General features: G+C 63.7%; 53 protein-coding genes, 1 tRNA gene and 1 other RNA gene (1 of these 55 cut by a window edge). 14 read left to right on the forward strand and 41 right to left on the reverse strand.

Annotated features, from left to right (window positions below):
* The 4 genes from trpC to lexA form a co-directional block, all read left to right on the forward strand.
* A protein-coding gene (gene trpC / locus IWY39_RS03975) for an indole-3-glycerol phosphate synthase TrpC (RefSeq protein ID WP_107125106.1) crosses the window boundary here: on the forward strand, positions 1-365 show its final stretch. Its footprint begins 427 nt before the window's first position; the window shows 365 of its 792 coding nt (coding positions 428-792); its start codon lies off the left edge, out of view; it ends in the stop codon at positions 363-365.
* Positions 362-832: a cyclic pyranopterin monophosphate synthase MoaC gene (moaC, locus tag IWY39_RS03980; RefSeq protein WP_107125105.1), complete on the forward strand. Its 471-nt coding sequence runs from the start codon at positions 362-364 to the stop codon at positions 830-832. The genes trpC and moaC overlap by 4 nt, the downstream gene beginning before the upstream one ends.
* The gene (locus IWY39_RS03985) at positions 829-2,013 is read left to right on the forward strand and encodes a molybdopterin molybdotransferase MoeA (RefSeq protein WP_107125104.1); all 1,185 of its coding nucleotides are present in this window, start codon (positions 829-831) and stop codon (positions 2,011-2,013) included. Before moaC ends, IWY39_RS03985 begins: the two co-directional genes overlap by 4 nt.
* 125 nt (positions 2,014-2,138) lie before the next feature.
* A complete protein-coding gene (lexA, locus tag IWY39_RS03990) occupies positions 2,139-2,810 on the forward strand; it encodes a transcriptional repressor LexA (protein WP_107125103.1) in 672 nt (223 codons plus the stop codon).
* 5 nt (positions 2,811-2,815) lie between these two features.
* On the opposite strand, the gene IWY39_RS03995 is transcribed toward lexA, so the two are convergent.
* Positions 2,816-4,945: a ComEC/Rec2 family competence protein gene (locus IWY39_RS03995; RefSeq protein WP_181316773.1), complete on the reverse strand. Its 2,130-nt coding sequence runs from the start codon at positions 4,943-4,945 to the stop codon at positions 2,816-2,818.
* A gap of 49 nt (positions 4,946-4,994) precedes the next feature.
* Here IWY39_RS03995 and gltX point away from each other — a divergent pair, with 49 nt between their 5' ends.
* Together gltX and IWY39_RS04005 are read left to right on the forward strand one after the other, a co-directional pair.
* On the forward strand, positions 4,995-6,437 hold the full coding sequence (gene gltX / locus IWY39_RS04000) for a glutamate--tRNA ligase (protein ID WP_409994351.1): 1,443 nt from the start codon (positions 4,995-4,997) through the stop codon (positions 6,435-6,437).
* 20 nt (positions 6,438-6,457) lie between these two features.
* Complete coding sequence (locus IWY39_RS04005; RefSeq protein ID WP_026002667.1) at positions 6,458-7,744, forward strand: citrate synthase; 1,287 nt, start codon at positions 6,458-6,460, stop codon at positions 7,742-7,744.
* A gap of 66 nt (positions 7,745-7,810) precedes the next feature.
* Here IWY39_RS04005 and IWY39_RS04010 read toward each other — a convergent pair whose 3' ends face one another.
* The 4 genes from IWY39_RS04010 to IWY39_RS04025 form a co-directional block, all read right to left on the reverse strand.
* Positions 7,811-9,190: a sensor histidine kinase gene (locus tag IWY39_RS04010; RefSeq protein WP_107125100.1), complete on the reverse strand. Its 1,380-nt coding sequence runs from the start codon at positions 9,188-9,190 to the stop codon at positions 7,811-7,813.
* Complete coding sequence (locus IWY39_RS04015; RefSeq protein WP_107125099.1) at positions 9,187-10,275, reverse strand: DUF2336 domain-containing protein; 1,089 nt, start codon at positions 10,273-10,275, stop codon at positions 9,187-9,189. The genes IWY39_RS04010 and IWY39_RS04015 overlap by 4 nt, the downstream gene beginning before the upstream one ends.
* A gap of 56 nt (positions 10,276-10,331) precedes the next feature.
* Positions 10,332-11,513, reverse strand: a complete 1,182-nt coding sequence (locus IWY39_RS04020; RefSeq protein WP_107125098.1) for a hypothetical protein — start codon at positions 11,511-11,513, stop codon at positions 10,332-10,334.
* A 90-nt stretch (positions 11,514-11,603) separates the two neighbouring features.
* Positions 11,604-11,906, reverse strand: coding sequence for a hypothetical protein (locus IWY39_RS04025; RefSeq protein ID WP_017184587.1), 303 nt, complete (start codon positions 11,904-11,906; stop codon positions 11,604-11,606).
* Between the two features lie 81 nt (positions 11,907-11,987).
* Between IWY39_RS04025 and IWY39_RS04030 the strand changes: the two genes are divergently transcribed.
* The gene (locus tag IWY39_RS04030) at positions 11,988-14,660 is read left to right on the forward strand and encodes a hypothetical protein (protein ID WP_107125154.1); all 2,673 of its coding nucleotides are present in this window, start codon (positions 11,988-11,990) and stop codon (positions 14,658-14,660) included.
* 67 nt (positions 14,661-14,727) lie between these two features.
* Here IWY39_RS04030 and IWY39_RS04035 read toward each other — a convergent pair whose 3' ends face one another.
* The 23 genes from IWY39_RS04035 to IWY39_RS04145 all read right to left on the reverse strand — a co-directional run bounded on the left by IWY39_RS04035 (position 14,728) and on the right by IWY39_RS04145 (position 38,912).
* Positions 14,728-14,997 (reverse strand): DUF1467 family protein, encoded by a 270-nt coding sequence (locus IWY39_RS04035; protein ID WP_017184589.1) that lies wholly within the window; start codon positions 14,995-14,997, stop codon positions 14,728-14,730.
* A gap of 9 nt (positions 14,998-15,006) precedes the next feature.
* Positions 15,007-16,644, reverse strand: a complete 1,638-nt coding sequence (locus IWY39_RS04040; protein WP_107125097.1) for a ribonuclease J — start codon at positions 16,642-16,644, stop codon at positions 15,007-15,009.
* Entirely contained in the window at positions 16,644-17,423 is a 780-nt protein-coding gene (locus tag IWY39_RS04045) for a type III pantothenate kinase (protein WP_017184591.1), read from the reverse strand. Before IWY39_RS04045 ends, IWY39_RS04040 begins: the two co-directional genes overlap by 1 nt.
* 14 nt (positions 17,424-17,437) lie before the next feature.
* Positions 17,438-18,142, reverse strand: coding sequence for a biotin--[acetyl-CoA-carboxylase] ligase (locus tag IWY39_RS04050; protein WP_107125096.1), 705 nt, complete (start codon positions 18,140-18,142; stop codon positions 17,438-17,440).
* Positions 18,139-19,575, reverse strand: coding sequence for an NADH-quinone oxidoreductase subunit NuoN (nuoN, locus tag IWY39_RS04055; protein ID WP_019053661.1), 1,437 nt, complete (start codon positions 19,573-19,575; stop codon positions 18,139-18,141). Before nuoN ends, IWY39_RS04050 begins: the two co-directional genes overlap by 4 nt.
* On the reverse strand, positions 19,575-21,140 hold the full coding sequence (locus tag IWY39_RS04060; RefSeq protein ID WP_107125094.1) for an NADH-quinone oxidoreductase subunit M: 1,566 nt from the start codon (positions 21,138-21,140) through the stop codon (positions 19,575-19,577). The genes nuoN and IWY39_RS04060 overlap by 1 nt, the downstream gene beginning before the upstream one ends.
* Positions 21,140-23,233, reverse strand: coding sequence for an NADH-quinone oxidoreductase subunit L (nuoL, locus tag IWY39_RS04065; protein ID WP_107125093.1), 2,094 nt, complete (start codon positions 23,231-23,233; stop codon positions 21,140-21,142). The genes IWY39_RS04060 and nuoL overlap by 1 nt, the downstream gene beginning before the upstream one ends.
* Before the next feature lie 10 nt (positions 23,234-23,243).
* A complete protein-coding gene (gene nuoK / locus IWY39_RS04070; RefSeq protein WP_004211745.1) occupies positions 23,244-23,549 on the reverse strand; it encodes an NADH-quinone oxidoreductase subunit NuoK in 306 nt (101 codons plus the stop codon).
* On the reverse strand, positions 23,546-24,157 hold the full coding sequence (locus IWY39_RS04075; protein WP_017184596.1) for an NADH-quinone oxidoreductase subunit J: 612 nt from the start codon (positions 24,155-24,157) through the stop codon (positions 23,546-23,548). Before IWY39_RS04075 ends, nuoK begins: the two co-directional genes overlap by 4 nt.
* Positions 24,158-24,293: 136 nt before the next feature.
* Positions 24,294-24,779, reverse strand: a complete 486-nt coding sequence (nuoI, locus tag IWY39_RS04080) for an NADH-quinone oxidoreductase subunit NuoI (protein WP_017184597.1) — start codon at positions 24,777-24,779, stop codon at positions 24,294-24,296.
* Positions 24,776-25,825 carry an NADH-quinone oxidoreductase subunit NuoH gene (gene nuoH / locus IWY39_RS04085; protein ID WP_017184598.1) on the reverse strand — a complete coding sequence of 350 codons (1,050 nt, stop codon included), beginning with the start codon at positions 25,823-25,825 and terminating at the stop codon, positions 24,776-24,778. The genes nuoI and nuoH overlap by 4 nt, the downstream gene beginning before the upstream one ends.
* 106 nt (positions 25,826-25,931) lie before the next feature.
* Positions 25,932-27,938 carry an NADH-quinone oxidoreductase subunit NuoG gene (gene nuoG, locus IWY39_RS04090; protein WP_107125092.1) on the reverse strand — a complete coding sequence of 669 codons (2,007 nt, stop codon included), beginning with the start codon at positions 27,936-27,938 and terminating at the stop codon, positions 25,932-25,934.
* Between the two features lie 2 nt (positions 27,939-27,940).
* A complete protein-coding gene (gene nuoF, locus IWY39_RS04095) occupies positions 27,941-29,272 on the reverse strand; it encodes an NADH-quinone oxidoreductase subunit NuoF (protein WP_019053667.1) in 1,332 nt (443 codons plus the stop codon).
* Positions 29,269-29,937, reverse strand: coding sequence for a complex I 24 kDa subunit family protein (locus IWY39_RS04100; RefSeq protein ID WP_017184601.1), 669 nt, complete (start codon positions 29,935-29,937; stop codon positions 29,269-29,271). The genes nuoF and IWY39_RS04100 overlap by 4 nt, the downstream gene beginning before the upstream one ends.
* 339 nt (positions 29,938-30,276) lie before the next feature.
* Positions 30,277-31,512, reverse strand: coding sequence for an NADH-quinone oxidoreductase subunit D (locus IWY39_RS04105; protein WP_019053668.1), 1,236 nt, complete (start codon positions 31,510-31,512; stop codon positions 30,277-30,279).
* 126 nt (positions 31,513-31,638) lie between these two features.
* Positions 31,639-32,442 (reverse strand): NADH-quinone oxidoreductase subunit C, encoded by an 804-nt coding sequence (locus IWY39_RS04110; RefSeq protein WP_017184604.1) that lies wholly within the window; start codon positions 32,440-32,442, stop codon positions 31,639-31,641.
* A gap of 1 nt (position 32,443) precedes the next feature.
* Positions 32,444-32,998, reverse strand: coding sequence for a NuoB/complex I 20 kDa subunit family protein (locus IWY39_RS04115; protein WP_026002669.1), 555 nt, complete (start codon positions 32,996-32,998; stop codon positions 32,444-32,446).
* Positions 32,989-33,363, reverse strand: coding sequence for an NADH-quinone oxidoreductase subunit A (locus tag IWY39_RS04120; RefSeq protein ID WP_017184606.1), 375 nt, complete (start codon positions 33,361-33,363; stop codon positions 32,989-32,991). Before IWY39_RS04120 ends, IWY39_RS04115 begins: the two co-directional genes overlap by 10 nt.
* A 128-nt stretch (positions 33,364-33,491) precedes the next feature.
* Positions 33,492-34,304 (reverse strand): inositol monophosphatase family protein, encoded by an 813-nt coding sequence (locus IWY39_RS04125; protein ID WP_017184607.1) that lies wholly within the window; start codon positions 34,302-34,304, stop codon positions 33,492-33,494.
* A 97-nt stretch (positions 34,305-34,401) separates the two neighbouring features.
* Positions 34,402-34,965 carry an elongation factor P gene (gene efp / locus IWY39_RS04130; RefSeq protein ID WP_017184608.1) on the reverse strand — a complete coding sequence of 188 codons (564 nt, stop codon included), beginning with the start codon at positions 34,963-34,965 and terminating at the stop codon, positions 34,402-34,404.
* A gap of 103 nt (positions 34,966-35,068) precedes the next feature.
* Positions 35,069-35,641, reverse strand: a complete 573-nt coding sequence (locus tag IWY39_RS04135; RefSeq protein ID WP_181316777.1) for a M23 family metallopeptidase — start codon at positions 35,639-35,641, stop codon at positions 35,069-35,071.
* A gap of 2 nt (positions 35,642-35,643) precedes the next feature.
* Positions 35,644-36,744 carry a L,D-transpeptidase family protein gene (locus IWY39_RS04140; protein WP_107125089.1) on the reverse strand — a complete coding sequence of 367 codons (1,101 nt, stop codon included), beginning with the start codon at positions 36,742-36,744 and terminating at the stop codon, positions 35,644-35,646.
* A gap of 50 nt (positions 36,745-36,794) precedes the next feature.
* Positions 36,795-38,912, reverse strand: a complete 2,118-nt coding sequence (locus IWY39_RS04145) for a malate synthase G (protein ID WP_107125088.1) — start codon at positions 38,910-38,912, stop codon at positions 36,795-36,797.
* 91 nt (positions 38,913-39,003) lie between these two features.
* Between IWY39_RS04145 and IWY39_RS04150 the strand changes: the two genes are divergently transcribed.
* The 6 genes from IWY39_RS04150 to IWY39_RS04175 all read left to right on the forward strand — a co-directional run bounded on the left by IWY39_RS04150 (position 39,004) and on the right by IWY39_RS04175 (position 46,195).
* Entirely contained in the window at positions 39,004-39,927 is a 924-nt protein-coding gene (locus IWY39_RS04150; protein WP_107125087.1) for a LysR family transcriptional regulator, read from the forward strand.
* 9 nt (positions 39,928-39,936) lie between these two features.
* A complete protein-coding gene (locus IWY39_RS04155) occupies positions 39,937-42,204 on the forward strand; it encodes an NADP-dependent malic enzyme (protein ID WP_107125086.1) in 2,268 nt (755 codons plus the stop codon).
* A 54-nt stretch (positions 42,205-42,258) separates the two neighbouring features.
* Positions 42,259-42,942: a L,D-transpeptidase family protein gene (locus tag IWY39_RS04160; RefSeq protein ID WP_107125085.1), complete on the forward strand. Its 684-nt coding sequence runs from the start codon at positions 42,259-42,261 to the stop codon at positions 42,940-42,942.
* A 152-nt stretch (positions 42,943-43,094) separates the two neighbouring features.
* Entirely contained in the window at positions 43,095-44,303 is a 1,209-nt protein-coding gene (locus tag IWY39_RS04165) for an MFS transporter (RefSeq protein WP_107125084.1), read from the forward strand.
* A 40-nt stretch (positions 44,304-44,343) separates the two neighbouring features.
* Positions 44,344-45,483, forward strand: coding sequence for an aspartyl/asparaginyl beta-hydroxylase domain-containing protein (locus tag IWY39_RS04170; RefSeq protein WP_107125083.1), 1,140 nt, complete (start codon positions 44,344-44,346; stop codon positions 45,481-45,483).
* Positions 45,484-45,574: 91 nt separating this feature from the next.
* Positions 45,575-46,195 carry a YitT family protein gene (locus IWY39_RS04175; RefSeq protein ID WP_107125082.1) on the forward strand — a complete coding sequence of 207 codons (621 nt, stop codon included), beginning with the start codon at positions 45,575-45,577 and terminating at the stop codon, positions 46,193-46,195.
* On the opposite strand, the gene IWY39_RS04180 is transcribed toward IWY39_RS04175, so the two are convergent.
* From IWY39_RS04180 to IWY39_RS04240, 13 genes are all read right to left on the reverse strand, one after another.
* Positions 46,189-46,719, reverse strand: coding sequence for a hypothetical protein (locus tag IWY39_RS04180; protein ID WP_019053680.1), 531 nt, complete (start codon positions 46,717-46,719; stop codon positions 46,189-46,191). The two genes, IWY39_RS04175 and IWY39_RS04180, sit on opposite strands and share 7 nt — an antisense overlap.
* The gene (hisI, locus tag IWY39_RS04185; protein ID WP_026002673.1) at positions 46,706-47,077 is read right to left on the reverse strand and encodes a phosphoribosyl-AMP cyclohydrolase; all 372 of its coding nucleotides are present in this window, start codon (positions 47,075-47,077) and stop codon (positions 46,706-46,708) included. The genes IWY39_RS04180 and hisI overlap by 14 nt, the downstream gene beginning before the upstream one ends.
* Before the next feature lie 90 nt (positions 47,078-47,167).
* A tRNA-His gene (locus tag IWY39_RS04190) sits at positions 47,168-47,244 on the reverse strand.
* A gap of 108 nt (positions 47,245-47,352) precedes the next feature.
* On the reverse strand, positions 47,353-47,904 hold the full coding sequence (locus tag IWY39_RS04195) for a septal ring lytic transglycosylase RlpA family protein (RefSeq protein WP_107125153.1): 552 nt from the start codon (positions 47,902-47,904) through the stop codon (positions 47,353-47,355).
* A gap of 209 nt (positions 47,905-48,113) precedes the next feature.
* The gene (locus IWY39_RS04200) at positions 48,114-48,386 is read right to left on the reverse strand and encodes an HU family DNA-binding protein (RefSeq protein ID WP_006959670.1); all 273 of its coding nucleotides are present in this window, start codon (positions 48,384-48,386) and stop codon (positions 48,114-48,116) included.
* 181 nt (positions 48,387-48,567) lie between these two features.
* Positions 48,568-50,964, reverse strand: coding sequence for an endopeptidase La (gene lon / locus IWY39_RS04205; protein WP_017184620.1), 2,397 nt, complete (start codon positions 50,962-50,964; stop codon positions 48,568-48,570).
* 154 nt (positions 50,965-51,118) lie between these two features.
* Entirely contained in the window at positions 51,119-51,442 is a 324-nt protein-coding gene (locus tag IWY39_RS04210) for a YbaB/EbfC family nucleoid-associated protein (RefSeq protein ID WP_017184621.1), read from the reverse strand.
* A gap of 3 nt (positions 51,443-51,445) precedes the next feature.
* Complete coding sequence (locus tag IWY39_RS04215) at positions 51,446-53,056, reverse strand: DNA polymerase III subunit gamma/tau (protein WP_107125081.1); 1,611 nt, start codon at positions 53,054-53,056, stop codon at positions 51,446-51,448.
* A gap of 51 nt (positions 53,057-53,107) precedes the next feature.
* Positions 53,108-53,205: signal recognition particle sRNA small type (gene ffs, locus IWY39_RS04220), an RNA gene on the reverse strand.
* Between the two features lie 78 nt (positions 53,206-53,283).
* Positions 53,284-54,264 carry an SGM family class A beta-lactamase gene (gene blaSGM, locus IWY39_RS04225; RefSeq protein WP_107125152.1) on the reverse strand — a complete coding sequence of 327 codons (981 nt, stop codon included), beginning with the start codon at positions 54,262-54,264 and terminating at the stop codon, positions 53,284-53,286.
* 8 nt (positions 54,265-54,272) lie between these two features.
* The gene (locus IWY39_RS04230) at positions 54,273-54,608 is read right to left on the reverse strand and encodes a 2Fe-2S iron-sulfur cluster-binding protein (RefSeq protein ID WP_026149576.1); all 336 of its coding nucleotides are present in this window, start codon (positions 54,606-54,608) and stop codon (positions 54,273-54,275) included.
* Between the two features lie 17 nt (positions 54,609-54,625).
* Positions 54,626-55,744: a cysteine desulfurase family protein gene (locus IWY39_RS04235; protein ID WP_107125080.1), complete on the reverse strand. Its 1,119-nt coding sequence runs from the start codon at positions 55,742-55,744 to the stop codon at positions 54,626-54,628.
* Positions 55,711-56,760: a cysteine desulfurase family protein gene (locus IWY39_RS04240; protein WP_107125079.1), complete on the reverse strand. Its 1,050-nt coding sequence runs from the start codon at positions 56,758-56,760 to the stop codon at positions 55,711-55,713. The genes IWY39_RS04235 and IWY39_RS04240 overlap by 34 nt, the downstream gene beginning before the upstream one ends.
* A gap of 152 nt (positions 56,761-56,912) precedes the next feature.
* Here IWY39_RS04240 and IWY39_RS04245 point away from each other — a divergent pair, with 152 nt between their 5' ends.
* Positions 56,913-57,569: an alpha/beta hydrolase gene (locus IWY39_RS04245; protein WP_017184627.1), complete on the forward strand. Its 657-nt coding sequence runs from the start codon at positions 56,913-56,915 to the stop codon at positions 57,567-57,569.
* Positions 57,570-57,671: the final 102 nt, after the last annotated feature.

A 57,671-nucleotide genomic window follows, 5' to 3' on the forward strand; every position in this document is an offset into this window, starting at 1 on the left:
TCGTCGCCGCCCTTGACGACGGGCAGATGGCGGAGATTGAGGATGCAGCGCTTGGGCTTGGCATGGACGCGCTGATCGAAGTGCATGACGAGGCGGAAATGGAGCGCGCGCTCAAGCTGCGATCCCGCCTGATCGGCGTCAACAATCGCGACCTGCGCGATTTCAGCGTCGATTTCGCCCGCACCTATGAACTGGTGGGCAAGGCGCCTGCCGGTTACACATTCGTCGCCGAAAGCGGCCTTGGCAGCCATGCCGACCTGACCGCCATGGCCGATCATGGCGTGCGCTGCTTCCTGGTTGGCGAAACGCTGATGCGGCAGGCCGATGTCGAAGCGGCGACGCACAGCCTGCTGACCGGCGCGTGACGGGCCTTACCCATCTCGACGCGGACGGCGCGGCGCGCATGGTCGATGTGTCGGCCAAGGCGGTGACCGCGCGGGAAGCGATTGCAAGTGGCCGCATCGACATGATCGCCGATGCCGCTGCCGCGATTGCGCAGGGACTGGTCAAGAAGGGCGACGTGCTGGCGGTCGCGCGGGTCGCGGGGATCATGGCGGCCAAGCGCACGGCCGACCTCATCCCGCTTTGTCACCCGATCGCGCTGAGCGCCGTCAATATCGACTTCGATCTGGACGAAAGCGGCGTGACCGTCACCGCTACCGCGCGCACCGCTGGCCAGACGGGCGTGGAAATGGAGGCGCTGACCGCTGCCTCTGTCGCGCTGCTCACCATCTATGACATGGCCAAGGCGCTCGACAAGGGCATGGTCATTGGCCAGGTCCGCCTGATCGCCAAGAGCGGTGGCAAGTCGGGCGACTGGCGCGCGGCATGAGCCTGCTGCCCGTCGCCGAGGCGCAGGTTCGCCTGTTCGCCCTTGCGAGCCCGCTGCCAGCGGAAACAGCGCCGGTCGCCGCCTGCAACGGACGCTGGCTGGCCAGCGACCTACTGGCGTTGCGCAACCAGCCCTGGGCCGATCTGTCCGCGATGGACGGCTATGCCGTACGCGCCGCTGAATGGCCGGGGCCATGGCAGGTCACTGGCGAAAGCGCGGCTGGCGGCGCTGTGCCTGCGCCGCTGGCGCCCGGACAGGCCTGCCGCATCTTCACCGGCGCGCCCCTGCCAGCAGGCGCAGACGCGATCCTGATTCAGGAAAATGCCACCCGCGAGCGCGACCGACTGACCGCCAGCGACGATCCTTTGCCTGTCGGGCGCAACGTCCGCCCTGCCGCGTCGGACTTTGCCATGAACGCCCTGTTGCTGGCAGCCGGGAGCGCCCTTACGCCCGCGCGCATCGCGCTCGCCGTGCTGGGCGGCCATGGGACGCTGCCCGTCGGTCGCCGCCCCACGGTCGCGCTGATCTCGACCGGCAACGAACTTGTGCCGCCCGGCGCGCCGACCCCGGCGGGCAGCCTGCCCTCTTCCAATGCGGCCATGCTGGCGGCGATGCTGGCAACCCTGCCGTGCGACGTCATTGATCTGGGCATCGTTCCCGATGATCTTGATGCCATGACGGCTGTACTGAACCGCGCGGCGTCGGCGGACATCATCGTCTCTACCGGCGGCGCGTCCGTCGGCGATCATGACATGGTCCGGCCTGCCTTCGCGCAGGCGGGCGGCACGCTCGATTTCTGGAAGATCAGGATGCGGCCGGGCAAGCCGCTGATGGCCGGTACCATTGCCGATGCCGTATTTTTGGGCTTGCCGGGCAATCCGGTCTCTGCCTTTGTCACCGCAACGCTGTTCCTGTTGCCGCTGGTGCGCCATCGCGCGGGATCAACCGCGCCGCTCCCGCGCCTGAGCGAGGCGCGCCTTGCCGCGCCGCTGCCTGCGACCGGCGATCGCGACGATTATCTGCGCGCCTATCGAGGGGAGGCCGGGATCGTCTCCGTCACGTCGCAGGACAGCGCCGCCACGGCCGCCATGGCGATAGCCGACTGCCTGATTGTCCGCCCTGCCGGTTCATCGATCGCCGCGGCAGGCGACATTGTCACCATCCTGCCCCTGACGGACTGATCGACCGTTCGATTGAACCCGGTCCCCATGGCCGGATGCGCCGCTTCCGGTCAGTTGTTGCTCGCTTGACTCGCCTCCTTCCGTTTCCTATGTGTTCCTTATACGTTCCATGGAGGACCGCAGGCATGTTGACCCTCAAGCAGCAGGAATTGCTGAGTTTCATCCAGACCCGGCTGGAGGAAGGTGGCGTATCCCCTTCTTTCGAGGAGATGAAGGATGCGCTCGACCTGCGATCCAAGTCCGGCATTCACCGGCTGATCAATGCATTGGAGGAACGCGGCTTCATCCGCCGCCTGCCCAATCGCGCCCGCGCGCTGGAGGTGTTGAAGCTCCCCGACGCCATGCACCGCGCCCCTGCGCCGGTTGCTCCGGCCAAGCCGCAACTGGCGCCCAGCCTGCCGATCGCTGCCAATGACGTCATTGAAATCCCGCTGCATGGCCGTATTGCCGCCGGCGTCCCGATCGAGGCGATGGAGGGGCAGAATATGCTGTCCGTCCCCGCCGCGCTGCTGGGGGCTGGCGATCATTATGCGCTGGAAGTGTCGGGCGATTCGATGATGGAGGCAGGGATTCTGGACGGCGATTTCGCGCTGATCCAGCGCACTGATGTCGCCCGCGAAGGCCAGATCGTCGTCGCCCTGATCGACGATGCGGAAGCGACGCTCAAATATTTCCGCCGCGAAGGACAGCGCGTCCGGCTCGACCCCGCCAACAGCGCCTATGAACCGCAAATCTATGATCCGCGACAGGTGCGAATTCAGGGCAAGCTGGCGGGACTGCTGCGCCGCTATAATTGAGGCCGTTATGACGGGTGACGGCGAGGGCGCGGTGCGACGATCCAGGGATGAGCGTCGCCCGCCATCCTCACCGTGCTGATCCGCGCATCGTCCAGGTCAATGGCAATGCCGCCGGTTCGCGCCAGCATCCGTCGGTCGATCTTCAACCAGCGCGGGCGACACCAACGGGGCAGCGCGCGATCGGCAATGACGATGTCGGCGGCGGCACATTCCCGGCTGAACAAGGCCCGTTCGACCAGCATATCGCTGCGGGTGGCCAGCACATGCCAGCGCCGCCCGCCCGCCTGTATCCCCACTGCGCACAAATCCGTCGAGCAGCGCGCCTGCCGCAGGTCCGCCATCGCTTCGATCGGCCCGTCATAGCCCGCGCTCTCCGCCAGCGTGTCGCGCACATAATCGCCTGCGCCCGCGCGCAGCAGTGCCATGCCGCCTGTCGATGTCCGCACCGCGACGTGGCGGCCATCGCTCGTCACCAGAATATCGGGCGGTGATAGCAAAAGCACGCCGGTCACGCCGATCGCCACTGGCCCAAGGCCCAGCCAGCGCCACCCGCTGCGCCACAACAGACACCAGAGCAGCCCGCCGATCATCAGCGCGAACAGCCAGGATGGCACCGCCGGCGTCAGCATTGTCGCCATTGGACTGGCGGCGACGCCATGGGCGACCAGCAGCAACAGGTTCAGCGTCTGCGCGGTCATCCACCAAAAGGGGGCGCCCAGTCCGACAAGATCGAACAGCAACGCCAGCGCCTCCAGCGGCATCACGACAAAGGTAGTCAACGGGATGGCGACGAGATTGGCGAACGCCCCCAGCATCCCGGCTTTGTGAAAATGGAACAGCGCGATTGGCATCAGCACCAGTTCGACGACAATGCCGGTCATCAGCATTGCCGCCAGCACCCGCCCCGCCCTGCGCGCCCACCCCTCATCCCGCGCGCTGGTCAAGGCGCGAAAACGCGGATGCTCGGCCAGCGCAACCAGCGCGGTAACGGCGGCAAAGCTCATCTGGAAACTCGGCCCCGTCATCGCTTCGGGCCAGAAGGCCAGGACGATGAGCGCGCCCACCGCGACCAGCCGCAACGTGATCGCGTCGCGCCCCAGCGCCAGCCCGCCCAGCACCAGCAGCGCGGCGATGCAGGACCGCAGTGTCGGCACTTCCGCCCCGGTCAGCAGCGTATAACCAATCCCCGCCAGCGCCCCGCCCGCCGCCGCGATCAGCATCAGCGGCCAGTCGAGCGCCGCTCGCTGGCTCAACGCCATCGCCCGCATCAACAGGAAAATCACCGCGCCGATCAGCGCCGTCACATGCAACCCGCTGATCGAGAGCAGATGGGCAAGCCCACTACGGCGCATCGCTTCGGCATCGGCCTCCGCAATCGCGCCCTGGTCCCCCGTCGCCAGCGCCACGGCAATGCCCTGCGCCGGCCCGTCCACCTGCCCCCGAATATGCGCGAACAAGCGCGCCCGCAGCGGCGGCGGCGCGGTTGACGGGCGTAGGACGTCAATCGGTTTCAGCGCCTTGCCAGTAGCGCCAATCCCCTGAAAATAGGCACGCGCGGCAAAATCATAGCCACCCGGCACGCTGGGCGGGGCTGGCGGCATCAAACGGACGCGAAAGCGGATCACCGCCCCCTCGCCCAATCCGGCCGGAACATCCGCCTCGGCAATGTTGACTCGGATCGTGGCTGGCAGGCCCGGCGCGTCGACCGGACGCAGCATGGCCCGCACCATCTGTTGCGCGGGAACCGCCCGAACCGCCATCACTTCACCCGTCACCACGGTGAAGACCGCCCGCGCCAGCGGCGGCTGCCCCAACAGGACCGCTTTCCCCCATATCAGCGCGCATCCGATGCAGGCCAGCATTCCGCCCGCCACGATCATGCGCCGCAGCCGCGCGCCATCGGGCAGCAGCGACCCCAGGCAAGCAAGCGCCAGCGCACCACAGCAAAAGGCCAGCCACCCGGCCCTGTCGGGCAGCAGGAACCAGGCGGCGATGCCCGCGCCCAGCGCGATCGGCACCCATAGGGGAATTTGCTCGCGCTCCGTCTCCAGCCAGCTTTCCACCCGCGAAAACGCCCCGCGCAACCACGCCGCAGCCCCCCACCAAAGGGAGGTTTGTCGTGGCTCAAAAGCCATGCTAGGGGGCGACGCATTCATGGAACAGGCAGGACGAATGTCAGCGAATATGACGGCAAGTGCAACGGGAATGAACAAGCCGGTAGTGACCCGTTTCGCGCCATCGCCAACCGGGTTCCTGCATATTGGCGGCGCGCGCACCGCTTTGTTCAACTGGCTGTTCGCCCGTCACCATGGCGGCAAATTCCTGCTGCGGATCGAGGATACCGACCGCGCCCGCTCGACCGAAGAAGCGGTCGCGGCGATTTTTGACGGGCTGGATTGGCTGGGTCTGGGCGGTGATGAACCGGCGGTGTTTCAGTTCGCCCGCACGCCGCGCCATGCCGAAGTCGCCAACGCGATGCTGGCGAACGGCCATGCCTATAAATGCTATGCCACGCCCGAAGAACTGGCGGAACTGCGCGAACAGCAGCGCGCGGCCAAGCAGCCGATGCGTTATGACGGGCGCTGGCGCGACCGTTCGCCCGAAGAAGCGCCTGAAGGCGCGCCTTTCGTCATCCGTCTGAAAGCCCCGCGCGAAGGCCAAACGGTGATCGAGGATGCGGTGCAGGGCCGTGTCGTCGTACAGAATGCCGAACTGGACGATATGATCCTGCTGCGGTCCGACGGTACGCCCACCTATATGCTGGCCGTCGTCGTCGACGATAATGATATGGGCGTCACCCATGTGATCCGCGGCGACGATCATCTCAACAACGCCTTCCGCCAGCTTTGCATCATCCGCGCCATGGGTTGGGACGAGCCGGTCTATGCCCATATCCCGCTGATCCACGGATCGGACGGCGCGAAGTTGTCCAAGCGCCACGGGGCGCTGGGCGTGGATGCCTATCGCGACGATATGGGGATGCTCCCAGAAGCTGTCCTCAACTATCTGCTGCGGCTGGGCTGGGGCCATGGCGACGAGGAGATTATCCCGATCGCCCGTGCCATCGAGCTGTTCGACATTAGCGGCGTCGGCCGATCGCCCTCGCGCTTCGACATCAAGAAGCTGGAAAATCTGAACGGCCATTATCTGCGCGAAGCGGACGACGCCCGCCTCGCCGCGCTGGTCGCGCCGCGCGTCGCCGCCCGTCTGGATCGCGCCTTGCCGGACACCGGCCTGGCGCTATTGACGGCCGCGATGCCCTCGCTCAAGCCGCGCGCCAAGACGCTTAATGAAATTGCCGAGGGCGCCGAATTTCTGTTCAAAAATTGCCCGCTGGATTTTGACGAAAAGGCATTGGCTCTGCTAGACGACTCGGCGCGCGCGCTGCTGGTCAAGACAGCCGACGCTTTGAGACCAGTTCAAACATGGACGGTTGAAGCGATCGAGGACGCAATTCGCCGCGTGGCGGAGGATGCCGGCCTGGGGCTGGGCAAGGTGGCGCAGCCGCTTCGGGCGGCACTCACCGGGCGCACCGTCTCGCCGGGTATTTTTGATGTCCTCTTCCTGTTGGGGAAAGAGGGGAGCTTGGAACGGCTGACCGATGTTGGGCACGCATCGGTTGGCTGATGGCATAAATGGAGAACAATATGTCGGAAAACAAAGCCACTTTGACCGTCGGAGGAGAGACCAAGGACTATGCCGTCATGGACGGTTCGGTCGGTCCGCAGGTCATCGATGTGCGCAAGCTTTACGCCAACACCGGCATGTTTACCTATGATCCCGGTTTCACCTCCACCGCGAGCTGCGAATCCGGCCTGACCTATATCGACGGTGACGAAGGCGTCCTGCTGCACCGCGGCTATCCGATCGGCCAGCTGGCCGAAGCATCGAGCTTCATGGAAGTCAGCTATCTGCTGCTGAACGGCGAACTGCCATCCAGCCAGGAACTGGACGAATTCACCCGTACCATCACGCGCCACACGATGGTCAATGAACAGCTCACGACCTTCTATCGCGGCTTCCGTCGTGACGCGCATCCCATGGCGATCATGTGCGGCGTCGTGGGCGCGCTGTCGGCCTTTTATCATGACTCGACCGACATCAACGATCCTATGCAGCGCAGGATCGCCAGCCATCGCCTGATCGCCAAGATGCCGACGATCGCGGCCATGGCGTATAAATATTCGGTGGGTCAGCCCTTCGTCTATCCGCGCAACGACCTGTCCTATACGGCCAACTTCCTGCGCATGACCTTCTCCGTCCCGGCGGAAGAATATGTTCCCGATCCAGTGATCGTGGACGCCATGGACAAGATTTTCATCCTCCATGCCGACCATGAACAGAATGCATCGACATCGACCGTTCGTCTGGCGGGATCGTCGGGCGCCAATCCCTTCGCGTGCATCGCGGCTGGCATTGCGTGCCTGTGGGGTCCGGCGCATGGCGGCGCGAACGAAGCCGCGCTCAACATGCTGCGCGAAATCGGCACTGTCGATCGTATTCCGGAATATATCGCCCGCGCCAAGAACAAGGATGATCCGTTCCGCCTGATGGGCTTTGGCCATCGCGTGTATAAGAATTACGATCCCCGCGCGACCGTCATGCAAAAGACCGCCGAGGACGTGCTGCGCACGATGGGCGTCACCGACCCGGTGTTCGACGTCGCGCGCGAACTGGAAAAGATTGCGCTCAGCGATCCCTATTTCATCGAAAAGAAGCTCTTCCCCAATGTGGACTTCTATTCCGGTGTGATCCTGTCGGCCATCGGCTTCCCGACCGAGATGTTCACCGTTCTGTTCGCCCTGGCCCGCACCGTCGGCTGGGTCGCCCAGTGGAACGAAATGATTTCGGACCCAGCGCAGAAGATCGGTCGCCCGCGCCAGCTCTATACCGGCCCGGTGCAGCGCGACTATATCCCGGTCGACAAGCGCTAAGCCTGCGCGACCCAATGCAAAATGCAGAACGGCGCCCTGTCAAAGGGGCGCCGTTTTTCATGGGGATCAATCGTCCGCCGGCAATGTCAGGATGAAGCGCGCGCCTTCGCCGGGCGCGCCGCCAATGCGAATATCGCCGCCCATCGCGCGGGCAAGGCGGCGAGAGATATAGAGGCCCAGGCCGCTGCCCCCGGAATCGTCGCGGCCCAGCCGCTCGAACTTTTCGAATATCCGTTCGCGATCCGCGACGGCCACCCCCTGCCCCTGGTCGATCACCATGATCCGCGCCTGGCCATGATCACATTCGGTGACGATCCGCACTTCGCTGCCTTCGGGCGAATAGCGCACCGCATTGCCGACCAGATTCACCAAAATCTGTAGCACGCGGCGAAATTCCCCGATTGCGGGCCTGGTCGCGTCCGGGTCCGGCGCTGATATGCGGATATTCCGGTCGAGCGCCTTGACCGCCAGCAGCCCGGCAGCGCGGCGACCCAGATCCGCCAGATCAATCTCTTCTGCGATCACGCTGAAATCGGGTCGGTCGATCGCCTGCAAATCTGCCAGATCATCGACCAGCGCCATCAGATGCCGTCCGGCCGCTGCAATGTCCGTCGCATAATCGGCATAGTCGGGGCGCAACGGCCCCTCCAACTGGGCACTGATCGTATCGGCGTTGGCGATGATCCGCCCCAATGGCTGGCGCAGCGACCGGTCGAGCCGTTTGCCGAATTCGCCCGGATACAGGGCAATTGCCGCCTCCTGCATGATCGGACCAGCCGCCATCTGCTCCAGAGCGAATGCCGTGCCGCGATAGCCGGTCAGTTGGCCGGCCAGATCGAACATGGGGAAACCCGACAGGCGAAACGTCCGCGCCGGATCGCTGACCAGTGCTGCCGTCTGGTCCCGAAAGGCGCGCCGCTGGGCAAAGGCGCGCAGCATCGCCATGTCGCCATCATCGTCTGGCTGAAGCTGAAAATAGCTGGAAAAGCGGCTGCCCGGCACGGGCGGATCGGGCGGCAGCGCGCCATGGCCGTCGTTTCCGGCCAGCACCATCTGGAACCGCAACTGCACGTCTATCTGCCAGTTCCAGCCATCGGCCAGCGCCGCAATATCCGCTTCACGCCGCGCTATGTCGGCTGGCAACGCAGCGACTGGCCGCTCATGCCAGTCGATGATCGACAGAGTGACGCCATCGCTGTCGGGCCGTGCCCGCACCCACATGTCGATGTCGCCATGCTGGGTCGCCGCAATGATCGGCCGCGATACGGTAATCCCCAATCGCACGCACAGCCGCGCGATCGCCGCCAGTTGCGGTACCGCGACCGGCGCGCCAAGATCGCCCCCGGCTTCGCGCTGAAGCCCCAGCAAGGGCAGGTCAGCGCTGAGCAAAAGGCCGTCGGCGGAGATGAATGCCCGGATGATCGCGGGATGGGACGGCATATTCACGCGCCTGTAACCCGGCGCAGATGGTCCAGCCGTGAACGGAAAGCGGGCGGCGTGCGCAACGCACTGACTGCCGCATCAGCCTGCGTCTCGGTCAGTTGCTGATAGCATTCGGCCTCCGCCACGATGGCCGCGTCGGACAGTGAAGGACGCACCGGTTGCAGCGCCAGCAGCAAATGGCGATAATCGGCATCCGATCCGCCGAGCGAACGGCACAGCATCGCCACCTGCGCCAATGGCCCCAACACCAATATTTCGGTCGCCTGCACCGTGGTCATGCGCAGCCGCCGCGCCGCAAGCGCCGCAAACAGCAGAAAGCGGCGCTGCCCCAGCGCGACACCCATCAGTTCGGGCGAATCCGCAAGATCGCCGATCCGCCGCACCAGCCGATCCGCCTCGGCAACGGGACTGGCACTTTCGTCATGATCGGCAAGCAAGGCCCAGCCCGACCGCTCGAACCCGACCAGCATCGCATCTCCCGGATCGGGTGCGCTCCGCTGAACCACAGCGGCCAGACAGGCAGCCGCCGTCCAGACCAGTTCGGCAAAATATTCAGCGGGCAGGTCCGGCCGCATCGGCCGATCCTCGCCGCCCGCTGCGATCCAGCGCCCCTCCGCCAGCGCCAGCGCAGACAGGGCGTCGCCGATCATCGGATCATCGCCCAGCGTGAGCACGCCCCCATCGCTATCGTCCAGCCGATCGACATCGGCCTGGCCGAATTGCCGCAGCATCAGGCTGACGCCGGCGCGCATCTGCATGTGCGCCAGCAGCGCCGGCCCGATCAGCGTCGGTTGCGCCCGTACGGTTGGCCAGCAAATCGGTTCTGGCGAGCGCGACAATATGTGGGCAACGTCCGGTGCGTGGTCGAGCGAGAGCCGCAGCGCCATCTCGATCGCGTTCAGGCATCCGCCCAGATGCCGCCGCGTTTCCGCGATCAACGCATCGTGGCGCGCCTGTTCCTCGACCGGGAAAAAGAAAGCCAGATCGATGGCATGGCCAACCGGCACGGCGGACATGCCCGCCATGACTTGCGCCATCGGCCAGCTGTCCGCCATGACCGCACCGGTAAGGGACGAATAGGCGTTCATACCGGGACCATAGCCCGACGTCCTTAAAATGCACTAAACCCTGCTATCGAAATATATCAGTCGCGCGGGCGCAATATGATCGCGCCAGCCGACGCGATCAGCGCCAGCATTGCCACCCTGATACCCTGCGCCAGCATGCCCACCAATCCGGCGAGCATCAGCATTAGCAGCACGGTGCCGGGCGTAACGATCATCCATGGCCGGGCGCCGCCGGTACGCCGCCAGCGATCCGCCACCAATATGATCGCGAGCAGCAGCGCCAGATCGGCGGCCATCGTGCTGCTGCCCGCCAACACGATGCCGGTCAGCGCCAGTAATGGCGTGACAAATGCCAGCCAGCCCGTCGGCGCCGGTCGCAGTGCCAGTTCCTCCAGACGATCGGCAATTTCCGCCAGTAACAGCGCGCCCAGCAGCAGCGCGAACCCGGTCAGCGTCCATAACAGCTCGACCGGCACCAGCGCGATCGCGGCCAGCGCGATGGCAGCGATCCGCACCTGCATTGCGGGAACCTGCATGCGCATCAGCGCCGGACTGATCATCCGGGCCAGCGGCGAAAGCAGATAATGTTCAACGCCACCCCGCGCCCGCGCCGACGAAGCGCCTGCCGCCGTGACCGCCTGCGCCACCAGATCGGCCTGCTGCTGGGTCTCGATCAGCGCGACGCGCCCTTCGAGCAGATCATCCTGCGCCACGGTGACGCGGCGCGCGCCCTTCTGCACCGCTGCCCGTACCAGCGTGAGCGACAAATCCCAGTCGCCGATCATGTCGAGCGTGCCGAACAACAAGGTCGGACTGATTCGCGCCAGCCCGGCCCAGCGTTGCCCCGCGTCGATCCGTTCGAACGGGGTGCTGGCGCGGCTGTCATCCGTGACCAGCAGGGCATTGCCCTCCGCGCTCGCCATCGCCTCGAAATGGGACTGCGACACGATCGCCCCGTCGGCCACCAGCAAAACGTCGGCATCGCGCGGCGCATCCCGCACCATCGACACCATATCGCGCACCAGTGCGACCGCGATCCCGTCGGCGCTCAGCCGATCGACCGCCTGCGACAAGGCGGGGGTGATCACGCTCACCAATATCATGATTCGATCCGCACCGGCCTGCGCCGCCTGCCGCGCCTGATATTCCACCAGCGTCTGTCCGGCAAAATACAGACTCGCGCGCTGACCAACGGTCGTCTGGCCACCAGACGAATCGCCCGAAGCCCGGCTGGCGCTGAGAATAGCCGCGAAACTCATATCGTTATGGTATCGACCCGATTGTTGTGCAGCGGGCCTTGTCGCAAGGCTGGCGGCTTCGCGCAAGCGCAGCCGTGCCACTGCCACGATTCAGGTCTGTTGCAGCCCCGCCAGCGCCGCGCGCAACCGGCGCAGCACGCGCGGATCACCCGGTGCGGCCTCTGCTGCCTCATCGGCCAGCGCCATCAGTGCGGTAAGCCCGAAACTGGCCGCCAGCCCTTTCAGCCGCCATGCCGCCAGTTCCCAATTGGCGTCGCACCGCGCCCGCCCCAGCAGATCGATCTGCCGCTCGGCGCTTTCCATGAAGGCGACGCGCAGGTCCGCGATCAGGGCGCTGTCATCGCCGACGGCTGCGGATAAAGCTGCATGAAGGGCGCCGGGATCATAGGACATAGAGACAGACGCTATCTGGCTTGCGTTAAGTTTTGGTAACAGGGCATTTGCGCGGACGGAAAAGCTGCTAGGATGCACGACATGACAGGGGGCAGCACAATCGTCGAGTTCTGGCGCGACGAATCAAGCGCAGCTAGCGACGCGTCGCAGGCGGATGACATTTTGCTTTTGAAACAGGCGTCTCTCAACATCGACGAAGATGATTCGGATGATGGCGCGGGCGATGGCTGGGTCAAACGCATACGCGTGGGCTTGAGCCTGCTCGCGATCGGCTGGGTCGGCTTTGCCGGCTGGGCGATTTTCGCGGCGGGCGACCTGCCCGGCGGCCCCTTGTTCTGGGCCAATGCCATCGCCACGCTGGTCGTCCCGCTCATCCTGCTGGGCCTCGCCTATCTGCTGTTGATGCGTAACAGCCGCGCCGAATCGCGCCGCTATCTCGACACTGCCCGCGCCCTGCGGACGGAAGCCGATCTGCTGGAACTGCGACTGGGACGGATCGCCACCCAGCTGGAAACCGCCCGTCAGTCGATGCAGCAGCAGGCCGAATTGCTCGACAGCTATGGCGCGGCGGCCAGCAGCAATATGGAGGCGTCCGCCGAACTGATCGCCAGCCGGTCCCAAGCAACGGTCGATCGCGCCGAATCGGCGGAGCGGGCAAGTGCTGCGCTGGTCGCCAAGATGGACTCGTTGATCGCCACGATCCCCGAACTGGAGGACCGCACCGGCCGGATGGCGGCGCAGATCATGGACAACGGCCATGCGCTGGCGGAACGAATCGACACATTGGAAGCGCGGCTTCACGCGCTGGCCGAATTGTCCGACGACGCCCGTGCCCGCACCCTGTCCGCGACCAAGAGCCTGTCGAGCCAGCTGACGCAGCTTCAGGAATCGACCCGCGTCGCCAATGAGGAAGTGACGGGCATGGCGGAAATCGCCGCCGGACGGATCGACGCGACTGCCCAGAGCGCGCGGCAGGCGATGGACCGGACCCGTCAGGATGTGGAAATTCAGGCAGCCGCTCTCGCGACACTGATCGAAACCGCCGAAACCGGCATCGCCAGCACCAGCGACACTGTGCGCGCGGCCCTGATCGAGGATCTTGACCGGGCGCAGGCCGATCTGACCGCACGCCTCGACGCTGCCTTACGCAGCGTGCGCGCGACGATGGCAACGACCGACGAAGGCCTTTCGCGCCGCGCCGAACATCTCGAAGCGCTGGTCGCGGCGGCGCAATCGGGCATAGGTGACGTCAGCGAAACGACCCTGGCGACCTTGACGCGGGACATGGACGCGATCGAGAAGGATTTGCGCGAACGGCTCGACACCGCGCTGGCCCGCGCGCAGGAAGCATTGGCGCTGACCGAGGGCAATTTGTCGACCCAGTCGGCCGCGCTGGAATCTCTGGTCACCCGCTCACGCGACAGCCTCGACGCCATCGGCAGCGAGACGGTCACGGGTCTGGCCAACACGATCGGCGACGTGGAAAACCGCCTGCACCAGATGAACGAGGTCATGGCCGGGCAACATAGCCTGATGGCCGGCATCCAGTCGGGGCTGGACGAAACGATCACATCGACCCAGAATCGCTTTGCGACGCTGGAGGAAGTCGCCCTCGCCCGGAGCGAGAGGCTGACCGAAGCACTTACGCGCCTGACCGCCGAAACCCAGCGCATCGACGGCGCATTGGCCAACGGGGGCGTGACCGCCGAAAAGCTGATCGGTTGTGCCGAAACCCTGCTCGTCGCCCTCGATTCGAGCGTGCGCGAACTGGACGAGACCTATCCCGCGGCACTGGAGCGGTTCGACGCCCGCTTGGAACAGAGCCGCGCTCTGCTGGGCCACACGACGCCCGAAATGGAGCGGCTGGAAGCCATATCGCAGGCATTGGTTGGCCGGGCGGAAGAGGCCGAATCGATGCTGCGCGGCCAAGGCAGTCGCCTGACCGAATGGCTGGAAAGCACGCAGGGCGGGCTGGAGGCCAATCGCAATCTGGTCGAACGGCTGCGCGTCGCACTGGACGGCGCCCATCAGGATGCGACCCGCATCACCGAAGGCGCCGGACCCTTGCTCGTCACCGCGTTGCTGCGCGTCAAGGATACGGCCGATCAGGCCGCCGAGCGTGCGCGTCAGGCGCTGGGCCGGACCATTCCCGAAGCCGCGCAGGCTCTGGCCGACGCCAGTGAACAGGCAATGCAGAACGCGATTGGAGACAAGGTCGCGGCGCAGATCGAACAGGTTGCGCGCGTCGCCGAAGAAGCCGTCAATGCCGCGCATCAGGCGTCCGAGCGCCTGACGCGCCAATTGCTGACCATCGCCGACACCAGCGCCAATGTCGAACAGCGGATCGAGGAAGCGGAACGGGCGGCGGAAAATCGCGACCGCGACCATTTTGCCCGTCGCTCCGCGCTGCTGATCGAATCGCTCAACAGCACCGCGATCGACGTCGCCAAGATCCTGTCGAACGACGTCACCGATTCAAGCTGGTCGGCCTATCTGAAGGGCGATCGCGGCGTATTCACCCGCCGTGCAGTCAAGCTGCTGGACGCCGGGGAATCGCGCGAGATTGCGCTGCATTATGACAATGACGCGGAATTCCGCGATCATGTGAACCGCTACATCCATGATTTCGAAGGCATGCTGCGGATCATCCTGTCGGCGCGTGACGGCAATGCGCTGGGCGTCGCCATTCTCTCGTCCGACATGGGCAAACTCTATGTCGCGCTGGCGCAGGCGATCGAGCGGCTGCGCCAGTAACGGACGCGCGCCGATTGATCCCGGCGCGCGCTCTCGACGTCAGGAGCGGGGCTTAATCCCCAAACCGTCAATTCTGGTGGGTATAACCTGGCAGCATGTCCAGCGTGATCCAGCCCTGCACATAATTGGCGTAATAGAGACCGAACAGCAGTCCTGACAGAATGGTCGCGCGAAGCACCACCACGCCGGGCCTGAAATTGCTGGGCGCGCTATCCGCCTGCCCCTTTAGCAACTGCTCGCCCGTCTCGTCGGGCGTGCGGATGCCAAAGGGCAGCATGATGAACGCGCTGATCACCCAGAACAGCACATAGATGGCGAAGATGGCGTAAAGATTCATACGGGCGATTTAGGCCCGAATGAGCAACACGTCCACAATCGGCTTCTTGCCGGTCCAGCGCGTCGCCGCGCGGCGAACGGCCAGGCGGATACGCTCACGCACCGCCTCTTCCTCATGCGATCCCTTGGCAATCACGTCCGCGGCATCATCCGCCGCTTCGGCCAGAAAGTCCGCCTTGTCCTCTTCCACCGGAACGCCCTGCGTCCGCAGCGTCGGTCGACCAATCAGCCTTCCTTTGCCGTCGAGCGCGACGGCCACGCTGATCTGGCCATGCAGACCCAGCTTGCGCCGCTCGTTCATGGTGGCGCCTTCCGCTGGCAGGATGACGTCGCCATCCAGCACCAGTCGACCGACCTCTTCCCGCCCAATGATCGCCGGTGCGCCCGGCGCCAGCCGCAGCAGATCGCCATTGGACTGCACCACCGCATTGGGGATGCCCGTCGCCAGGCCAAGCCGCGCCTGTTCGGCCATATGCCGTCGTTCGCCATGGACCGGCAGCAATATTTCGGGCCGTATCCAGCGATACATGGCTTCCAGTTCAGGACGCCCCGGATGGCCCGACACATGGACTTCGGCCTGCCGGTCCGTGACCATCACGATATTTTTCGCCGCCAGCGCGTTCTGGATGCGACCGATCGCGATTTCATTGCCGGGGATCTGCTTGGACGAAAAGACGACCAAGTCACCGTCGGTCAGCTTGATAGGATGGCTGTCGAACGCGATGCGCGCAAGTGCGGCGCGCGCCTCCCCCTGACCGCCGGTGGCGATGATCATCACCTCATCGCGCGGCAGTTTCATCGCATCGTCCCAGTCGACCGTCGGCGGAAAATCCTTGAGGTAGCCACTAGCCTTGGCCATGCCGATGATCCGGTCGAGCGAACGGCCCGCGACGCACACCTTGCGTCCCATCGCCGTCGCCACTTCGCCCAGCGTCTGAACACGCGCGGCATTGGACGCAAAGGTGGTGACGAGCACTCGCCCCCTGGCCCCCTCTATCGCCTGCATCAGCCCTTCGCGGACATCGCCTTCGGAACCGCTGGCCTTCTCATTGAACACATTGGTGCTGTCGCATACCAGCGCCAGCACGCCCTGATCGCCCACCGCCGTCAACTGTTCCGGGGTCGAGGGGACGCCGAGCAGCGGCTGATCGTCCAGCTTCCAGTCGCCGGTATGGAATATGCGCCCATAGGGCGTATCGATGACCAGCGCATTGCCTTCCGGGATGGAATGCGCCAGCGGCATGTAACGGAAGCCGAACGGACCCAGTTCGAAGCTGCCTTCATTGGGAATGACGTGAAGCTTGACCTCCTTGGTCAGCCCCTCTTCCTCCAGCTTCAGGCGGATAAGGCCAGCAGTAAACGGCGTCGCATAAAGCGGCACGCCCAGGTCGGCCGCCAGATAGGGGATCGCGCCGATATGGTCCTCATGCCCGTGGGTCAGCACGATGCCGAGCAGATCCTTGCGCCGTTCCTCAATAAAGCTGAGGTCCGGCAGCACCAGTTCGATGCCCGGATAATTGGGATCGCCAAAGGTCATGCCGAGATCGACCATCACCCATTTGCCCTGGCATCCATATAGATTGACGTTCATGCCAATCTCGCCCGACCCGCCCAGGGCCAGGAAGAGCAGCTCATCTTTGGGTTTCATTACGCTTGTAAACTCCGTTCGTGCATCAGCGCGAGGCCCTGAACCGTCAGGTCCGGCGCGATCGCATCGAAAATATCGCTATTGTCATTGAAGAGGACCGCCAGGCCCCCTGTCGAAATCACTCTGGTCGGGCGGCCGATTTCGGCCCTCATCCGGGCGACCAGCCCTTCCATCATGGCTACATAGCCCCAAAATACACCAATATGCATCTGCGCTTCGGTCGTGCGACCGATGACCGATCGATTTTCCGGTGGCGCGATCGCGATCTTGGGCAGCTTCGCCGCCGCTGCGACCAACGCATCGAGCGACAGGTTGATCCCCGGCGCTATGATCCCGCCCTTATAGGCTCCGCTATAATCGACAACGTCGAATGTCGTCGCGGTGCCGAAGTCGATGACGATCAGGTCGCCTGCATAAAGATGGTGCGCGGCGATGGCATTTACAACCCGGTCAGCGCCCACCGATCCCGGTTCGGCCACGTCCAGTTCGATGCCCCAATCAACCGGCGGCTGTCCTGCGACCAGAGGAGTCGTCTTGAAATATTTTTCCGCCAGCACCTGCAAATTATGCAGCGCGCGCGGCACGACCGTCGCGATAATCACGGCATGGACGTCCGTGATCTTATAGCCTTCCAGCATCAGCAACTGGTTGAGCCACACCGCATATTCGTCCGCCGTACGGCGCGGATCGGTCGCGATCCGCCAGCGCGCGCGAATGTCGCGCCCTTCGAGCAGCGCGAAAACCACATTGGTGTTGCCCGCGTCGATCGCGAGGAGCATGGTCGGTCCTTGGTTCAGGTGAGAAATATGTCGCCCGCGTGAATGGCACGGCTGTGTCCGTTCGCCAAGCGCAGGATCAACATGCCCTGCTGGTCGAGCGTATCAAATGCCCCCTCGACGCTCTCGCCATCGGCTTGAACCACCCGCATGGGCGTACCGGTCGGGTGTGCGTTCAAAAGCCAGTGCATCCGCACCGGGTCCAGCCCCTGCGCGCGCCAGATCGCCAGCCAATGGCCGAACAGTTGCGCCAGTCGCTCCATCAGCACACCAGCGTCAGCCTCCCTGGCGCCCTGCGCCAAAAGGCTGGTGACCGAACGATCCAGCCCGCGGGGATAATCAGTGACATTGATGCCGATCCCCACAACGATCGCATCACCGGCCCGCTCCAGCAAAATGCCTGCGATCTTCGCGCCATCGACCAATATGTCATTGGGCCATTTGATCCGCGCCTGCCCTGCACAGAGCGGCGCGACCAGCGCGTGAACCGCATTGGCCGCAACCAGCGCCAGCGTATGCGGCATGGGGTCACTCGCGCGCAACCGGACCAGTGCGGAACAATAGAGATTGCCGACCGGGCTTTCCCAGCCCCGGCCCATCCGTCCCTTGCCGCCCGTCTGCCGCCCCGCGCGCAGCCAGATGCCGTCCGGCGCGCCCTGCTCCGCCAATGCCAGCATATCGGCATTGGTGGAGCCGGTCTCCGCGACGAAGCGAATGGTCAGAACAGGGACGCCGCAGCGGCGGCGCTCGCCTGATCCAGTAGGGGGTTGAGCAGATAGCCCATGACGATGACCACGGCGCAGGCGGTCAGGACGATATTTTCAACCGCCCCGCCCTTCGCCTCATAGGCGCCGGTCGGCTCGTCGAAATAGATCGTCTTGATGATCTTGAGATAGTAGAAAGCGCCAATCACCGACGCCGCGATGCCGAACGCCGCCAGCGCGGTCAGACCAGACGCTACCGCCGCATCGAACACCAGGAATTTGGCCCAGAAACCGAACAGCGGCGGAATACCGGCCATGGAGAACATGAAGATCGCAAATCCGGCCGCCAGCCCTTTGCGCGACTGCGACAACCCCGCCAGGCTGGCGATCGTCTCGACCGGCTTGCCGTCGGCGTCGCGCATCTGAAGGATGCAGGCGAACGCACCGATCGTCATCACGACATAGATCGCCATATAGCTCATGGTCGCGGCAACACCTGCGGGCGTGCCAGCGGCCAGGCCGATCAAGGCGAAGCCCACATTGTTGATCGACGAATAGGCCATCAGCCGCTTGATATTGCTCTGGCCGATCGCCGCGACCGCGCCGAACAGGATGGAAGCGAGCGCGACGAAGATCACGATCTGCTGCCAGTCCATGCCCGCCGGGCCCAGCGCCTCGATCGCGACGCGGACGGTCAAGCCCATGGCCGCAACCTTGGGCGCGCTGGCAAAGAAGGTCGTCACCGGCGTTGGCGCGCCTTCATAGACGTCCGGGGTCCACATATGGAAGGGCACAGCGCTGATCTTGAATGCAAGACCCGCGAGCACGAACACCAGACCGAACAATTCGCCCTTGCCCACGCCATCGCCCAGCGCAACGGCAATGCCATCAAACGCGGTGCTGCCGGTAAAGCCATAGAGCAGCGAGATACCGTAGAGCAGGATACCGCTCGCCAGCGAACCCAGCACGAAATATTTAAGGCCCGCTTCGGACGAACGCCCGTCCTGCCGCATGAAACTCGCCAGGACGTAGGAGGCCAGGCTGTTCATTTCGAGACCGACATAAAGCGTCAGCATGTCGCCCGCCGACACCATCATGCCCATGCCGATCGCGGCAAACAGGATCAGGATCGGATATTCAGGCCGCAGCGCGCTGTCGGTAGAAAAGAAGCGCGGCGCAAGCAGGATAGCCACGGCGGCCGCCGCGTAGATCAGCGCCTTGGCATAGACGGAGAAAGCATCGGCACGGACCAGGCCGTCAAATGCATCCGGCCCATGGGCGATCGTGCTGGACAGCGCCACACCCGCAACGATCAGCGTGAGCACTGACAATGCGTTGACGATCCTTGCGGTGCCATCGCCGCCAAAAGCAGCCACCATCAGCAGGATCAGGCCGCCGGCCGTCAAAATCAGTTCCGGCAGGACTGCCAGAAGGGAAGCGGAGTCGATCATCAGTGCGCCTCCCCGTGCGCAGGAGCTTCTTCGTGATGGGCACCTTCATGCGCTTCGCCCGCAGGCTTGGGCGCACCCATCTTGATCTTGGAATCGCCGGCCGGCGCGGCTGGCGCCAGGCGGGCTTCGAGTGCGTGAATATCCGGGCGCATCGGCTTGAGGAAGCTTTCGGGATAAACCCCCATCCACAGCACCACCGCAGCGATCGGCGCAAGCAGCCAGATTTCGCGACCCGACAGGTCCGGCATCGCGGCGGCATCGGCATTGACCTGCTCACCGTAGCAGATGCGGCGATAGAGGTAGAGCATATAGGCTGCGCCCAGGATGATACCCGTGGTGCAGATCAGCGCCACCCAGCTCGATGCCTGATAGATGCCCATCAGTGACAGGAATTCGCCGACGAAGTTGGACGTGCCGGGCAGGCCGACCGACGCCATGGTGAAGAACAGGAACAGCATGGCGTAGCGCGGCATGTTGATCGACAGGCCACCGTAACAGGCAATCTCGCGCGTGTGCAGCCGGTCGTAGATGACGCCGACGCACAGGAACAGCGCGCCCGCGACCAGACCATGGCCCAGCATCACCATCATCGCGCCTTCGATGCCCGCCTGGTTGAAGGCGAACAGGCCGACCGTCACGATCGCCATATGCGCGACGGACGAATAGGCGATCAGTTTCTTCATGTCCGACTGAACAAGCGCGACGAGCGAGGTGTAAACCACCGCGACCATCGACAGGCCCCAGACCAGCGGCGCAAGCTGCGCCGAGGCTTCGGGAAACATCGGCAGCGAGAAGCGGATGAAGCCGTACCCGCCCATCTTCAGCAGCACACCTGCCAGAATGACGGAACCGGCCGTCGGCGCCTGAACGTGCGCGTCGGGCAGCCAGGTGTGGACCGGCCACATCGGCATCTTGACCGCGAAGCTGGCAAAGAAAGCCAGGAACAGCCAGGTCTGGATATGCGGATCGAAATTATACGCCATCAGCACGGGGATGTCGGTCGTGCCTGCTTCATGCACCATCCACATCATCGCGATCAGCATCAGCACCGATCCGAACAATGTGTAGAGGAAGAATTTATAGCTGGCGTAAATCCGGTCAGCACCGCCCCAGATGCCGATGATCAGATACATCGGGATCAGGCCGGCTTCGAACATGATGTAGAAAAGATAGAGATCCTGCGCCGTGAAGACGCCGATCATCAGCACCTCCATGAACAGGAAGGCCGCCATATATTCGCCCACGCGCTTTTGAATCGCGTTCCAGCTGGCGCCGATGCAGATCGGCATCAGGAACACCGTCAACGCAATCAGCATCAGGGCAATGCCGTCAATTCCGAGCGCCCAGGCAAATTTGCCGAAGATCGGCGCATATTCCTGAAACTGCCATTGCGCGCCGCTGCCCGACTGGTCGAACTGCGCCCACAGGGCCATGCCCAGGACGAAATCGACCAGAGTGGCGATCAATGCGATCCAGCGCGCGCTGTTCGCGCCGACGAACAGACAGGCGATGGCCCCCGCCATCGGCACTGCCATCATCAGGGAAAGGATGGGGAAGCCGTCCATTATCGTGTCATCGCCCAGGTTGCGGCAGCGGCGAGGCCAATCAGCATCACCAGCGCGTAGGTGTAGAGGTAGCCGGACTGGAGCCGACGGGTCACTTTATTGCCCTGCACGACCAGAGCGGCCAGGCCATTGGGTCCGAACCGGTCAATGAAACCGATGTCCCCGAACTTCCAGAAGAAGCGGCCGATGGCGAAGGCAGGCTTGACGAACAGGAAGGTATACAGCTCGTCAAAATACCATTTGTTGAGCAGGAAGGTGTAGAGTCCACCAAAGGTCGCGACGAAGCGCTGAGGCCAGTCGGTGTTCCTGATATAGCTGAGATAGGCAATCAGCAACCCGGTCAGCATCACCGTGAACGGCGAGAATTTGACCCATGTGGGCACTTCATGCGCCGCGTGCATCAGATGACTGTCGAACGACAATGCGCCCTTCCAGAATTCGATGCCGCCCTCTGCCCCGATAAACTGATCGTGGAACAGGAAGCCCGCAAACACTGCGCCAAGGCTGAGCATGATCAGCGGGATCAGCATCACCAGCGGGCTTTCATGCGGATGATAGCCGCCCGTCCCGGCGGGAAGTTCATGTGCGCCTGCCTCAGCCGCATGCGGATCATGGCCAGCATCTTCCTGGGCCGGCGCGTTGTCATGCTCCGATCCATGGCCGTGGGTTGCATGATCGTCATGGCCATGCGCGTCATGCAGCGCATGCTGGATATGCTCGGACTGGGTCCAGCGCGGCTTGCCGAAGAAGGTCAGGAACACCAGACGCCAGCTATAGAAGCTGGTCAGCAGCGCCGCCAATACGCCGACGATGAACACGCCGGTGCCAGCTCCGCCCGCAGCATAGGCCGCTTCCAGAATGCCGTCCTTGGAATAGAAACCGGCAAAGCCGACGCCGATGAGCGGCAGGCCAACGCCCGTGATGGCCAGCGTACCAAGCGTCATCGTCCAGAAGGTGATGGGAATGCTTTTCCGCAGGCCGCCATAATAGCGCATGTCCTGTTCATGATGCATCGCATGGATGACCGAACCGGCCCCCAGGAACAGCAACGCCTTGAAGAAGGCATGGGTGAACAGGTGGAACATCGCCGCGCCATAGGCGCCAACGCCCGCTGCAAAGAACATATAGCCCAGCTGCGAACAGGTCGAATAGGCGATGACGCGCTTGATGTCGGTCTGCACCGTGCCCACGGTCGCCGCGAACAGGCAGGTCGCTGCGCCTACATAGGTTACCACGGTCAGCGCCGTCGCTGACGTCTCGAACATCGGCGACAGGCGGCACACCATGAACACGCCCGCCGTCACCATGGTCGCGGCGTGGATCAGCGCCGACACGGGGGTCGGGCCTTCCATCGCGTCTGGCAACCAGGTGTGGAGACCAAGCTGCGCCGACTTGCCCATGGCGCCGACGAACAGCAGCAGGCACAGCACCGTCATCGTGTCGAAACGATGGCCCAGGAAGCCGATGGTCGATCCCGCCATCGACGGGGCCATTTCCAGAATTTCGGGGATCGATATGGTGTTGAACACCAGATAAGTTCCGAAAATCCCCATCATGAAGCCAAGGTCGCCCACGCGGTTGACCACGAACGCCTTGATCGCGGCGGCATTGGCCGACGGCTTGCGGAACCAGAAACCGATAAGCAGGTAGGAAGCCAGGCCCACCCCTTCCCAGCCGAAGAACATCTGGAGCAGGTTGTTGGCCGTCACCAGCATCAGCATCGCGAAGGTGAAGAGCGAGAGATAGGCGAAGAAGCGCGGCTGATCCGGCTCCTCTTCCATATAGCCCCAGCTGTAGAGGTGGACGAGGCTGGACACGCTGGTGATCACCACCAGCATTACCGCCGTCATCGCATCGACCCGCAAGGCCCATTGCGCGTCAAAGCTGCCCGACTGAATCCAGGTGAACAGCGGCGTCACATGCGCTTCGGCGCTGCCGGTCAGGAAGCTGATGAAGATCGGCCAGGACATGGCGCAGCTGGCGAACAGCGCGCCTGTGGTGACGATCTTGGCGGGCAGCTTGCCCAGCGCCTTGTTGCCAAGGCCCGCAATGGCAGCGGCCAGCAGCGGAAGAAGAACGATAAGCTGGATCATGAGTTCAGGCTCAGCCCTTCATCCGGTTGACATCGTCGACGGCGATGGTGCCGCGACCACGGAAGTAAATGACGAGGATGGCTAGGCCGATGGCCGCCTCACCCGCCGCGACGGTCAGCACGAACATGCTGAACACCTGCCCGACCAGATCGCCCAGAAAGGCGCTGAAAGCGACAAGGTTGATGTTCACGCTCAAAAGAATCAGCTCGATCGCCATCAGGATGATGATGACATTCTTGCGATTGATGAAGATGCCCAGCACCCCCATCACGAACAGGATGGCGCTGACCACCATATAATGTTGAAGGCCGATCACAGCTCCACCCCCTGCCCTGCGGGCTGATTGATATTGCGGACCGCATCCTGCGGACGGCGACGATTCTGCTTGGCGATGTTCTGGCCCTTCACCCCGCCGCGTGCCCGATGGGTCAGGACGATCGCACCGATCATAGCAACCAGCAGGACGATGCCTGCCGCTTCGAAAAGGAAGATATAGCGGGTGTAAAGCAGCGTACCGATCGCCTTGATGTTCGATACGTCCGGCGTGGCCGGCGCCGCGCGCTGCGCCAGTTCAATCGGACCAGCGCTCCACAGGCCAATGCCCAGCACGATTTCCGCCAGCAGCACCAGCGCGATCAGCAGGCCGAACGGCAGATAGCTGACGAAACCGGCGCGCAGTTCGGCAAAGTCGATGTCCAGCATCATGACGACGAACAGGAACAGGACCGCGACCGCGCCGACATAGACGATGACCAGCAGCATCGCGATGAATTCCGCGCCCAGCAGGATCATCAGACCCGCCGCGTTGAAGAAGGCCAGGATCAGCCACAGCACCGAATGGACCGGGTTGCGCGACAATATGGTCAGCGCACCGCTGGACACCACCAGGATCGCGAACAGGTAAAAGGCTAAGACGTGGATCACAGGATGGCCCCCGGAAACCGTTCGGGCTGAGCGAAGTCGAAGCCTTCCACTGAACGAAGTGAAGTGACTTCGCGGCGCTCAGTCGAGCCCTTCGACAAGCTCAGGGCGAACGGGTTTGAGTTAGACACGGCGCGCATTACCGATAAGGCGCATCGGCGGCAAGGTTCGCGGCGATCGCGCGTTCCCACTTGTCACCATTTTCAAGAAGCTTGGCCTTGTCGTAGATCAGCTCCTCGCGCGTTTCGGTCGCGAATTCGAAGTTCGGCCCTTCCACGACCGCATCCACAGGGCAGGCTTCCTGGCAGAAACCGCAATAGATGCATTTGGTCATGTCGATGTCGTAGCGCGTCGTGCGACGGCTGCCATCTTCGCGCGGCTGCGCCTCGATGGTGATCGCCTGTGCCGGACACACTGCCTCGCACAGCTTGCACGCGATGCAGCGTTCTTCCCCGTTGGGGTAGCGACGCAGCGCATGTTCGCCCCGGAACCGCGGCGAAATCGGGTTCTTCTCATAGGGATAGTTGATCGTCGCCTTGGGCTTGAAAAAATATTTCAAGGTCAGCCAGTGCGCCTTCACAAACTCCCACAGGGTGAAAGACTTGACGTAATATCCGAGGCTCATTGTGCGCCTCCATAGCGCGTCAGCATGAGGAAGCCCGACACCAGAAAGACGAAGAAGAGCGAGGTTGGCAGGAAGATTTTCCAGCCCAGCCGCATCAGCTGGTCATAACGGTAGCGGGGCACCGTCGCCTTTACCCAGGAAAAGACGAAGAAGAAGAAGAGGATCTTGGCGAACAGCCAGATGATACCCGGCACCATGTAGAGCGGCGCCCAATCGAGCGGCGGCAGATAGCCACCCCAGAACAGGATCGCGTTCAGCGCGCACATCAGGATGACATTGGCATATTCGCCGAGCCAGTAGAGCGCGAAGGCCATGGACGAATATTCGGTCTGATAGCCCGCGACCAGCTCGCTTTCCGCTTCGGTCAGATCGAAGGGCGCGCGCGCCGTTTCCGCCATGGCGGAAATCAGGAACATGATCGCCATCGGGAAGAGCAGCGGGTTGAAGCCGTTGCCGTTGAGGAAACCGTAATAGCCCTTCTGGCTCTCCACGATCGCGGTCAGGTTGAAACTGCCGGCCCACAGCACAACGCTGATCAGGATGAAGCCGATCGAAACTTCATAGCTGATCATCTGCGCGCTGGCACGGATCGCGGAATAAAAGGGATATTTCGAGTTGGACGCCCAGCCCGCCAGCACGATGCCATAGACGCCAAGCGACGAAATCGCGAGAATGTAGAGCAGGCCGACATTGATGTCCGCCAGCACGACGCCAACATCGAACGGCACCACTGCCCAGGCGAGCAGCGCGACCGTGAAGGTGATGATCGGCGCAATGATGAACAGCGCCTTGTTCGCCGCCGACGGGATGATCGTTTCCTGCAGGAACACCTTGGCCCCGTCCGCAAAGGACTGAAGCAGGCCGAAGGGGCCAACCACGTTCGGCCCGCGCCGCAGCGCCATCGCCGCCCAGATCTTGCGATCGGCATAGATGATCATCGCGACGGCCAGCATCAGCGGCAGGGCAATCACGAGGATGCCGATGATGGTCGACAGGAACCAGGCGCCTTCAAACGGCAGGCCCAGATTTTGGAAGAAAGCGGTCACTTCGCGCCCCCGGCGTTAACAGAGCGACGTGTTCCCGCGCTGGCGGGAATCCAGTTCAGACCCTGGGACTGGGTTCCCGCTTGCACGGGAACACGGATGAGGTGCATCATTCCGCCGCCTCCGCAAATTCAACCCCATGGACCAGTTCGGCCGAGCATTGCTGCATCGTCGGGCTGGCGCGGCAGATGGCGTTGGTCAGGTAGAAATCCTTGATCGGCGAAGCCAGTTCGCCAGTCGCGCCGGTCGGCAGCTTGGGGATCGACCAGCCATAATCGGCCAGTCCCTCGACACCCAGAGCAGGCACGGCCTTGACCATCTCGGCGCGCAACTGTTCGAAGCTGTCGAACGGCAGCGTTGCACCCATGACGTCCGACAGGGCGCGCAGGATCGACCAGTCCTCACGGGCGTCACCCGGTGCAAACACAGCCTTTTCGCCCCGCTGCACCCGGCCTTCCAGATTGACATAGGTGCCCGCCTTTTCGGCATAGCTTGCGCCCGGCAGGATCACGTCCGCCGCATGCGCGCCCTTGTCGCCATGGTGGCCGACATAGACTTTGAAGCTGCCCTCGAAGGCGGCATAATCCACCTCGTCCGCGCCCAGCGAGAAAAGCAGCTTGGGCTTGGCAGCCGCCACTGCCTTGATCCCGCCAGCCGTCGCATAGCCGAGCATCAGCCCGCCCATCCGCGCCGCCGCGAAATGCAGGACGTTATAGCCGTTCCAGCCGTCCTTGATCAGACCCAGCGTCTCGACCAGCGCCAGCGTGTCACCATGCGCGCCATCCTTGGCCAGCACGCCGCCGCCCACGATCATCGCGGGCCGCGCTGCCTTGCCGAATGCCTCGACCACCGCTTCCGGCAGCTTGGCGAGCAACGACGCATCATTGCCCAGCCACTCGACCTTGTAGGTCAGGTCGAACTCAGGCCCGATGCCGAAAACCTTGGCGCCCTTCTTGATCGCCTTGCGCAGCCGGGTGTTCACCAGCGGCGCTTCCCAGCGCAGATTGGTGCCGACCAGCAGGATGACGTCCGCCGTTTCCAGCTCCGCCAGCGGCGTGTTGAACACGACCGACGACAGGCTCGACACGTCATAGGACAGGCCGGTTTGACGCCCTTCGAGCATCGTCCCGCCCAGCTTCTCGACCAGCGCCTTGCCCGCAAACATCGTCTCGCAGTCAAGCAGGTCGCCCGCGACCGCCGCGACGCTGCCGCCATGCTGGACCGCCGCGATCGCCGCAAAAGCCTCCGCCCAGGTCGCCGGGACCAGCTTGCCGTCCTTGCGGACATAAGGCTTGTCGAGCCGCTTGCGCACCAGACCATCGACATTGTGTCGCGTCTTGTCGCTGGCCCATTCCTCATTCACATCGTCATTGATGCGTGGCACGGCGCGCAGCACCTGACGGCCCCGGCTGTCGAGACGGATGTTGGTGCCAACGGCATCCATCACGTCGATCGCATGGGTCTTTTTCAGCTCCCATGGCCGCGCTTCGAATGCATAGGGCTTGGCGGTCAGCGCGCCGACCGGGCACAGGTCCACCACATTGCCCGACAGTTCGCTCTTGGCGGCATGTTCCAGATAGGTGGTGATCTGCATATTTTCGCCGCGATAGATGGCGCCGATTTCCGGCACGCCCGCGACTTCCTCGGCAAAGCGCACGCAACGGGTGCACTGGATGCAGCGGGTCATGACCGTCTTGACGATCGGACCCATATACTTCTCGGTCACAGCGCGCTTGTTTTCGTCATAGCGCGACGCACCGCGGCCATAGGCGACCGACTGGTCCTGCAAATCGCATTCGCCGCCCTGGTCGCAAATCGGACAGTCGAGCGGATGGTTGATGAGCAGAAACTCCATCACCCCTTCGCGCGCCTTCTTGACCATTTCGCTGTCGGTGCGGATTTCCTGACCCTCGGCAGCGGGCAGCGCGCAGGACGCTTGCGGCTTGGGCGGTCCGGGCTTCACCTCGACCAGGCACATGCGGCAATTGCCCGCAATGGACAGCCGCTCATGATAGCAGAAGCGCGGAATTTCCTTCCCCGCCAACTCACACGCCTGCAAGACAGTCGCGCCTGCCGGGACGTCCAATTCTACGCCGTCAACTTTGACCTTAGGCATGATTACTCCGCTGCCTCCATCACAGGCGCGCCACGCTCGTTGATGCGGCGTTCGATTTCGGGCCGGAAATGCCGGATCAAGCCCTGGATCGGCCATGCCGCTGCGTCGCCGAGCGCGCAGATGGTGTGGCCTTCGACCTGCTTGGTCACCTGATGCAGCATATCGATTTCGGACAGGTCGGCGTCGCCGGTGCGCAGCCGTTCCATCACGCGCCACATCCAGCCAGTGCCTTCGCGGCATGGCGTGCACTGGCCGCAGCTTTCATGCTTGTAGAAATAGCTGAGGCGGCTGATGGCGCGCACGATGTCGGTGGACTTGTCCATGACGATGACGGCGGCGGTGCCAAGACCGGAGCCGAGCGCCTTCAGCCCGTCAAAATCCATCGGTGCGTCCATGATCTCCTTCGCAGGGACCAGCGGGACCGACGAACCGCCGGGGATCACGGCAAGCAGATTGTCCCAGCCACCCCGGATGCCGCCGCAATGGCGATCGATCAGTTCGCGGAACGGTATCGACATCGATTCCTCGACGACGCAGGGCTTGTTCACATGGCCGCTGATCTGGAACAGCTTGGTGCCGCGATTGCCTTCGCGACCGAAGCGGTTGAACCAGGACGCGCCACGCCGCAGAATCGTCGGGCTAACCGCGATGCTTTCGACATTGTTGACCGTGGTCGGACAACCATAGAGGCCAGCGCCCGCCGGGAAAGGCGGTTTCAGGCGCGGCTGGCCCTTCTTGCCTTCCAGGCTTTCGATCTGCGCGGTTTCCTCGCCGCAGATATAGGCGCCCGCGCCGCGATGGACGAACACGTCGAAATCATAACCCGATCCGCAGGCATTCTTGCCCAGGAACCCCTTGGCATAGGCCTGCTCGACCGCCGCGAACAGCACCTTGGCTTCGTAGATGAACTCGCCGCGAATATAGATATAGGCAGCCCGCGCGCGCATCGCGAAACCCGCGACCAGCGCGCCCTCGATCAGCTTGTGCGGATCGTGGCGGATGATCTCGCGATCCTTGCACGAACCCGGCTCGGATTCGTCGGCGTTGATCACCAGGAAGCTCGGACGGCCATCCTTGCTTTCCTTGGGCATGAAGCTCCACTTCATGCCGGTCGGGAAGCCCGCGCCGCCACGGCCGCGCAGGTTCGACGCCTTGATGATGTCGATGATCGCGTCCTGGCCCAGCGCCAGCAGCGCCTTGGTATTGTCCCAATCGCCACGCTTCATCGCGGCGTCAATACCCCAGTCCTGAAAACCATGGACGTTGGTGAAAATGCGATCGCTGTCGGCGAGCGGGCCGACAAACGGGGCCGGTGCAGCAGGTGCGTCGGTCATGCCCAATCCCCCCGATAATCGTGATTTTCGGACACCATCTCCTTGAGCGTGGTCGGGCCACCCTCCGGCGCGCTGGTCTGGCGATCAATCTGCGGCCCGATCTTGGGTTGGCCACCCGCGCTAAGCGTCTCCAGCACGGCGCTCATGCTGTCATAGGTCAGGTCTTCGTAATTATCGTCGTTGATCTGCACCATCGGCGCATTGGCGCACGCGCCAAGGCACTCGACTTCGGTCAGCGTAAACAGGCCGTCGGGCGTCGTCGCGCCCTTGACCAGACCCTTGTTCTTGCAGGCCGCAAACACATCGTCGGAGCCGCGCAACATGCAGGGCGTCGTGCCGCACACCTGCACATGATAGCGGCCAACCGGCGCCAAATTGTACATGGTGTAGAAGGTCGCGACCTCATAGACGCGCATATAGGGCATATCGAGCTGACGCCCGATATATTCCATCACCGGCACGGGCAGCCAGCCCTGGGTCTGCGTTTCCGCCCCCACCTGCCGCTGCGCCAGATCGAGCAGCGGCATGACAGCGGATTGCTGCCGACCGGCGGGATAGCGGGCGATGATCTTCTCCGCCTGCGCGGCATTCTCCGCCGTCCACGCAAAAGCGCCCCAGCGCGCGCGGGTTTCAGCTTCATCGGGGATATGAGGTGCGTCAGCCATCTTATTTCCCATAGTGCGGGTCAACCGCACTGACTTCATTGTTAGTTAGTTTGAATGACACGCGCAGAAGTGATGATACCCCCTCGCACGACCAAGATGCAGTCAACTCTTTGACGTTGGGAGCCAATTCTGGGCCATCCAACGGCTGTGGTGCTGGTTCAATGCGGGAAAGAGTGCAGTGTTTAGCGGTCGGAAACCACCGAGACACATCGCCCTCTTGGTCGATATATGCCATCACCGTGTCGGCCCCGTCACCCCTCATGGTGAAAACAGGGGGCTTCGCGGCCTGCGCGCACCCAGAACCTACAAGAAGCAAGATGATGAAGGCATTTGCCATTCTCACCGGTCACACTCCCCGAACACGATGTCCATCGCACCCAGCACAGCGGTTGTGTCGGCCAGCATGTGGCCTTTCATCATGAAGTCCATCGCCTGCAAATGCGAGAAGGCGGTTGGGCGGATCTTGCAGCGATAGGGCTTGTTAGTGCCGTCAGCGACCAGATAGACGCCGAATTCGCCCTTGGGGCTTTCGGTCGCCACATAGACTTCACCGGCGGGCACATGGAAGCCTTCGGTATAAAGTTTGAAGTGGTGGATCAGCGCTTCCATCGACCGCTTCATCTCGCCGCGCTTGGGCGGCACGACCTTGCGGTCGAAGCTGGCGATCGGCCCTTCGGGCATCTCATTGAGGCACTGCTTCATGATCCGCGCCGACTGGCGGACTTCCTCGACACGCACCATGAACCGATCATAGCAGTCATAATTGGTGCCGACCGGCACGTCGAAGTCCATGCGGTCATAGACGTCATAGGGCTGCGACTTGCGGATGTCCCAGGGGATGCCGGAGCCACGGATCATGGGACCGGAGAAGCCCCATTTCAGCGCGTCTTCCTTGCTGACCACGGCGATGTCGACATTGCGCTGCTTGAAGATGCGGTTGTCCGCGACAAGGCTGATCGCATCCTCGAACAGGCGCGGCAGGCGCGTGTCGAGCCAGTCGGCAATGTCGGTCAAGAGCTTCAGCGGCACATCCTGATGCACGCCGCCCGGACGGAAGTAAGCGCTGTGCATGCGCGCGCCCGACGCCCGCTCGAAAAAGTTGAGGCAATCCTCGCGAATTTCGAACAACCACAGGTTGGGCGTCATCGCACCCACGTCCATGACGTGCGAGCCCAGGTTGAGCATATGATTGCAGATGCGCGTCAGTTCCGCGAAGAACACGCGCAGATATTGCGCGCGCAGCGGCACTTCCAGGTTCAGCAGCTTCTCGACCGCCAGGACATAGCTATGCTCCATGCCCAGCGGCGAACAATAATCGAGCCGGTCGAAATAGGGCAAAGCCTGCAAATAGGTCTTATATTCGATCAGCTTTTCGGTGCCGCGATGCAGCAGGCCGACATGGGGATCGCAGCGTTCGACGATCTCGCCTTCCAGCTCCATGACGAGGCGGAGAACGCCGTGCGCCGCGGGATGCTGGGGACCGAAATTGATCGTGTAATTCTGGATTTCCGTGTCGCCATAGGCCGGATCGGCGGCGTCGGTATGGTGGTCCAGCTTTTCGAGATAATCAGCCATGATCCGCCTCCATAATCCGTTCGGGCTGAGCGAAGTCGAAGCCCTCGCCTGAACGAAGTGAAGGGGCCTCGACAAGCTCAGCCGACCCCTTCGACAAGCTCAGGGCGAACGGAGGTTGGTTGACACTCATGCCTTGTCCTCCGGCTTGGCGGCGCCCTTGCCTTCATCGGTCTGCGCGGCAGGCTTGGCCGGCGCTTCCTCCGACTTGGCCTTCGCCGCCTTGTTCGCCGCTTCGCCAGCGCCCGTGTCGGCCTTCTTTTCGGTGGTCTTGGGCGTGGATGTCGGCGGAGGGGTTGGCGTCGGCGCGCCGGGCGCTTCGCCCTTCGCCTTCTCGTCGCCCGGCAGAATATATTCCGCGCCTTCCCAGGGCGACATGAAGTCGAAGCTGCGGAAGTCCTGCGCCAGCTTCACCGGCTCATAGACGACGCGCTTATCCTCTTCGGAATAGCGCAGTTCGACATAGCCGGTCAGCGGGAAGTCCTTGCGTTGGGGATGCCCCTTGAAACCATAGTCCGTCAGGATGCGACGCAGGTCGGTATTGCCCTCGAACACCACGCCATACATGTCGAACACTTCGCGCTCCAGCCAGCCCGCGACCGGCCAGATATGCGTGACGGTCGGCACCGGCTTGTCCTCGTCCGTCGACACCTTCACGCGGATGCGGTGGTTCCGCGTCACGCTCAGCAGGTGATAGGCGACCTCAAACCGTTCGGGGCGATCGGGATAATCGACCCCGGCAATCTCCATCAGCTGCTGATATTGCGCGCGATCACGCAGCAACGTCATCGCCTGCGACAGCGCTTCGCGCTGCACGATGAAGCCCAGTTCGTCGGCATGGTCGACCGTCTCGATCAGCATCGAACCGAGGATCGCCTCGATTTCCTGCACGATCCCTTCGATGGTCGCGATTTTCGGTGCGGAATGACCCATCTTAACGCTCAATCGTCCCGATCCTGCGGATTTTGCGCTGCAACTGCATCACGCCATAGAGCAGCGCTTCGGCAGTCGGCGGGCAACCCGGCACATAGATGTCGACCGGCACGATCCGGTCGCAACCACGCACTACCGAATAGCTATAATGATAATAGCCACCGCCATTGGCGCAGGAGCCCATGGAAATCACATATTTCGGTTCAGACATCTGGTCGTAAACCTTGCGCAACGCTGGAGCCATCTTGTTGCACAGCGTGCCCGCGACGATCATCACGTCGCTCTGGCGCGGGGACGCACGCGGCGCGGCCCCGAAACGCTCCATATCGTAGCGCGGCATGTTGACGTGAATCATCTCGACCGCGCAGCAGGCGAGGCCAAAGGTCATCCACCACAGCGACCCGGTACGCGCCCAGGTAAACAGATCTTCGGTCGATGTGACCAGGAAACCCTTGTCATTCACTTCGCTGTTGAGCGAATTGAAGAAGTCCTGATCGGGCTGAGTCCCGACGGGCGGCAAGGTGCCGGGCGCCGGGCTATAGAGTTCTACTCCCAATCGAGCGCTCCCTTCTTCCACGCATAGACGAGGCCGAGCACCAGCTCCGCTATGAAAATCATCATCGTCGCCCAGCCGGCCCAGCCGATCTGGTCCAGGCTTACCGACCAGGGAAACAGGAACGCCGCTTCAAGATCGAAGATGATGAAGAGGATCGCCACCAGATAGAAGCGGACGTCAAACTGGCTGCGCGGTTCCTCGAACGCGGGAAAACCGCATTCATATTCGCTGAGCTTGGCCGGGTTCGGCTTGTGCGCGCCGGTCAGGCGACCCACCAGCATCGGCAGAAAGACGAATGCGCTGGAGAGCAGCAGCGCGACCCCAAGAAAGATCAGGATCGGCAGATATTGGGCAAGATCGACCAACGTTATCCCCTGGGCGAAAAGGTTGTGGGGGCGCTTTAGGCCTGCTGCATATGCGAAGCAAGGGGCCTAAGGACTGAGAATGAATCGCAAAAAGGCCAAGTGGCTGAACCGCTTGGCCTAGATGCCCTTTAGCGCAGGGCGTTGGCGACCAGCTTGTGCAATTTGCTGTGGATCGCGTCATTGCCCGCAATCACTTCCTTGCGCTCGATCGCCTGATCGCCACCACGGAAGTCGGACACGAAGCCGCCCGCCTCTCGCACCAGCAATATGCCAGCCGCCACGTCCCAGGGCTGCAGGCCGCTTTCCCAGAAGCCGTCATACCGGCCCGAAGCCACATGGGCGAGATCCAGCGACGCCGCGCCAAAGCGGCGAATCCCCGCGACCGACGGCGCGACCGCGCCGAAAATGCGGGTCCATTGCGCAAAGTCGCCATGCCCCATGAACGGTATGCCGGTCGCGATCAGGCATTCGCCCATGTCGCGCCGTGCCGACACGCGCAACCGCTGGTCATGCCGCCACGCGCCACGGCTCTTTTCCGCCCAATAGCTTTCATCGGAAACCGGCTGATAGACCAGACCCGTCGTAATGTCGCGCTTGCCGCCATAAAGCGGCTCCTCGACCGCGATCGAGATGGCGAAATGCGGAATGCCGTGCAGGAAGTTGGTGGTGCCATCGAGCGGATCGATGATCCAGCGCGGCTTGGTCGGATCGCCCTCGATCACCCCGCCTTCCTCCAGCAGGAAACCCCAGTCGGGCCGTGCCTTCTGTAACTCTTCGACCAGCGTCTTTTCGCACTGCTTGTCCGCCTTGGACACGAAATCGGCAGGCCCCTTGCGCGACACCTGAAGATGCTCGACCTCGCCAAAGTCGCGGCGCAGCTTGGAGCCGGCCTTGCGCGCGGCGCGTTCCATGACGGTGAGAAGGCCTGAATGGCTGACCATTTTTATGTCTTTCTCCCCTCCCGCTGGCGGAAGGGGTCGGGGGAGGGCATGTGATGGAGAGGGCGCGACCCACCCTCCCCTTGGCTTCAAGCGCGAGTCAGTCCGCGCGCTTCACATATTCGCGGGCATAGACATCGACCACGATGCGCGTGCCGCTGACGATGTGCGGCGGCACCATGACGCGCACGCCATTGTCCAGAATTGCGGGCTTGTAGCTGGCGGAGGCGGTCTGCCCCTTCACCACGGCGTCGGCTTCCACCACGGTCGCCTCGATCGTGTCGGGCAACTGCACCGAAATCGGCCGCTCCTCATACATTTCCAGCGTCACTTCCATGCCGTCCTGCAGGAAGTCGGCGGCATCGCCCAGCAATTCCTGCGGCAGGTTGATCTGCTCATAGCTTTCCTGATCCATGAAAACGAGCATGTCGCCTTCAGCGTAGAGATACTGGAAATCCTTGGTGTCGAGCCGGATGCGCTCGACGCTTTCGGCGGAGCGGAAGCGGACGTTATTCTTGCGACCGTCGATCAGGTTTTTCAGTTCGACCTGCATATAGGCGCCGCCCTTGCCGGGCTGGGTGTGCTGAATCTTGACAGCGCGCCACAGGCCGCCTTCATATTCGATATTGTTGCCGGGACGAATGTCCACGCCGCTGATCTTCATGGGAAGAGCCTGCCTATATGTCTGTGGTGAAAAGAGCCGCGCCTTCATCAAAAAAGGCTGGCCGGGCCAATACAGACAGACGGGCCTCAGGGCAAGAGGGGCGTCATCGGGCGCGGGTCAACAGCGGATAGGGATTGACCGGACGCCCGCCATGCCACGGCTCGTCCGGCGTCATTATGTGGACCGCGAAGTGGAGATGCGGCCCCGCCGGATCGGCATTGCCGCTGCTCCCCACGCGCGCGATCCACTGCCCCCGACGCACCGTCTGTCCTTCGCGCACGCCGGGCACATAGCTGTCCAGATGGGCGTAATAGTAGAGGGTGCGCCGGTCGGGCGAGCGCAGATAGAGCGTCCGCCCGCCCGCCTCGCTCCAGAATATCTTTTCGATCCTTCCATCCGCCACCGCGATGACCGGGCTGCCGCGGGGCGCCATGATGTCGATCGCGTCATGCCGTCGCGCTCCACTCGCCCGCGCCTGCTTGAAAGTATCGGTCAATGCGGCAGGCGAGACGCCCGCGACCGGCACGATCAACGCTCCGCCACGATCCGCGGCCTCTTGGACAGGCGCCGGATCGCCAGCGGGCGCATCGGCCGGGACGATGCGGACGCAAAAATGCGCAAAGGCGACGCAGGCCAGCAGCGCGACTGCCACCCAGCCCCACCGTCGCGCCCGCAGTTTCACGGCTGGAACACCGCCTTCATGCCACTCTGCACCATCTGCGCCAGCCGCGCTGCATCCCAATTGGTCAGGCGGATGCAGCCATGGCTTTGGGTCCGGCCGATATTCTGCGGCTCCGGCGTGCCATGAATGCCATAATGATCCTTGGACAGGTCGATCCAGACCACACCGACCGGACCATTGGGACCGGGCTTCAGCACCGCCTTCTCATCCTTGGCCGACGCATCCCAGAACAGGTCCGGATTATAATGGAAATCGGGATTGCGGCTGACGCCCTTCACCGTCCAGTCGCCGATCGGCAAGGGATCATGCTGTGACCCGGTGGTCGCCGGAAATTGCGCGATCAGCCGGTCGTCGGCGTCATAGACCTTAAGCAGCCCTTCGGACTTGTCGACCACGATATGATCGGCCTTGGGCTGATCCTTGGCGACTGCCAGGCTCGCCAGCGTCTCGCCCCAACCGCGCGCATCGCCCTCGATCGTGGCGACGGGCTGGTTGGCGATCGCCGGCACCCGGATGTTGGCTCCCGCCCCTACCCGCGTGCCCGGCTGGTTCAGCGCCACCAGCGCCTCCGGCGTTGTGTGAAACCGCTCCGCCAGCTTCTCCAGCAGATTGCGATAGGACAAGGCAGGCAGCTTCGCCTGTTCGTTCAGCCCCTTGGGAATTTCGGCAAACGGCCCGCGCGCAAAACCCTCCGGCACCTGCACGATCCATGTGGCGGGTGGCGGCGCATCGCCCAGCAGGACTTTCGCCGTCGCCTCATCATATTTGCCATTGGGGGTCAGCCCGCGCGCCTGCTGAAAGCCGGTGAGCGCCTTGGTGAAGGACATGCCCTCCTTGCCATCCAGCACGCCGGGCGAAAAGCCCGCCCGATCGAGCGCGACCTGCGCCTGAAGGATCGAATCCACGCGCGGCGGCACACCAGCCGGTTCAGGCTGCAGGACAAAGGCGTAGGGATCGATCGCGGCCTGCGTTGCGCTACGTTCTTCCCCCTGCGGCGCGGGGGCACTGTCATTCGCCTCCGTCACCGACAGGTTGCACGCCGAACAGCACAGGGCCACCACAAGCAGAGACTGTTTCAAGATGATCCTCTCCCACATAATGAGGAGAGAACGCCCAAACCTGTCAAAAGGCTGCCTGTGGCAATGGCTTATGCCGGTTCGAGCGCCGCCTGCGCCTTGGCCCGCGCCCGCCAGGCATGAAGCAGCGGCTCGGTATAGCCGTTGGGCTGTTCGACGCCTTCAAACACCAGCGCCCGCGCAGCCTGAAAGGCCAGGCTCTCCGCTTCCCGACCGCTCATCGGCTGATACAGCGGATCGCCTGCATTTTGCGCATCGACCTTCGCCGCCATCCGCGCGAGCGCCGCATCGACCTGTTCCGCCGTGCAGACGCCATGCAGCAGCCAGTTGGCCATATGCTGCGACGAAATACGCAGCGTTGCCCGATCCTCCATCAGGCCGATGTCGTGAATGTCAGGAACCTTCGAACAACCGACCCCCTGATCGATCCAGCGGACGACATAGCCCAGCATGCCCTGCGCATTATTGTCCAGTTCCTCGGCAATTTCTTCCTCGGACCAGTTGCGCCCGTTAGCGACCGGAATGGCCAGCAGCCGGTCGAGCGAGGCAATGCCCTCTGCCTTGCGCTCCTCCTGCCGGGCAAAAACGTCGATCCGGTGATAATGGGTCGCGTGCAGCGTCGCGGCGGTGGGCGAAGGCACCCAGGCCGTGTTTGCCCCGGTTTTGGGATGCCCGGCCTTCTGCTCCAGCATGTCGGCCATGCGGTCGGGCGCGGCCCACATCCCCTTGCCGATCTGCGCCCGGCCCGACAGCCCGCAGGCAAGGCCGATCTGGACGTTGCGATCCTCATAGGCCGCGATCCAGTCGCTGCTCTTCATCTCGCCCTTGCGGATCATCGGCCCGGCCTGCATCGACGTGTGCATCTCGTCCCCGGTGCGGTCGAGGAAGCCGGTGTTGATGAAAACGATCCGGTCGCAAACAGCATGGATACAGGCGGCCAGATTGGCCGAGGTGCGCCGTTCCTCATCCATGACGCCGACTTTCAGCGTATGGCGTGCCATGCCCAGCATATCCTCGATCGCGTCGAACAGGCGGTTGGTGAAGGCCGCTTCCTCCGGCCCGTGCATCTTGGGCTTGACGATATAGACGCTACCCGCCCGGCTGTTGCCGCCGTCCCGTTGCAAGTCATGCAGCGCGATCAGGCTGGTGACGATGCCGTCCAATATGCCTTCGGGCGCTTCCTTGCCATTGGGCAGCAGGATGGCAGGCGTGGTCATGAGGTGACCGACATTGCGGACAAACAACAGGCTGCGCCCCGGCAGGGTGAAGTTGCTGCCATCGGGCGCGCTATAGGCGCGGTCGGGATTGAGCGCGCGGGTCATCATCGCGCCGCCCTTTTCGAACGTCTCGGTCAGGTCGCCCTTCATCAGGCCCAGCCAGTTGGCATAGGCCGCAACCTTGTCCTCCGCATCGACCGCCGCGACCGAATCCTCCAGATCGCAAATCGCGGTCAGCGCCGATTCAAGGATGACGTCGGATATGGCAGCGGGATCGGTCGCGCCGATCGGATGGTCTCGATCGAAAACAACCTCGATATGCAGGCCGTTATGGCGGAACAGACGGCCCTTCGCGCTCTGCCCCAGATATTGCGCCGGATGGGCAAGGATGATCTCGTCACTGGTCAGATCCGCCCAGCGCCCATTGGCCAGCGGGACCGCATCGTCCAGAAACGCCTTGGCCCAGGCGATGACCTGCGCCCCGCGCGCAGCGTCATAGCCCTTGCCCGCAGCCGATCCGGGGATCGCGTCAGTGCCATAGAGCGCATCGTAAAGGCTGCCCCAGCGCGCATTGGCCGCATTCAGCAAGAAACGTGCATTGAGGATGGGAACGACGAGTTGCGGCCCGGCGAGCCGTGCGACCTCATCATCGACATTCTCGCTCCCGATGGTGAAGGGTGCAGGCTCTGCGACCAGATAGCCGATTTCGCGCAGGAACGCCTGATAGGCGGCCGCGTCATGCGGCTGCCCGGCGCGCTGTTCGTGCCAGCTATCGATCTGGGCCTGCATCGTGTCGCGCTTGCGCAGCAAAGCGACATTATCGGGCGCAAACCGAGCAAAAATATCCGCTGTTCCGGCCCAGAAGGCTTCAGGCTCGATCCCGGTGCCGGGCAGCGCCTGGTCTTCGATAAAGGCGGCGAGCGAAGCTGCGACCTGAAGGCCAGCCCGGTCGATCATGCGTTCGGTCATCATTCCACTCCTTGGTTGGGGCATCCATAGACCTTTTCGATTATGTCGTATATTCACTATTATACGAACACAGTATTTCCCATGGTGAATTAATATGATGGACCCGGACCATGAACTGTTCACGACCATCGTGGACGAAGGCGGCCTGGCCGCAGCGGGCCGCCGCCTGCATATATCACCCGCCATGATGTCCAAGCGCCTCGCCCGGCTGGAGGAGCGGCTTGGCGCGCGGCTGATCCATCGCACCACCCGACGTTTGGCGCTCACCCCGGCGGGGGAGCGGCTCCATACCGACCTGCGCGCCATATTGGCGGCGCTCGACGAGGCTGAACGGCGCGTGTCAGGCGTCTCGGCCGTCGCTGCCGGGCCGCTCCGCATCACCGCGCCCACATCCTTTGGTCGCCTTCATCTCGCGCCCTGGCTTCCCCGATTCCTCAACGATCATCCCCGTGTCGACCTGACCCTCAACCTGTCCGACGATTTCGCCGACCTGATCGAGGCGCGCGCGGACCTCGCCATCCGCATCACTGCCGATCCCGGCCCAACCCTTGCCGCCCGGCGGCTTGCCACCAATCGCCGCATCCTGTGCGCTGCGCCGGCTTATCTCGACCGGTTCGATACGCCCCGGCGGATAGCGGACCTAAAGGCTCATCGCCTGCTCGCCGCTGAGGGGCAGATGCCCTGGCGGCTGGTCGGGCCGAAAGGTCCGGTGACGATAGAGGGCCGCAGCCACGTCCGTACCAATAGCAGCGAAGTCGTCCGCGAAATCGCGCTCGCTGGCGGCGGCATCGCGCTGCGATCCTTGTGGGACATTAGCGACGCTTTGGCGCGCGGTGACGTGCGACAGATTTTGCCCGACTTTGAAGGTTCTTCGGATGTTGGCCTGTTCGCGGTGCAATTGCCGCAGCAAAATCCGCCGCTCTCAATCACCAGCTTCGTCGATTTTCTGACCAATCTCTATGCGCCAACTCCACCTTGGGAGCGCACGGCCATTGCTCCTGACGCGCAGCCGCTCTAAGGGCATTTTATGGACGACAACACACGCCGCGCCGCCCTTGACTATCACCGCTTTCCCCGACCGGGGAAACTCCGCATCGAACCGACCAAGCGAATGGTCAACCAGCGCGATCTGGCGCTGGCTTATTCGCCGGGCGTTGCGGCACCTTGCATGGAAATCGCCGACGATCCCGACAAGGCGCTCGATTACACCGCGCGGGGCAATCTTGTCGCGGTGATCAGCAACGGCACGGCTGTCCTTGGCCTCGGCGCGATTGGTGCGCTGGCATCGAAGCCGGTGATGGAGGGCAAGGCGGTCCTCTTCAAGAAATTCGCCGACATCGACGTATTCGACATCGAAATCGATACGACTGACGCCGACAAGTTCGTCGAAGCCGTCGCGCTGATGGAGCCGACCTTCGGCGGCATCAATCTGGAAGATATCAAGGCGCCGGAATGTTTCGCGATCGAGGCGCGGCTGAAGGAACGGATGAACATTCCGGTCTTTCACGATGACCAGCATGGCACCGCCATCGTCGTCGCCGCCGCCGTGCGCAACGCGCTCGTCTTGCAGGGCAAGACACTGGCCGATGCCAGGCTTGTGACGTCCGGGGCAGGCGCCGCTGCGCTTGCCTGCGTCGACTTGCTCGTTTCGATGGGCCTGCCGGTCGATAACGTCACCATGACCGACAAGGACGGCGTCATCCATGCGGGGCGCGAAGGGATGCTCCCCAACATGGCGCGCTACGCCCGCGTCACCAACGCCCGTTCCCTGCCCGACGTGCTGCCCGGCGCCAATCTGTTCCTGGGTCTTTCCGCCCCCGGCGTGCTGAAGCCTGAATGGTTGCCGCTGATGGCTCCCAATCCGCTGATCTTCGCGCTCGCCAACCCGGAACCGGAAATCCGGCCCGAAGCCGCGCGCGAAGTGCGCCCCGACGCTATCATCGCCACGGGCCGGTCGGATTATCCCAATCAGGTCAACAACGTTCTGTGCTTCCCCTATATCTTCCGGGGTGCGCTGGACGTCGGCGCGACCCAGATCAACGAAGCGATGAAGGCCGCCGCTGCCGAAGCCATTGCCGGCCTTGCACGCCTGCCCGCGCATGACAGCGTTGCGCAAGCCTATGGCGGCCGGAAGCTGGCATTCGGCCCGGACTACATCATCCCTACCCCCTTCGATCCGCGCCTGATCGCGGAGATCGCGCCCGCCGTGGCAAAGGCTGCGATGGACAGCGGCGTCGCCCGCCGCCCGATTGATCTGGAAGACTATAAGCGCAACCTGTCGCGCCAGAACACCCGCTCCGGCCAGCTGATGATGCCGGTGTTCGAGGCCGCCCGCGGCGGCGGCCGCCGGATCGCTTATGGTGAAGGAGAGGATGAGCGCGTGCTGCGCGCCATTCAGGACGCGCTGGACGAAGCGATTGTGCGCCCGGTCATCGTCGCGCGTCGCCGCATCCTGAAGCAGAAGCTGCCAGATCTTGGCCTGCGCTTTCAGCTGGACCGCGATGTCGAGGTGATCGACCCGGAAACCGACCATCTGGTCATGGGCGAACTGGTCGAAGCCTATCGCGCCATCGCATCCCGGCGCGGCGTGCCGGCCGCCGAAGTCGTCCGCCATGTCTATCGCCGTCCGACCGTTACTGCCGCCATGCTGCTGCGCACCGGCCGTGTCGATGCCGCGCTGGTCGGGGGCAACAGCGAATATTGGGGCCAGGTCGAACATGTGCTGCGCATCATCGACCGGGAGCCGGGGCAGAGCCGCGTCTATGCGCTGTCTGGCCTGATTCTGGACGCAGGCGCGCTGTTCATCACCGACACCCATATGGTGCCCGACCCGACACCGCAGCAGGTAGCCGAAATGACGTTGCTGGCGGCGGCGGAATTGCTCAATTTCGGCCTGACCCCGCGCGCGGCGCTATTGTCCCACTCCAATTTCGGCGCTTCGCACAGCAACAGCGCGCGCAAGATGCGGTCGGCGCTCAAGCTGGTCCGCGAAGCCGCGCCCGAACTGATGGTCGATGGTGAAATGCACGCCGACGCCGCGCTCAGCCAGTCGTTGCGCGAACGCCTCATTCCCGACTCGCGCTTTGAAGGTCCGGCCAATCTGCTGGTGATGCCCAATCTGGACGCAGCCAATATCACGCTGACGGCGCTCTCCGCCTCCTCCAGCTCGCCCACGGTCGGGCCGATGCTGATGGGCCTCAAACAGCCGATCCACGTCCTTACGCCGGGCGTCACTTCGCGCGGCATACTCAATCTCACCGCCATCGCGGCAGCGGAAGTCGCGCGCGAAGGCTGAGCTTAACCTTTTCGGCGCTATAGTGTCGCCGACGGGATTCAAGCGAGGATTGACATGGCTGGATTGCTCAAGGCGCTGGCGAAAAGCGCCGGACCCAAGCTGGCGATCGGCGCGGGACTTGCGGGCGTCGGCCTGCTCGTGACTAACTGGATCGACCGGCCCGCTGCCGAGGAAACAGCGCCAGCGGCCACGACTGCCGCCGCGCCTGCTCCGGCACCGGCCAAACCCGTCGAGCGCAGCAGCGATCAGGGCATGGCGGTCGATCCCGACGCCCTGCGCGTCAAACGCGTGCTCAAGATTGACGGGCCGTTCCGCCACGGCGATTATGTCTGGGACGAACATGGCGCCCCCGCCGCCGGACGGGTCATCATCACTGTCGACCTGCGTGCGCAAACCCTGTCCGTATTCCGCGCCGGTTACGAAATCGGCGCCGCCGTCATTCTCTACGGCGCAACCGACAAGCCCAGCCCCCTGGGCGCATTCCCGATCATGGCCAAACATGCCGACTATTATTCGCGCACCTATGACAATGCCCCCATGCCCTTCGCGCAGCGCCTGACCAATGACGGCGTGTTCATCCATGGCAGCGACGTCCAATGGGGCCGCGGCACCCATGGCTGCATCGGGGTACCCAAGGAATTTGCCCAAAAGCTGTTCGGCGTCACCAAATTGGGCGATCTGGTCGTCATCACCAACGGCAAGATGCTGGATGTGAGCAAGGCGCAGGTCGGCGGATAAGCCCACTAATGCCGCACGGCCAGATGCATTCGGCCACGCCCGCGCCGGGTTGCACGTCATGACCACGCACTTGCAATAAACTCACGCGGCACCGCCCTTGACCAGCGCTGTCACTGCGCCCATCTGGCGGCTCCCCCTATTTGCAATGCAGCATGGAGCTGACCATGGGCACTTCCCGCCCGACCGCGCATCCCGCGCTCGTCCTTTTTGCGCTGTCGGTCGGCGCCTTCGCCATCGGCACGACCGAGTTCGCGAGCATGAGCCTGCTGCCCTTCTTTGCCCATGACCTGGGCATAGACGCGCCGACCGCAGGCCATGCGATCAGCGCCTATGCACTGGGGGTGGTTGCGGGCGCGCCTGTTATTGCTGCTTTTGGTGCGCGCCTGCCGCGCCGAACCTTGCTGATCGGCCTGATGGCGATGTTCGCTATCGGCAACGGCCTCTCCGCCCTCTCGCCCAGCTATGGCTGGATGCTCGTGTTCCGTTTTCTGAGCGGCGTGCCGCATGGTGCCTATTTCGGCGTCGCCGCACTGGTCGCCGCCAGCCTGGTTCCGATCGAAAGGCGCACGCAGGCGATTGCGCGGGTCATGTCGGGCCTGACGGTCGCAACCGTTGTCGGTGTACCCGTCGCCAACTGGATGGGGCAGGCGATGGGCTGGCGTTCCGGCTTTATCGTCGTGACTACGCTCGCCATTGCGACAATGACGCTGGTGGCGCTCTACGCCCCGCGCGATGCGGGCGATCCAAAGGCCAGCCCGGCGCGCGAACTGGGCGCCCTCACCCGGCCCCAGGTCTGGCTCACTCTGTTGACCGGCGCGATTGGCTTTGGCGGGCTGTTCGCCGTCTATACCTATGTGGCGTCCACCATGATGGAGATCACCCATGTCTCCCCATCCTGGGTGCCGGTGGTGCTCGCCATTTTCGGCATCGGCCTGACGATCGGCAATCTCGTCGCGGCATGGTGCGCGGACCGCTCGCTCAAGCGCACCGTCATCGGCGTCACCCTGTGGAGCGCGGCCGCTCTGGCGCTTTTCCCCTTCATGGCCGGCAATATCTGGACGCTCTGCCTCAGCATCTTTCTGATCGGCGCAGGCGGCGGCCTTGGCACACCATTGCAGGCCCGGTTGATGGACGTATCGGGCGATGCGCAGACCTTGGCGGCCGCGCTGCACCACAGCGCCTTCAACATCGCCAATGCGCTTGGCCCATGGCTTGGCGGCCTTTCGATCGCGGCAGGCTACGGCCTCACATCGACGGGCTGGATCGGTGCGGCGCTGGCGCTGGGCGGGCTTGGCATCTTCCTGCTGTCGATCATGCTGGAGCGGCGCACCGACCGGCTGGTGGCCGTCCCCTGCGAATAAGCCGCTTTCGCGCCGCTCCGCCACCGTTTAAGGCGGGACCATGACCGACCGGGCAAGAGAGAGCGCGCTGCAAGAGGCAGCCATCGCAGCATTGCGACGCGGGGATGCGGCAGTCGCGCGCGCAGCCTTGCATGAAATGGCGGCCCCGCCACCCATGCTGCTGGCGCAGGCATGCAACCGCACCGGCGACTGGGACGGCGAAGCCGCCGCGCTCCGGCGCATATTGCGGGAACAGCCCCGCGATCTCCCCGCCCTGCTGGCCATGGGACAGAATGCCCTGCGACGCGGCGATGACCGGGAGGCAACGCGCTGGTGCCGTGCCGCCGTGGCGCAAGCCGCCGCGACCGGCGCGCCGCCGCAACTCCAGCCGATGCTGCTTCAGGCGCAGGCGATCCTGAACAACGCCAGCGCCCGGTTCGAGGACCATCTGAGCGCCGCCATCAGCGACCTGCCTGCCTTGCCCCGCATCACGCTGGCGACCGATCTGCTGCTGGGCAAGAGCCAGCTTTACCTCCAGCAACCCAGCATGTTCTATTTCCCCGGCCTGCCCCAACGCGCCTTTTACGAGCGGGAAGAGTTTGACTGGGTCGCCGCAATAGAGGCGATGACAGATGATATAGTGACGGAGTTGAACGCCGTCCGCGCAGGCGCCGCCGATTTTGCGCCCTATGTAGAAACCCCGTCGCACGGCCCCGCCCCCAACAACCCGCTGCGCGACGATCCCAGTTGGGGCGCCTATTATTTCTGGCAAAGCGGCAAGCCCGTGGCGGACCACGCCGCCCGCTGCCCGGCCGTCATGGCTGCGCTGAATCTGGCGCCACGGCCGATCATCGCTGGCCGCTCGCCCATGGCGCTCTGGTCGCTGCTCAAGCCTGGCACGCATATCCAGCCGCACCACGGCCTGCTCAATACCCGCCTGATCTGCCATTTGCCGCTGCTCGCCCCCAGCGACTGCGCGCTGCGCGTCGGCGCTGAGACCCGCGCCTGGCGGACGGGCGAAATGCTGATCTTCGACGACAGCGTCGAACATGAGGCATGGAACCGCAGCGCTGAAACCCGCGTCGTCCTGCTGTTCGAAGTCTGGCGCCCGGAAATCCTGCCCGAAGAACGCGAAGCGCTTGCCCGGCTTTTCGAGGCCATCGACCAGTTCGGACCGGCAGAGATCGACACGGGCGGCTAAGACCAAGGCTTTGCAGCACGGGCTCGCGCGGTTATCATGAATCCGTAAGGGGGAGAGGATGGCCTGGGGCATAACCCCTGACGGACATGCCATGCCCCCTGCTTCTGCGTCGCTCGCACCCCGCCCCCATAATCTGGCCGAAGACGGCTATGCCATCATCATCGGTTGCGCATTCATCGCGATGGGACTGATGCTGCTCAAGGCCGCCAATCTGGTCACCGGTGGCATGGCGGGGATCGCGCTGCTCCTTTCCTATCTCGTCCACTATCCGCCGGCTACGCTGTTCCTTTTCACAAACATCCCCTTCTTTCTCTTCGCCGGACGAGCGATGGGCATCGCCTTCGGCATCAAGACGCTGTTTGCCAATCTGGCGATCATGGCGATGGGGTTGATGATGCCGTCAGCGCTGCATCTGGCGCAGGTCAGCCCGCTTTTCGCCGCGCTGTTCGGCGGCTCGATCATCGGCTTTGGCATCCTTGCTGTCGCCCGCCATGGCGCAGGCGTGGGCGGCCTGGGCGTTATCGCCCTGCTGCTGCAAAGGCGCCGGGGCTGGAATGCCGGACGGACACAGATGCTGGGCGACGCGCTGATCCTGTTCGCCTCGCTCCCCTTGCTCAGCGTGGACCGCTTCGCCCTCTCGATCCTGTCAGCCGCGGCCATCAATGCGGTACTGATCGTCAACCACCGCCCCGGACGCTATATCGGCTATTGAGCCTCGCATAGCGCATCGCCGCCGCGATCGCGCGCGCGCAGCGCGCTGGCCGCATCATTGGCGATCCGCGGAAAGCTCACCCCCTCCAGCGTGCCACGCCCCTCGCACAGGTCAGCGCAGGCCATGTCGACCACGCCCGGCAGCGCGACCTGATCGCCATCATATTGCGCCACGATGATGCAGCGGTCGCCCCCGGCAAAACTCAGGATCAGCTTGTCGCCCGTCCGGCGGGCGTTCCCCCGTCCCCGGCAGCTTTGGTCCTCGCCGAAATTGGCCTCCAGCCCGAACCGCAGCGCGCCGCCCTTGCCGGGAATGACGCACAGCGCATCGCGCCCGGCCTCATGGTTGCGCTGAAACAATCCGACGGGGGAAATCGCCGCCGCATCCGCGATTGCGCCACTGGCAATCGCCGCCTGCTCTAGCCCCGACGCGGCAACACCGCCCGTCACCGGCCCCGCGTCGCTTGCCGGTTCACGCTGGCATGCCGCCAGCAATAACAACAGGATCAGGCTAGTCCGCCGCATCAACCGCCATAAGCCCATCCGCCCCGACGCGGCGGAAGAAACAGGATCGCGCGCCGGTATGGCAAGTCGGCCCGGCTGGCACCGCCTTCACCCACACCGCGTCCTGATCGCAATCGATCCGGATGTCGCGCACCGCCAGCATATGCCCGGACGTCTCGCCCTTCTTCCACAGCGACTGCCGGCTGCGCGACCAGAAATGGGCAAGACCTGTCTCGACCGTCAGCGCCAACGCCTGCGCATTCATATGCGCCACCATCAGCACGTCGCCGCTCGCCACGTCAGTGACCACGGCGGTGATCAGGCCATGATCGTCAAATTTGGGATTGAGGGTCAGCCCCTTGTCGCGCGCATCGGTCATGCCGGGGCTATAGAGCGCAATCGCGATGCTGCGAAGCCCCTTCCCGCCTGCACGGCAATTATGCCGGAACCGGGCCAGGAAAAGAAAGAATGGGGCGATCGACGGGATCCGAACCCGCGACCTCCGGTACCACAAACCGGCGCTCTAACCAACTGAGCTACGATCGCCACAGCACTCACCATGGGGCGCTTTGCCCCGCGAGAAGTGGGCACATATGCGGCGGATAACCGGGCGTCAAGCAGGCAATTGCTCCCGCCCCATCTTTCGCGCGAGGGTTACAGGCCCGCGGCCTTCATCTGCGCGCGCAGCTTGACCAGGATTCGTTCGGGCACGCGCGGACGCTCCTCCGCCGTCTTGCCCTTGCGCAGCCGTTCGCGCTGTTTTTCCGGCGGATTGACCACCCGCACCCGTACCGCGACATGCCCCTGCGCGCGCATGCCCAGTTGCTCGGCCGCGCCGCGCGACAGGTCGATCACGCGCCCCTTGCCCGCAAACGGCCCGCGATCATTGACCCGCACGACGATGGTGCGCCCCCTGTCCAGAGCCGTTACCTCGACATAACTGGGCAGCGGCAGGCTGGTATGCGCCGCCGTCACCCAGTCTGGCCGGAAACGCTCGCCATTGGCCGTACGATTGCCCGATTCCGATCCGTACCAGCTGGCATAGCCCAGCATGTCATAGCCCGGATCGGCAGCCGGGACATAAGTGACGCCCCGCACGGTGTAGGGCGGACCGATCCTGACGGGCACGTCGCGCACCGGGCGATAATCGCCCCCCGCGCACGCTGACAGGGCCAGTGCCAGCCCCAGCGCGCCGAACGCACCCATCCTACCCGTCATGCCGCCCCCTTAACCGACATTGTCCCATGAACGGAAAAAGGGGCAAAGACTGGATCAGCCTTCACCCCTTTGCCCAGACATACATGCGCGCCTGGGACAATTCCCTCTGGCAACGCTACTCTCCTAAACGCTTTCCGGCCGCGACACCGGCTTGAGTCAGACGTCGAGCGCTCGCCCAGTGGCAAGCGCCCTGATCGTCAGTTGACCGAATCCTTGAGACCCTTGCCAGCCTTGAACTTGGGCTGGGCCGACGCCTTGATCGTCATCGTCTCGCCGGTGCGCGGGTTGCGACCGGTCGACGCCTTGCGCTGCGAAACGGAAAATGTGCCAAAACCAACCAGGCGCACTTCGTCGCCCTTCTTCAACGCACCGGTGATGGCGTCGAAGACACCTTCGACGGCCTTGCTGGCGTCGCTTTTGCTGAGACCGCTGCTGTCCGCGACAGCGCTGATAAGATCCTGCTTGTTCATGCCTTGGGAACCCCCTGTGCTATTTGGTTGTATAGGAATCGCGGCGTAGGCGGCGCAATAAGGCGCAGCTTCCAGCGCCTGTCAAAGAGAAAGCGACGAAGTCACCGGCTTCGATGCAAATTATCGCCCCCAGGCGTACAATCGATCGAAACCGGCGGATATACGCCGCTTTTCCCTCCAATCAATGCCGCAGTGCAGCATCCCCATCCCGACTCGACCCGCTGCTTGGCTGCGCGGCAAGGTCATCCTCTTCGGTCCAGGCAATGGCTTCGGGCACCGAAACCAGCGCCCGCGAAAGCACTTCATCGACATGCGACACGGGCACGATTTCCAGCCCGTCACGGATATTGGCCGGAATTTCCGCTAGGTCTTTCTCGTTTTCCTGCGGGATCAGCACCGTCTTGATGCCCCCGCGCAACGCCGCCAGCAGCTTCTCCTTCAGGCCGCCGATCGGCAGCACCCTGCCACGCAACGTCACCTCGCCGGTCATCGCCACGTCCTTGTGCACCGGGATGCCGGTCAGTGTGGACACGATACAGGTGACCATGCCGATACCTGCCGAAGGCCCATCCTTTGGCACCGCCCCTTCGGGCAGATGGATGTGGATGTCCTTGCGATTGAACAGGCTGGGCTTGATCCCATAGCCGGGCGACCGCGCGCGTACATAGGAGAAGGCCGCCTGGACCGATTCGTTCATCACCTCGCCCAGCTTGCCGGTGGTCTTGATCATGCCCTTGCCCGGCACGGTCACCGCCTCGATCGTCAGCAATTCGCCGCCAACCTCGGTCCAGGCCAGACCCGTCACCGCGCCGATCTGATGCTCGTCCTCACCCACGCCGTGACGGAACTTACGCACCCCGGCATAGTCGGCCAGATTGTCGGGCGTAATTTCGACCTTCTCGTAGACGCCTTCCAATATCTTGCGCAGCGCCTTGCGGGCGAGACGCGCAATCTCGCGCTCCAGCGTGCGGACACCCGCTTCGCGCGTATAATAGCGGATCAGGTCGCGCACGGCCGCTTCCGTCACGACGAATTCGCCGTCCTTGAGGCCATGGGCATCGATCTGCTTGGCAATCAGATGGCGTTGCGCGATTTCGACCTTCTCATCCTCGGTATAGCCCTCCAGCCGGATGATCTCCATGCGGTCGAGCAAAGCCTGCGGCAAATTCAACGAGTTGGCCGTCGTCACGAACATGATGTCTGAAAGATCGACGTCGATCTCCAGATAATGGTCCTGAAACTTGTTATTCTGTTCAGGGTCCAGCACTTCCAGTAGCGCCGACGCGGGATCGCCCCGGAAATCCTGGCCCAGCTTGTCGATCTCGTCGAGCAGGAACAGCGGGTTCATCGTGCCGGCCTTTTTCAGGTTGGTCACGATCTTGCCCGGCAGCGATCCGATATAGGTGCGGCGGTGGCCGCGAATTTCCGCCTCGTCGCGCACGCCGCCCAGCGACTGGCGCACGAATTCGCGCCCGGTCGCCTTGGCGATCGAACGGCCAAGCGATGTCTTGCCCACGCCCGGCGGGCCGACGAGGCACAGGATCGGCCCCTTCAGCTTGTTGGTGCGCGCCTGCACGGCCAGATATTCGATGATCCGGTCCTTGACCTTCTCCAGCGCGAAATGATCCTGGTCCAGAATATCCTGCGCCTTCTTCAGGTCATTCTTGACCTTGCCCTTCTTGCCCCAGGGCAGGCCCAGCAGCACGTCCAGATAGTTGCGCACGACCGTGGCTTCGGCCGACATGGGCTGCATGCCCTTCAGCTTTTTCAGCTCCGCCGTCGCCTTGGCGCGGGCTTCCTTGCTCAGCTTGGTCTTGGCGATCTTCTCGGTCAGTTCGGCAAGCTCGTCGCCTTCCTCACCATCGCCATTGCCCAGTTCGCGCTGGATCGCCTTCAACTGCTCGTTGAGATAATATTCGCGCTGGGTCTTTTCCATCTGGCGCTTCACGCGGCCACGGATCTTCTTTTCGACCTGCAGGACGCCCAGTTCGCCTTCCATGAAGGCAAATACCATCTCCAGCCGCTTGACCGGATCGGCCTCCACCAGCAACGACTGCTTGTCGGACACCTTGACGTTGATATTGGCGGAAATCGCGTCCGCCAACCGCCCGGCATCCTCAATCTCGCGCAACTGCACCGGCGTTTCGGCAGGCAGCTTCTTGTTGAGCTTCGCGTAATTTTCAAACTGTTCGGCAACCGAGCGCATCAGCGCGGCCGCTTCCGGTCCCTCGGCCGCGATATCCTCTATCGTCTCGACATCCGAAACCAGATAGCCGTCCTTGCTCTCCATCGTCTGCAAACGGGCGCGATGCTTGCCCTCCACCAGCACGCGAACGGTGCCGTCAGGCAGCTTGAGCAGTTGCAGCACCATGGCGACGACGCCAGTGTCGTAGAGGGAATCGCGGCCCGGATCATCCTCTGCCGGGTCAAGCTGCGACACCAGGAAGATTTCCTTGGAACCTTCCATCGCCGCTTCCAGCGCGGCAACGCTCTTGTCGCGACCCACGAAGAGCGGGACGATCATCTGCGGAAAAACGACAATGTCACGCAGCGGCAGAAGGGGATATTGCACGGTCATTCACTCTCCGGGGCCAAAAGAAGCGGCCCTGTCCTACGGTTCACCGCCTTTATGGGGATGACCGTCGCACCAATCAATCGTCACATGTCATAATGCCGCAACGATGAACCGATGGTTATCGGGTTTCGCAGGGCAGATATGGCCCCTGATTCCATCAGAAAGGCAGCTTGAAGCCGGGGGGCAAAGGCAGGCCCGACGTCATCTTGCCCATCTCGGCATTGCTGACTTCATCCGCCTTCTTGCGCGCATCGTTGAACGCCGCGGTGATCAGATCCTCCAATATCTGCTTTTCGGACGGTGCAAGCAGCGTGTCGTCGATCGACACGCCGATGATCCGGCCTTTGGCCGACGCGCGGACCTTGACCAGCCCGCCACCGGCCGCGCCTTCGACTTCCAGCTTGTCCAGATTATCCTGCGCGCGCTGCAATTCCTCCTGCACGCGGGTGGCCATGCCCAATATTTCGTTCAGATCCTTCATGCCTCATGCACTCCATTGTTCCGGCTGATCGGTTTCGACCAGCGCAGCGTCGGGGAAAGCGGCCATTGCCGCCTTGACCACCGGAATTTCCAGAATTTCGGCGCGGGCGTCGGCCTTGGCCGCTTCCTCCCGCTCCAGCAAGGTCGGTTGCGCCGCCGCATCGCTCGCCGCCACGCGCCAGCCGATGCCCGTCATCTCCCGCAACGCCTGGGTCAGTCGCGCCGCGAAATCGGACGGCAATTGCGGCGTCGCGCGATAATCCAGTTCAGGCGGCGCATAACGGACTAACCCGACGCAGTCATGCAGTTCCTGCGCCAGTTGCCCCTTGCCCCTTTGCCACAGCGCCTCGATCAAATCCTCGAACGTCGCAGGCAGCTTCGCGGCCGGGCCAGCCGGTGGCGCGGCGGCAACCGCGCCCGGCGTCGCGGCTGCGACAGGCCCGCCCTCGCGCAATAGCCGCGCCAGTTCGCCCGGATCGGGCATGGTCGCCGCGTGCATCACCCGCAACAGCGCCATTTCACAGCTTTCGATCGGCAGGATCGCGCCCGCCACCTCGTCATGGCCTTTCAGCAGCAACTGCCACAAGCGATGCAGGGGCGCGAAGCCGAGGTGCGACGCCCAGTCGGCCAGCATCTCGCGCTCCTCAGCCGACTGGCCGGGGCTGGCAATGTCGCGCCCCGCCTTCGCCAGCGTTACGGCATGCACCAGTTCCAGCAGCCCGCGCATCAGCGCCAGCGGCTCCACCCCCAGCGCATATTGATCGCGCACGCCGCCCAGCAAGGCGGCGGTATCGCCCTCCAGCAACAGGCCCAGCAACCGGCGCACAGATCCGCGATCCGACAAGCCCAGCATGTCGCGCACCTGGGTCGCTGTGACCATCGGCTCGCCCTCGCCCATCTCGGCATGGGCAATCGCCTGGTCGAGTATCGACAGCCCGTCGCGGGCCGATCCTTCGGCCGCCTGCGCGATCAGCGACAGCGCATCCGCCTCCGCCGCGACGCCTTCGGCCTCCACCACATGCGCGAAATGCCCCGCCAGCAATTCAGCCGGAATCCGGCGCAGATCGAACCGCTGGCAGCGCGACAGCACCGTCACCGGCACCTTGTTCACCTCGGTCGTGGCGAACAGGAATTTCACATGGGCAGGCGGCTCCTCCAGCGTTTTCAACAGCGCGTTGAACGCATTTTTGGAGAGCATGTGCACTTCGTCGATGATGTAGATCTTGTAGTGCGCCGATACGGCGGCATAGCGCACCGCCTCGATGATCTCGCGCACATCGTCGACGCCGGTATGGCTGGCAGCATCCATTTCGACCACGTCGATATGCCGCCCTTCGGCAATCGCGCGGCACGGCTCGCACACGCCGCACGGGTCGATCGTCGGCCCGCCCTGCCCATCCTCGCCAATGCAGTTCAAGGCCTTGGCGATCAGCCGCGCGGTCGATGTCTTGCCGACCCCGCGCACCCCGGTCATCAGAAAGGCATGGGCCAGCCGTCCCCGCCTGATCGCATTGCCCAGCGTCTGGACCATCGCGTCCTGGCCGATCAACTCACGAAAATTGCGCGGCCGATATTTGCGCGCAAGGACGCGATAGGGCTGGGGGGAATCGGACATGGGGCTTGTCTAGCCGTTCGGATGGCTATTGTCGAAGCTGGATGATGGCTGGAAGGTGGGAGCCGGAACGACCCGCGGCAAAATCACTGTGGCTGCTTCCGTCAGGACCTGACCAGGTTGGCGACGACCTCGTCCGCCCGACTCCCGGCGCGGCATATGGCGAAGAAGGATGGGGATGGCAAGGGGCCACACACCACATCCGTTCGTGTCGAGCGAACGGACTGTAATTAATCCAGCCCGCTCTTCTGCGCCTTGGCCAGAAAATCGAGCGCGGCCTGCGCCGACTGCGCGATCGCGGCCTCCGCCGCCTTGGCATCCACGGTCGGTCGATCGAGATAGATGGCAAGGATATATTCCTCACCCGACGGCGCCTTCACCAGCGCCACGTCATTATAGGCGGTGCCGCACGATCCGGTCTTGCTGCCCGACGTCCAGCCTTCGGGCAGCCCCGCCTTGATCCTGTTGTCGCCAGTGGTGCTGGCGTTGAGCCAGCCACGCAAGCGATCTGCGCTCTCGCCCTTCATGTCGCGGAACAACAAACGCCCCATCAATTCCGCCATGGCGGCGGGGGTGGTGGTGTCGCGCGGATCGTCCGGGGCATTTTCGTTCAAAGCCGGTTCGTTGCGGTCCAGCCGGGTCACGCTGTCGCCATGGGCGCGCATGAAGGCGGTCAACCCCTGCGGCCCGCCCAGCATCGGCAGCAGCAGGTTCGCCGCGCTGTTGTCGCTCACCTCGACCGCCGCCTGCGCCAGCTCGGCCATGCTCATCCGGCCGCGTTTCCTGTTCTTTTTCACCACCGGCGCATAATCAAGTATGTCGTCCTTGCCGAAGGGAATTTCCCCCTCCAGCCCGAATTTCCCGCCTTCCGCACCGATCAGCACGGCAGCGGCCAGCGGCGCCTTGAAGGTCGAACAGAGCGCAAAGCGATCGTCCCGGTTGAACCCCAGGATCAGGGCGCCCTTGCTGTCGACCAGCGCAATGCCCAGCCGCCCGCCCGTCTCCTCTTCGATCGACCGGGGATTGCGCACCGACGCCAGCGCCGATTGCGGCACCAGATAGCGGGGTGGCGGCGGCAGCAGCGAATCGAGCCGCCCTGTTGGCACTGGCGTCGGCACTGGCTCTGGCGCGGCCTTCTTCGGCGCGGCGGGCGCAGTTGTGGCCATGCACATAAGAGCGGCCAGCGCGGCGATGCGGAATGGTCGGCCCATGACGATGCTCACATGCCCTGCATATTGTAGGATTCGGACGGGATACGGACGGTCAGGCTTTCCAGCCCTTCCGGCAGCACAATCTGGCAGGACAGGCGGCTGGTGCGCGTGGCGGATGCCGCCAGGTCCAGCATGTCCTCCTCATCCTCGCTCGCCCGGCTGAGTTGCGGGAAATCCGCCGCGTCGACGATGACATGGCAGGTGGAACACGCCATCTGCCCCTCGCACGTACCCTCCAGTGGCTGACCCGCGGCCTGCGCTACATCCAGCAGGATCGACCCCGCCGGAGCATCGACTTCCTGCCGTCGCTCGCCATCGGCGCTGATGAAAATGATCCTGGTCATTGATGCGACGCTCCCTGTCACGGCGCCGCTTGTGCGGCTGCCGCCATGTTCAATGCTTCCGCAGCGCTCTCCAGTTCGGCCGGTGTCGTGTAGCGGCCAAAGCCGATCCGCACCGATCCACGCGCCTGTGCATCGGTCAGGCCCAGCGCGCGCAGCACATGGCTAGGACGCCCGGACCCGCTTGCGCAAGCGCTTCCCAACGAAAAAGCAACATTGCGGCAATATGACAACAACCGCGCGCCGTCGATCCCGTCCCTGCGCAGGTTGAGATTGCCGGGATAACGCGCGTCCGCGCTGCCATTGAGCGTCCAGTCGGCAAACAGTCCGCGTGCCAGGGCAGCAAGCGCTTCGACATGCGTCCGGTCCGCCTCCGCCCGATCCCGCATCAACCGTGCCGCCACGCCAAACCCCGCGCATAATGCAGGCGACAGCGTACCGGATCGCAATCCACTCTCCTGCCCGCCGCCATGGATCAGCGCAGCGGGCTTCACCCCGTCGCGCAGCCACAAGGCGCCCACTCCCTTGGGACCATGGATCTTGTGCGCGCTGATCGCCACCATGTCGCATGTGTCGGGGATAGGCACCCGGCCATAGCCTTGCACCGCATCGCACAGGAACAACGCGCCTGCCTCATGCGCAAGGTCGGCGAGTGCCGCGACCGGCTGGATCACGCCAATCTCGTTATTCACCAGCATCGCCGCCACCAGCGCGACGCCCGGCCGGATCGCCTGCGCGGCGGCATCCATATCCACCAACCCATCGGGCCCAACCGGCAAAATAGTGACTGTCCGCCCCGCCCTGCCCAGTGCCTCCACCGTATCCAGCACGGCCGCATGTTCCGTCGCGATCGTCACAACGTCACCCGCTGGCGCACCCTGTATCGCGATATTGAGCGCCTCGGTCGCCCCGGACGTGAAGATCAGCCGTCCCCCACCGGGCAGCAACCGACCTATCTCCTCCCGCGCCACCTCTACCTGCGCCGCCGCCGCCCGGCCCAGCCGGTGCGCGCTGTGCGGATTGGCGAACTGGTCACGCAGCAACGGCACAATCGCCTCGAACGCTTCGGGGGTCAGCGGCGTCGTCGCCTGATAATCCAGATAGATCATCGGCCCGCCCGCGCCGCCATGGCGGTCCATTGCCCCAGAAACCGATCGACATCGGCCTCATCCGTTTGCGGCCCGAAGCTGACCCGCACCACCTCGCCCGCCGCCGCCTCGTCCCAGCCCATGGCATGCAGCACATGGCTGGTCTTGAGCGACCCGGACGAGCAGGCGCTGCCCGCCGACACCGATATGCCCGCCAGATCAAACTGAATCAGTTGCGCCCGCGCCGACAGGCCCGGCATGCGGTAGCTGGCTATGGCCGGAATGCGCGGCGCATCACGCGCGACGACCTGCCCGCCCGCTGCCTCGACCCCCGCGTCCAGCCGCGCGCGCAGCCGCGCCGCATCAGGCAACCAGTCCGTGCGCGCCTCCAAAGCGGCTGCCATCGCCAATATGGCAGGCAAATTCTCCGTCCCCGCCCGATAGCCCTGTTCCTGCCCGCCCCCGGCGTGCAGGAACCCCAGATCGCGCACCAGCAAGGCGCCGATACCCGGCGGTCCGCCAAATTTATGCGCGCTGATCGCGATCATGTCTGCTTCCGGCAGCGGCAATTTGCCAGCACTCTGGGCGCAATCGGCAAACAATAGCGCTCCATCACGCTCCAGCGCGTCGAGCGGCTGTATCACCCCGGTTTCATTATTGACGTGCTGGATGGCGACAATGACCCCGTCATCCCCGCCTTTGGAAGAATGACGAACCATACAAACGCACCCGTCCGCGTCCACAACCAGCCGCTCCGCGCCCGGTGTCACCCGCAATACCGAATCATGCTCGACCGGCGACGTCATCACCCGAGCCGCCTTTGCCCGCGTCAGCCCAATCGCAATCGCCTCGCTGGCCCCTGACGTAAAGATCACATGCCCCCGCCATCCCAGCACCTGGGCGATCCGCGCGCGCGCCGTTTCCAGCGTCGCGCGCGCCGCGCGTCCATCGGCATGGGGGCTGGACGGGTTGGCCCAGCGGTCCATCGCATCCACCATCGCCGCCTTGGCGGCGGGCAACATCGGCGTGGTCGCGGCATGGTCAAGATAGAGGCGTTGGGCAGCCACGATGCGATGCTACTCATTGATTGCGGAAATGGCGGCGGCTTCTATATAGGCGGTCTGCCGCGCAGCGCCAGCTTATGGCGTGGCGCGCGTCCTTTTGCCACCGACCGCCGGCCTGACAATGGTGTTCGGTGGCCATAACGATAACAGGTACCATGCCCGACGTAATCTTTACCGGACCCGAAGGTCGTCTCGAAGGCCGCTTCAGCCCCCCGCCCCGCCCGCGTGCGCCGGTCGCCATGATCCTGCATCCGCACCCTCAGGGCGGCGGCACGATGAACGACCGCATCACCCAGGCGCTTTACAAGACGTTCGTGAAGCGCGGCTTCGCCGTGCTGCGCTTCAACTTCCGCGGCGTGGGCCGCAGCCAGGGGACGTTCGACAACGGCATTGGCGAACTGTCCGATGCAGCAGCGGCACTCGACTGGGTGCAGAGCTTCCATCCCGAAGCGCAGACCACCTGGATCGCGGGCTTCTCCTTCGGCGCATGGATCGGCATGCAGCTGCTGATGCGCCGCCCGGAAATTCGCGGCTTCATCTCGGTTGCGCCCCCCGCCAACATGTACGACTTCTCCTTCCTCGCACCCTGCCCCTCGTCGGGCATCATAGTGCAGGGAACCTCGGACGAAGTCGTGACCGCCAGTGCTGTGCAAAAGCTGGTCGACAAGCTGCGCACGCAAAAGGGCATCACCATCCACCACGACGAGATCCGTGGCGCCAACCATTTCTTCGAACATGAACTCGACCAGTTGATGAAGTCGGTGGACAATTATCTCGACATGCGTCTGTCCCCGGATTCGCCGATCCGCTGAGGATTGGGAGGCAAGGGGCTTCCACTCCCTATGCCCGTTCGCCCTGAGCGAAGTCGAAGGGCTTGGCTGAGCGCAGTCGAAGCCACTTCGCTTCGCTCAGTG

Source organism: Sphingobium sp. JAI105, from assembly GCF_015752145.1.
Taxonomy (GTDB): Bacteria; Pseudomonadota; Alphaproteobacteria; order Sphingomonadales; family Sphingomonadaceae; genus Sphingobium; species Sphingobium xenophagum.

Bases quoted from the DNA above. Each gene is read 5' to 3' on its own strand.
- IWY39_RS04105 (WP_019053668.1), bottom strand. From the start codon at position 31,512: ATGGCTGATTATCTCGAAAAGCTGGACCACCATACCGACGCCGCCGAT.
- IWY39_RS04170 (WP_107125083.1), top strand. From the start codon at position 44,344: ATGACCGACCGGGCAAGAGAGAGCGCGCTGCAAGAGGCAGCCATCGCA.
- IWY39_RS04005 (WP_026002667.1), top strand. From the start codon at position 6,458: ATGTCGGAAAACAAAGCCACTTTGACCGTCGGAGGAGAGACCAAGGAC.
- nuoF (WP_019053667.1), bottom strand. From the start codon at position 29,272: ATGACCGACGCACCTGCTGCACCGGCCCCGTTTGTCGGCCCGCTCGCC.
- IWY39_RS04160 (WP_107125085.1), top strand. From the start codon at position 42,259: ATGGCTGGATTGCTCAAGGCGCTGGCGAAAAGCGCCGGACCCAAGCTG.
- IWY39_RS04215 (WP_107125081.1), bottom strand. From the start codon at position 53,056: ATGTCCGATTCCCCCCAGCCCTATCGCGTCCTTGCGCGCAAATATCGG.
- IWY39_RS04035 (WP_017184589.1), bottom strand. From the start codon at position 14,997: ATGAATCTTTACGCCATCTTCGCCATCTATGTGCTGTTCTGGGTGATC.
- IWY39_RS04235 (WP_107125080.1), bottom strand. From the start codon at position 55,744: ATGGACCGCCATGGCGGCGCGGGCGGGCCGATGATCTATCTGGATTAT.
- IWY39_RS04020 (WP_107125098.1), bottom strand. From the start codon at position 11,513: ATGAGTTTCGCGGCTATTCTCAGCGCCAGCCGGGCTTCGGGCGATTCG.
- IWY39_RS04110 (WP_017184604.1), bottom strand. From the start codon at position 32,442: ATGGGTCATTCCGCACCGAAAATCGCGACCATCGAAGGGATCGTGCAG.
- lon (WP_017184620.1), bottom strand. From the start codon at position 50,964: ATGACCGTGCAATATCCCCTTCTGCCGCTGCGTGACATTGTCGTTTTT.
- IWY39_RS04125 (WP_017184607.1), bottom strand. From the start codon at position 34,304: ATGGTCAGCCATTCAGGCCTTCTCACCGTCATGGAACGCGCCGCGCGC.
- IWY39_RS04180 (WP_019053680.1), bottom strand. From the start codon at position 46,719: ATGCGGCGGACTAGCCTGATCCTGTTGTTATTGCTGGCGGCATGCCAG.
- IWY39_RS04210 (WP_017184621.1), bottom strand. From the start codon at position 51,442: ATGAAGGATCTGAACGAAATATTGGGCATGGCCACCCGCGTGCAGGAG.
- IWY39_RS04245 (WP_017184627.1), top strand. From the start codon at position 56,913: ATGCCCGACGTAATCTTTACCGGACCCGAAGGTCGTCTCGAAGGCCGC.
- IWY39_RS04165 (WP_107125084.1), top strand. From the start codon at position 43,095: ATGGAGCTGACCATGGGCACTTCCCGCCCGACCGCGCATCCCGCGCTC.
- IWY39_RS04195 (WP_107125153.1), bottom strand. From the start codon at position 47,904: ATGGGTGCGTTCGGCGCGCTGGGGCTGGCACTGGCCCTGTCAGCGTGC.
- IWY39_RS04140 (WP_107125089.1), bottom strand. From the start codon at position 36,744: ATGTGGGAGAGGATCATCTTGAAACAGTCTCTGCTTGTGGTGGCCCTG.
- IWY39_RS04145 (WP_107125088.1), bottom strand. From the start codon at position 38,912: ATGATGACCGAACGCATGATCGACCGGGCTGGCCTTCAGGTCGCAGCT.
- nuoL (WP_107125093.1), bottom strand. From the start codon at position 23,233: ATGATCCAGCTTATCGTTCTTCTTCCGCTGCTGGCCGCTGCCATTGCG.
- IWY39_RS04045 (WP_017184591.1), bottom strand. From the start codon at position 17,423: ATGCTCCTCGCGATCGACGCGGGCAACACCAATGTGGTTTTCGCGCTG.
- lexA (WP_107125103.1), top strand. From the start codon at position 2,139: ATGTTGACCCTCAAGCAGCAGGAATTGCTGAGTTTCATCCAGACCCGG.
- IWY39_RS04030 (WP_107125154.1), top strand. From the start codon at position 11,988: ATGACAGGGGGCAGCACAATCGTCGAGTTCTGGCGCGACGAATCAAGC.
- hisI (WP_026002673.1), bottom strand. From the start codon at position 47,077: ATGACCGATGCGCGCGACAAGGGGCTGACCCTCAATCCCAAATTTGAC.
- IWY39_RS03995 (WP_181316773.1), bottom strand. From the start codon at position 4,945: ATGGCTTTTGAGCCACGACAAACCTCCCTTTGGTGGGGGGCTGCGGCG.
- IWY39_RS04230 (WP_026149576.1), bottom strand. From the start codon at position 54,608: ATGACCAGGATCATTTTCATCAGCGCCGATGGCGAGCGACGGCAGGAA.
- IWY39_RS04040 (WP_107125097.1), bottom strand. From the start codon at position 16,644: ATGAAACCCAAAGATGAGCTGCTCTTCCTGGCCCTGGGCGGGTCGGGC.
- IWY39_RS04200 (WP_006959670.1), bottom strand. From the start codon at position 48,386: ATGAACAAGCAGGATCTTATCAGCGCTGTCGCGGACAGCAGCGGTCTC.
- nuoI (WP_017184597.1), bottom strand. From the start codon at position 24,779: ATGAGCCTCGGATATTACGTCAAGTCTTTCACCCTGTGGGAGTTTGTG.
- IWY39_RS04060 (WP_107125094.1), bottom strand. From the start codon at position 21,140: ATGGACGGCTTCCCCATCCTTTCCCTGATGATGGCAGTGCCGATGGCG.
- nuoN (WP_019053661.1), bottom strand. From the start codon at position 19,575: ATGATCGACTCCGCTTCCCTTCTGGCAGTCCTGCCGGAACTGATTTTG.
- IWY39_RS04155 (WP_107125086.1), top strand. From the start codon at position 39,937: ATGGACGACAACACACGCCGCGCCGCCCTTGACTATCACCGCTTTCCC.
- IWY39_RS04025 (WP_017184587.1), bottom strand. From the start codon at position 11,906: ATGTCCTATGATCCCGGCGCCCTTCATGCAGCTTTATCCGCAGCCGTC.
- IWY39_RS04100 (WP_017184601.1), bottom strand. From the start codon at position 29,937: ATGGCTGACGCACCTCATATCCCCGATGAAGCTGAAACCCGCGCGCGC.
- efp (WP_017184608.1), bottom strand. From the start codon at position 34,965: ATGAAGATCAGCGGCGTGGACATTCGTCCCGGCAACAATATCGAATAT.
- gltX (WP_409994351.1), top strand. From the start codon at position 4,995: ATGACGGCAAGTGCAACGGGAATGAACAAGCCGGTAGTGACCCGTTTC.
- IWY39_RS04150 (WP_107125087.1), top strand. From the start codon at position 39,004: ATGATGGACCCGGACCATGAACTGTTCACGACCATCGTGGACGAAGGC.
- nuoG (WP_107125092.1), bottom strand. From the start codon at position 27,938: ATGCCTAAGGTCAAAGTTGACGGCGTAGAATTGGACGTCCCGGCAGGC.
- blaSGM (WP_107125152.1), bottom strand. From the start codon at position 54,264: ATGGGCCGACCATTCCGCATCGCCGCGCTGGCCGCTCTTATGTGCATG.
- IWY39_RS04175 (WP_107125082.1), top strand. From the start codon at position 45,575: ATGCCCCCTGCTTCTGCGTCGCTCGCACCCCGCCCCCATAATCTGGCC.
- IWY39_RS04015 (WP_107125099.1), bottom strand. From the start codon at position 10,275: ATGAACGCCTATTCGTCCCTTACCGGTGCGGTCATGGCGGACAGCTGG.
- IWY39_RS03985 (WP_107125104.1), top strand. From the start codon at position 829: ATGAGCCTGCTGCCCGTCGCCGAGGCGCAGGTTCGCCTGTTCGCCCTT.